Below are 57671 nucleotides of genomic sequence, written 5' to 3' on the forward strand. Positions count from 1 at the left end.
ACGAAGGGTTCCGGCTCTGGCGGCACGAAGGGTTCCGGTTCTGGCGGTACGAAAGGTTCCGGCTCTGGCGGTACGAAGGGTTCCGGTTCTGGCGGCACGAAAGGCTCCGGTTCTGGCGGTACTCAAGGTGGCGGTGACACGTCAGGTAACGACAAGTCGGTACTGAACTTTGTGATGGGCAGCCCATCAGAGGTGAACATTTCGGTTACGGAAACGCCTGAAGGGCAGTTGTTCTTCAACCTGACACCAACAGACTTTGACGATGAACCTGTCGATATCGATGGGATATTCTTCAACCTGTCCGATGACAGCAAGCTCAGTTCATTGAACTTCTTCCCGGATGAGAACGATCGCGATGTGACGGATATTCAGGCCGATGCTGATGGCGTCTCTCATTTGCCTAACGGCGCCGGCGTCGGAGAAAACTTCGATGTAGGACTGCAGTTTGGCGAAGTTCCAGACAGCTCCGAAGGCACCATCAATGCGACCAATTTCACGTTGTGGTCGGATGACGGTCCGGTGAGGTTCGAGGATATCGACTTGTCTGGCATGCGCCTTATTGTCGATCACGATGAAGGCGGTGGCGAAGTGTTGGGCGTATCCGACAGCGACGATCCTGATTGGGGTGACGCTGATGCAGTGCCGGATAGCGACATTGCACTGGGAGATGTCATGGCTTTGATGACCCAGCATGTCGATGAAGAAGACCTTGTCGGTCTTGATGATGACCCCTCTGATGACGATCTCTTGATGGTCTGAATAGATACCTGAAAGTCGGGGCAATGCGCTGAGGTGTGTTGCCCTTTTCTTGCATGTGAAGTCTCGCAAGAAGTGGCTTAATCTAAATCCTGCAACGATAAATCAGCATATCGTGACACAGAACAACATCGGCCGAGATGATTTCACCCACTCAATGGCTGCACTTTTTCCCAAGGTCACATAAATGCTGGATTCGATATCCAAACAGGTAATATTCCTGTAGCTTTTCAAAGCGCGCTTGTTTGGAAAAGTTACCGTCGAAACTAAGTACGGCCTGATATATCAAACGGTTTAAGGGTTGAAAGTACCGCGCACCAAGCGCGTGTGGGTGATGGATTAAGGCTTGGGCTATTTTCTTAAGTCATATCACCTACGGTGGCTATCAGGTGGAGTGTACCACCAATAATTTGCCCACCCCTAACACTTGCAACATTGATCGAACGGCTCGTGCTGTTGTCAGAACCAACGTGGTAATCGCAAATTGTAACTGCTCGGCCTTCGGTTCCAGACCCAGTGTAATTTACACCGATGAAGCCCGAAACGAAAAATGCGCTATATTCAGGTTCACCGACAGGCCTCTCGAACACCGAGAACAGCTCAAATTCGCGGCTCTCACCGGGCGCGCGCGCCTCGCCATGAGAACAGGCAGTTCTTATCGAGCTTCCTGCGACTTCGTATTCTTGTTGCGCTTCTTTCCGTCCGTGATCACCAAAGTGAGCAATAGATATGACCCCTATAGCTGGCGTTTTGCCAACATCTTCCAATGTAAAAGTCACCTTTGCCCAAAAATGTATGGTCTTATGCAAGTAAGTGGCGACAAGGTTAAATCTAGCGTCTTTGGCGGCAACCCAAGACCTTTGCTCGTCACGCATGATCTGGTCGGCATGACTTCGTTCGTGCTGGGCGCGGCTCTCATCTTCCAGACCTAAATTTGCATCTATGCTTGGAAAATACCCAATTAGACCGAAGATCAGAAGCAAGCTGCCGGCCCTTACACCTGCAATGCCATTCTGCTCACGTTTATCGCTACTAGATATTGTATAAATTACGCCGCCGAGAATTGACCACGATTCAACTTATTGCGGATATTGGGGTCTTTCCGGATGGCTGCGTGCGAGCCCCTGTCTGGGGATATGCGCTTTTGACATCGCCGCAACGTGCGCAGAACGACGGATATTTTCAAAGCCTCGCGTTGCCGTGCTTAAACACAGCGGCTTCGTCGTGCATGTATGGAGCGGAAAGAACAGACATCGTATAAACCTATAATTTTTTGACGTTAATCGACGCATTGGAGTTGGGTTTGTCAGGTTTATAATTTGCAGAAACCAGCGGTCGGCCACTTGAATATCACCGTAGACCGGAACGCAGAATTACTGTCGCAGAGTGGCTTTCGCTATTCGGGCGCAGATAATCGTTTTGATATTTTATTTATGAACCCTCGGTAATTGGATAGAAATGCCTGCCGTGTGTAGCGTTCCAATCCGGTGTCGGTGTCTTGTTGGTATCGCGCTGGCTGCGACAGAACCTTTCGCATAGCTTTTGCGATGGCTTGAATATCTGCGCGGGGGACAAGCTCGCCGTTTTTACCGGATACGATCATTTCGCGCGGCCCGTAATTGACGTCATATGAAATGACCGGACAGCCGTTGGATAAGGCCTCCAATATGGACAGGCCAAACCCTTCGGTGGTGGTAGGGTAGACCGAAGCGATGGCGTTTCGGAAAATTCGCAATGGTTCGGTGCTATAGCCAGCCAATTTGACACGATCGCCACAGCCGAGCTGTTCTATCTGTACTTCAAGCTGCTTCTGTCCTGCGCCGACCCCATAGACCAGATAATCAACATGGGGAAAGTCATCTTTGATCTGGCAGAATGCCTCGATGCACTCGTGGATCGGTTTGCCCTCTAATTCCAACCGCGAAACCGTAACGAGGTGCTTGCGTTCTTGTGGTGTCGCGTTGGCGGTATCGCAAAAGTGCGGGATAACGTGAATTTCGGCTGCGGGAATTACATCTGTCTCGATCCGGGCTTTATGCACCGCCGTCGAAGTAATTATCGCCTCGCCTTTGAAATTTTCGATCAGAAAGCGGGATCTGGGAACAATTGTACCTGACGGGCTGCGGTGGTCTGCGTGTAGGAAAAGGGCGCGCTGGCCTTTTGTCACCGCCGAGAGATAGGCCGACGTCACACCGTCAAAGAACACAACTGCATCTTCGCAGGCCACCATTTCAAATATATTCTGCGCGTAAACGCGCGGCATCCGGCAAATGGTGTCTGTGACCAGATTTTTCCCGATGATGAATTTCCGGTCTTTGGTTTTCACCCAGCGAATGGGCAGTGATCTGGTGAAATCGGTTTTTTCGGTGCTGCCATCGGCATTGCGGGTGACGGATTGGTGAATTTCATCGTCAATCAGGGTATATGTGGTTTTTCCATCGGTTTGCGGCAAGACGCGTTTGGTAATGGCGCCGATCGGGGTGTGCGTTGTGGTGTCGACCATCACGGTTTCGCCGCCCTGCGCATAGACGGTTTTCTTGCCCTTTGTCTCGAAACGGTCAAATGCGGGAAAATCGGAAAATCGTTCGACGCCGGCAGCGACAGCTGCATCATAACACGCTTGAGGGACTGTCAGGTTGCGCACCCGCGGGGCGATGGTTCCATTGGCTTTCAACTCGGCAAAATTGAGCATCTGGCGAATGCTGTGATCGAGGTTGAGCAGGACGGGGTCGAATTCCTCCATTTCGGCCAGTGCATTCATGCGGTGATAGACGGCTTTCACCTTTCCCCCACCGCCAAGGCCGATCCGCTCAAATATGCTGAAAACGCGGGTCACACCGGAATATGTCGCGTTGGTAAGCCAGAATGCATGGGCCAGCCCCGTATATTTATGCCAATTCGGTTTGCGCTTGCTTCGACAGCGCCACCGCTTGGGTGATCTTGTCCATCAACACATCGTAACGCGGGCTGGTGCCATTACCCAGAAAGGAAAACCAACGTGAAAGGATGGTTTCGGTTTCGTCCTGCGCAACAGGGATGTGGCTGTTTTTGATATGGGGCATCGACATGCTGATCGGGGTGGAATCGTGCCCGTCAACCTTGATCGAAATGTATCCCATACCGGCATTGTCCACGATTGCAGGAAAGCGCTTGTGCAGCGCATTGTGACCGAACGAAAAAACCGTACGCTCGCCGTGGATGCGGATAGCGGTGCCCATGCTGTTAAAGGGCAGGTTTGCTTTGTAAATGAATGTTTCGCCGTCGGATTGATAGCTGGTGATCACCAGCCCGTTCGAGCGGGAATAACTGACCGGAACACGATCGCCCAAGCGGGTCAGAAACCCGCGCAGCTCGTGAACGTAATCGGTCGACAGGCAATCATCATCATCAATGCGGAAGTTGATCAGCGGATGCCCCGCGAGGGCGTTCAGCTCCGCAATCCGCGGCCACAGTGCCTTATGTACCGTTTGTTCGGACGATATCAGCAGTTCAAGATTGGGATGGGCGGCGCACAGATCCGACAGACGCTTTTTGTAAACTTCAGGCATGATGTCCGATGTCAGGATCAGACAGATGAAATTCTGGTCGCCTTGTGCGGCAAGCGAGGGCAGCAAAAAGTTCTCGAACAGGAAAAACCTCAGCTCCATCCGCTCCGGCGCGTATAGCTCGGCGGCAATTCTGGCGCGGGTGTTTTCGATCTCCGCCGGGGTTTTTGCAGCGCGATAGGATCGCCAGTCGCCTTTGCCACAAAAGGAAAAGCGGCAAATGCCGATTGCCGGCTCTAGTAGATATGCCATTTGTTGTTCTCCTGCCGCGCGATTTTAGTGGCTGGTTTGCCTGATGGCAGAATCATAGCGCAACAGTATGCAAGGATGCCACCGCAAACCTGTTGCGCAGGTGCGCAACAGCTAGAGCATGACTTCGATCAGGTTGGGTCCGCCGCTTTTCAGCCCGTCATCGAGCGCCTGTTCAAGCGCGGCGCAGTCATCGACCCGCTGTGCCTCTACCCCCATGGAGCGAGCCATCTCTACCCAGTCGAGCGCGGGGCGATCAAGGCTCAGCATGTCAATCGCGCGCGGTCCGGGGTTTTGAACGCCGACATTGGCAAGCTCGCCGCGCAGAATTCGATAGCTGCGGTTGGCAAATACCAAAATCGTGATGTCGAGCTCTTCGCGCGCCATGGTCCACAGCGCCTGCACCGTGTACATCGCCGATCCGTCACCAGTCAGGCACATCACCTTACGCTCGGGGCACGCAATCGCCGCGCCGATGGCGGCTGGTAAGGCGTAGCCGATAGACCCGCCACAATTGTTCAACCAGGTATGTTTGGGCGCACATTTCGTTGCCGGTGAAAACGCGCGTCCGGTGGTTATCGCCTCATCCACCACAATCGCGTTTTCGGGAATTGCGCGGGCAATCACGGCGGCAAGGTTTTTAACGTCAATCGGGCCGCTGGGGCGATCCGGTAACGCAGGCGTGACCACATGCGCGGGCGGTGTGCCGGTTGCATCTGTTGCGCTTGCCAGCGCAGTCAGGGCTGCGGTCGTATCTGCACCAGCGGTGGCCAGCGTCAAAATTTCGGCATCTTCACGGGTCAGTATGGCGGGTTTGTCTGGGTAGGCAAAAAAGCCGATTGGCGCGCGCGCGCCTAGCAAAACGATGCGTTTGAACGGTTTCAACACCTCAAGTGCGGCATCAATCGGGTAGGGGACACGACCCACATAAACCCGGCCCGCGCCACGCTCCATCCGCGCATTGGCCCACTCCGACAATATCGCACAGCCTGTTTTGCGCGCGATCCGTCCGGCCATTTCAAGGTTGCCCTCGGTGAGGGCGCTACCGCCCAACAGCAATAGCGTTTCAGGCCCGTCCAGTACGGCCGCTGCCTGATCCAGCACCGAATTATCATAGGCAAGCGGCGCGGGTTTCTGAACCGCGCCATGTGCTACGCCGCCTTCGGTCCACGCGGTATCACTGGGCAGGATCAGCGACGCGATCTGTCCGGGGGCGACCATGGAAGCTTTGATTGCCGCTGCTGCATCGGTGCCCACGTCCGCCGCAGAGGCAGAGGTTTGGACCCAATGCGAAACAGGTCGCGCGATGCCTTCGATATCCGATGTCAGCGGTGCATCAAGCTCGATATGGCTCAGGGCATGTTCGCCGATGATATTCACAACCCCTGATCCGGCTTTCTTGGCATTGTGCAGGTTCGACAAGCCGTTCGCCAGTCCGGGGCCAAGATGCAGGAGGGTGGAGGCAGGTGTGCCGCGCATCCGGTAATATCCGTCCGCTGCACCCGTCGCCACGTTTTCTTGCAGCACCAGCACACAGCGCATCCCGGCGATATGGTCCAACGCGGCAACAAAGTGCATTTCCGACGTGCCGGGATTGGTGAAACAAACATCGACTTCATTGGCCAGCAATGTATGCACAAGGCTCTCGGCGCCGTTCATTTCGTCACTGCGGGGTTTGGTGTTGCTCATGGGTTTTCCTTTTCCCAGTAGGGCGCGCGCAGGTCTTTCTTAAGGATCTTTCCGATGGTCGAGCGGGGCAGGGCGGTGCGTATTTCTACCGCCGACAGCCGCTGGCTTTTGCCCAGACGCGCATTGACCTGCGCCAGAATATCTTCGGCGCTGCGGGTCGCACCGTTACGCAGAACCACCAGCCCTAGCGGGGTTTCGCCCCATGCCTCTGAGGGGATGCCTATTGCGGCGGCATCCACCACATCCGCATCTTGCAGCAGCGCCAGCTCCAGATCGTTTGCATAGATGTTCAGACCGCCGGAAATGATCATGTCTTTCTTGCGATCCGACAGCACCAAGAAGCCATCCGCATCGAACGACCCCATATCGCCCGAGCGGAAATAGGCCCGCCCCTGCGCATCGCGCCAGATGTAATCGGCGGTCAGATCGTCGCGTTTGAAATAGCCCGACATCATCGTCGGGCCACGGCCGCAAATCTCGCCCACTTCGCCCTGCGCCACTTCGTAACCGCTTCCGTCGATCAGACGGATATCATTTCCGGGGGCGGGTTTGCCGACGGTGTGCAGTTTGGCAGGGTTCTCATCGGCAACCAGAACAGTGACGCCGCCGCCCTCGGTCAGGCCGTAATATTCCACCAGTTTTCCGGGAAAGCGCGCCAGCACGTCTGCTTTTACATCTGCACGTAACGGAGCGGATGTAGAAAGCTTCATCCGCATCGAGCGCAGATCGAAGCTGTCAAAGTCGGGGATGTCCATAATGCGTTTGTATTGTACAGGCACCAGCATGGCGTGTGTGATCTGTTCACGTTGCACAATTTCAAGAAACGCGCGCGCATCGAACTTTGACATCAAATGCACTGTCGATCCGCCGAACAGCGTAGGGATAAAAGCCACAATAGTGGTGTTGGAGTATAGCGGCGTCGAAATCAGCGTGCGCGCGTTGTCGTCATATCCGTTCGCCTTTACCCGATCCATTTGCGCCGCGCGCATCCAGTGGTTGTGCACAATTCCCTTGGGTATTCCAGTGGTGCCCGAGGAATAGATCAGGTTAAACGGATCGGACATTTCGATCGCTATCATCGGATCGGTAGTATCGGCGCTTGCCAGCGTGGTTTCGTAATCCTCAAAATCGCTGTGCTGGAAATCAATTGCATAGCGGCGCAAGGGCAGGCGAGAGATAAACCCCTCGACCAGCTCCAGATACTGACCGGCGACAAAAATCGCCTTCGCCCCGCAATCTGTCAGCATCTTTTCCAGTGCCTCGGGCGAGGCCATGGACGACAGCGGCGTCACACAGCAACCAGCGCGCAAAATGCCCAGAAACAATTCGGCGTAAGCGACCGAATTCGCAGACAGGATCGCGATATTGTCGCCCTTGGCCATCCCTGCCGCCAGCAGCGCGTTTGCAACACGGTTTACGCGGTTGTCCAGATCGTGCCATGTCAAACGTTGCTCACCACAGACAAGCGCGAGTTTATCCGGCGTCGCCGCCGCATTGGCGCGCAAACGCGCGACAACAGTTTCCTGCGGCAAAACTGCGGGAGCGGGTGGATCGATCTTGATGCCGGATGTCATGCGGTACAGGTCTCCTTTTCAGCTCAGCGAAATGCGGGCAACATTCGCCGCGCGCCCGTCGGCGCCAACGACAGAAGACATCGCATCGGTAAAATTTACCAGCCCGATTTGCGCAAACAGGCCGGCGCGGCTGCGGTTTTCCGGCCCGATCCGTTGCTTTGCGGTGGACCTGCGCGCGCGGACCACTAGAACAGGGTATCGTCATAATCCGGAACCAGCCGATGATCCGCCACACCCTCACGTCACTGAACAGTATCGCAGCCATTGGCGCGGATACGATTATTGATGTGCGCGCACCTTCCGAATTTGCCGAGGATCACGTGCCGGAAGCGGTGAATTTGCCTGTTCTAAGTGATGCCGAGCGCAGTCGCGTTGGCACGATCTACACCCGGCAGAGCGCGTTTCTGGCACGCAAAACCGGCGCGGCGCTGGTGGCGGCCAATGCTGCGCGGCATTTGCAGGGGCCGCTTGCGCAGATGGGTGGTGACTGGCAGCCGTTGATCTATTGCTGGCGCGGGGGGCAGCGGTCCGGCGCATTTGCAACCATTCTTGATCAGGTCGGCTGGCGCGTTCATCTGATTGAGGATGGGTATCGCAGTTACCGCCGTCAGGTGAACAAGATGCTTTACGACACGCCTCTGCCACACCGCATCATGCTGGTTGACGGGGGCACCGGCACAGCAAAGACGGCATTGTTGCATCACCTGCGCGGCGAGGGCGCGCAGATTCTAGATCTGGAGGGGCTGGCAGGACATCGCGGCTCCCTTTTCGGGGCGCTGGACGTGGCGCAGCCATCGCAAAAGATGTTTGAAACGCGTTTAGCCGCTGCGCTGCGGTCGCTTGATCCGACGCGCCTGACGTGGGTAGAGGGCGAAAGCAGCAAAGTTGGCGCGCGGGTTATCCCGCCGGTTGTCTGGGCCGCCATGCACCGCGCGCCCCGGATCGAAGTATCGGCGCCGGTTGGCGCGCGCGCCGCTTTTCTGTCCACAGCCTATGCCGATCTGACACAGGACACCGATGCCCTGATCGCGCTGATTGATCAGTTGCGCGGGTATCATCCGGCAGAGGTGATCGCCGATTGGCAGGCGTTGGCCCGCGCGGACAATTGGCAGGCACTGGCCGCGCAATTGATGATCCACCACTACGATCCGCGCTACACAAAATCCCAGGCGCGGGCGGCAGAAAAGCCGCAGCAGGTGGTGCTGGGGGATTTGACGGCAGATACACTGGCGCAAACGGCCCGTGATCTGATCGCGCGTTTCAACTGATTTTGATCGGCCCCGTGCCGTCAGACAAAGTGCCGATGATCCACCCCTCCAGCCCCTGCGCCTGAAGGGCATCAATCGCCTCTCGCGCCTGACGGGGGGGCAGCGCGGCCAACAACCCGCCAGCCGTCTGCGGATCATGCATCAGCGGATCGGCGATGCCGATGGTGGGCGCGTCGGCAATATTGGCCGCCAGCAGCGAGGAGTGGACACCCGCATCCGACAACGCCCGCGCACCTTCATAGAGTGGCACCTTATCGCGCCATATTTCGCCGCGCAGGCCGGAGGCGTCACAAATGGCCTGAACATGACCGGCAAGACCGAAACCCGTCGTGTCCGTCATGGCGTGGGCCGCCCCCAATATCTGCGCGGCGATGTGCTGGGGCTGCGCCATGGTGTCCAGTGCGGCCGCCACCACACGCGCAGGCGCGGTGCCCGCCATAGGCGCGGCCAGTATTACACCCGCGCCTATAGGCCGCGTCAGCACCAACATATCCCCCGCCTGCGCACCCGCAACCGTGATTGGCATGTCCTGACGGGTGCCCGTTACCGTGAACCCGATGGTCAGTTCGGCCCCCATGGTGGTATGTCCGCCCACCACGCTGGCGCCGGCCTGCGTAAACACGTCCCTCGCGGCTGCGTTTATCTCGGCCAGTGTGCGCTGCTGTAGTGGCGCGGACATGCGCGGCAGAATGATGCTGGACAATGCGACCTGCGGCTTGGCCCCCATGGCCCAGATATCCCCCAACGCGTGCACAGCTGCGATACGGGTCATTCGGGCGGGGTCTTCGATGAACGCGCGCAGATGATCGGTGCTGAGCACCTGAAAACCGCCCCCGGGCTGGCGTAGGATCGCGGCATCATCCCCTGCACCGGTCACAACATCGCCATGCCGCGTCTGCGATGATTGCCCAAGGGTCTGTTGCAAAACCGTGTTTCCAACTTTTGCGCCACATCCCCCGCACAGCGGCGCGGATTGTGCATCGTCTTTCACACCGCGCGCCACCACCGCAGGCAATGCGGTAGGGCGCATTACGGGAAGATCTTCAAGCTTGTTCATAAATGCGCGGTCAATACGGTCTTTCCACCGCCACAGTAGGGGGGCGGCGATGGCACCGCCGTACTTTTCCGCCATGGCTGATTTCCTGCCGAGCGAGATCAACTTGAGATAGGATTTTTGCGGACGGAACGGTTTCAGGGTGGCGTCTGACAGAACAGCACGAAGGTTGTGATACAAAACCGGCGCGGCGCGCACGGCAAATACGCCAGCCTTGGGGCGTGGGGCAAACGGCATATGTGCGCAATCGCCTACTGCAAACAGGTTGGGATCGCCTTTCACGCGCAGATCGGGATCAATCACAATAAAGCCGTCGTGCAGGGGCAGGTCGGTCTGTGCGATCCAGCTATGGGGAAACGCCCCCGCAGCGCCCACGCACAATGTCGCCGCCACATCGGGCTGCTGCGACAGCACGACCTTGTCGTCGAGGATGTGCGTGATCTGCGCATCAGTGCGGATCGTAATGCCCAAATCATGCATCGCGCGGCGCAGTTTGGCACGGGCGCTTGACCCCACGCCGGAGATATCCGGCCCCGCTTCGATCACCGTGATGTCGGGGGTGGCGTCTGCACTGTGCAAGGCATGGGCCATCGCCATGGCCAGTTCACACCCCGCAACACCGCCCCCGATGACCGCAACGGTTGGCGCGCTGCGGCCCTGCCGGACATCCTCCAGAAAGCCGCGCCACTTTGCTGCGTAGATATCCAGCGGCTTGGCCCCGACCGCGTGTGCGTCAAACCCGTCAATATCCATCCGCGCGGTAATACCAAGGTCGATCGAAGCGATATCATAGGCAACGGGATCGCGCCCCGCCAGATGGATCATCTTCGCGCCCCGATCTATCGCCGTGGCGGAATCAAGGATCAGCCGCGCGCCTGCAAAACGGGCCAGACGCATCAGGTCAATCTCCAGCGTGTCACGGCTGTAATGGCCTGCGATATGACCGGGCAGCATGCCGGTGTAGGGGGCGGTGGGGCCAGGGTTGATCAGCGTCAACCGCGCACCGGGCAACGGGTTCATCCCCCATTTGCGCAACACCAGCGCATGTGCATGGCCGCCCCCGACCAGCACCAGATCACGGGTGAAGGGGATTGTCGCTAACATATCGGCACACTGCAGGACGCGGAGGTTTTCATCATATCTATGTATTTGCCCTGTCCGCAGGCAAATGTCCAAGGTGGTCGCTACACCTTGTTGCGAGGTCGCGGAAATCCCCCGCACACAGGCGGGGGATCAGCTAGTTTTCCGTAAGCGCTGCAATCACAGCGTCTAAGGCTTGCGCGGCTTTGATGCGCATTTCGTCATCGGTGGCATCCTGTATGGGATGGGGCACCAGAACATAGCGCGCACCGTCCATTCCCAACGCCTTGCGCTGGCTTTCGGCGGCTTGACCAAACGCACTTGAAGCGATGGCGACGGCAGGGATCTGCTGGGTTTCAAACCAGAAACAGTCGTGCATACTGCACGTTGTACAAGATCCTCAGTCGGCCAGTGCCTCGATCAGAAAATCACATTCGTTGCGAATTTCCTCGCGCAGGGGCTGCGGACACGGTTTGGCAAATGTCGGTTTTGCGTAGCGCCGCACATCTACTTCGGGTGCCTTTTGCTTTAGCAGCCGCTCAAGCTCGTCGAGCATGACGTTGCCGCGCGGTTTGCTGATGTCCAACAGTCCGATGGTCCCTGTCAGAATGCCGCTACGTGTTGTGATCTGACGTTCAACCGGCACACGCTCGTCTGTCGGGTCGAGAATTGTTACCATAAATACCTCCCTCTGAAGTTCAGCCTAGCCCAAGTCGATCTTTTTGGAAACCGACAGTGATCCCACGGCCCCCGTGGCCCAGCCATGAAACACGGACGAGAATTTACCTGCGTCCGAACCCGCCACGACGATATGGATGTACTCCGGTCCGGCGAATTTCGGCACCGTTTTTTGCAACGCTTCCGGCCCCATCTGCTCTGCTGTTTGCGCAGGGATGCCCGCGCCGCTGGTTTCATTCATCACCATTTCGGACATCGGGCGTGTGGTGACCTCTTGAATACGGTCACGCAGACGCTCTTTGGGGTAGGCGCCTTCGCGCGTCAGGGTATCCAGATGTTCGGGGCAGACGACCAGTAGGGCATCTACAGGCAAATTGCGCAGCTTCGGCAAAAACACTCCTTCAAGGCCGAGTCCGAGCGATCCTGCAATCTGGTCGGGGGCGCGGGACGGCTGATCAACGATCAAGGTAGGGCCACCCGTCATGGCAAATACCGTGACCACCGAATCCTCGGCATCAAAGCCGCGTTCCACATGCAGCGCCGGCCATGGCGATCGTTCCTCCCACTCGGCAAAGCACATGGTGAATTTCATCGGATTGCCATGGGTGGAGCGTTCCACTCCGCCCGTGCTGGCCCCCCCGACATTGCGCACAACAAGGCGCAGCGCGCGGCCGATGGTGGCATTGGCGCGGTTTCCGGCCCCCAGCGCGCCCAGTTGCATGTTCATCCCGATCTTGTGGCGGATCGGTCCGTTGATCACCATCACCGGGGCCGCGCCCATGGTGGTGGCGGTGACGCCGTGAATGTTGAACTCATCGGTGCAGACCGCTTCGACAGCTGCAATCACCACCGGCAGGTATTCCGGTTTGCACCCGGCCATAACGGCATTGATGGCGATTTTCTCCACCGTGGCTTCGCCCATGTTCGGCGGTACGGTTGCAATTATATCCTGCGGGTTGCGGTGGGTGCCGCCCAACATCCGCAGCACCCGTTCAGGCGTTGGCGGCACCAGCGGCAGCCCGTCTGAAAACCCCTGATCAAACATGAATTCCGCTACATCATCACTGGCGGCGACATCAATACGCCGCGCTCTGATCGGGCTGTTGTCAGCGGCTGCGCGCAACTTGTCATATACGGAAGGATCGAGATGTTTTGACCCACAACCGGGGCGCCAGGCGGGCAGGCTGGCCCAGTCGATCTGCGCGGCAGGTAGGGTTGTTCTTGAAGCGATGTCTGTGGCCAGTGCCTCCCAATCTGCGCGGATGAAGCCTTCGAATTTCGACACTACTGCGCCGCTTTCGTCGATCCAGAACACCGACGGAACGCTTTCGATGTCCCACTCGAAAGCGGTTTTGCAGCTGCGGTCATCCAGCACGGGCATCGACAGCATATGGGTTGCAGCAAATGTTGCCGTATCATCTCCTGACTGCGAAATCAGCAGAACTTCCACTGTGTCACCGTATGCTTTGTGAAACGCCTCCAGCACCGGTGCTGCGGTATTGCATGTCTCGCAATCCTCTTTCACAAAACATACCAGACTGTACCGGTTGGCAGAAAGCGAGTGCGGATTACCTGCCAGATCGTTTAATACAAAAATTGGCTGCTGCGCGCTCATGTCCATCCTCCCTGATGTCCTTTGGAGGTATCTTGCAAAGGGTCGGGCCGGAATGTCCAGACCTTGCTGCATTGGCGGAGATGGATGGGAATCGAACCCACCACGCGCCCAATAGACGCGTCCATGGTTTTGAAGACCAGGGAAGCCACCAGACTCCGGTCACCTCCGCACCAAAGGAAACCTAGCAAACCTGTGAGAGCGGGGGAACCGCAATCGCGCCCGTCATCCGGCGCAGATCACCATTGCGCACCGTGATGCCGCATGTGTCAAAATACTCAAGAACCGGGATAATGTATTTCCTGCTGGTGCAAAGCGCGCGGCGCGCCTGAGATGTGCTGAATTCGCATGGTGGCGGGAACGCTGTGCAGAGCGTTCCCGCAGCGGATTGGAAACTGCGCCGGTGTACAATCACGGTCTGGTTTAAAGAAACATTGAAGAGCGAAACCAGATCGCCTTTGTCGACCAGCAGCGCAGTCAGATCATCGTCGAATGGTTGTTTTGCCAGATCAGCTGCGGCTAGCCCGGCATGGTTATAGGCGTCTTCGATCTGTTTCAGACGCTGGTGTTGTGGCGTCGAAAGATGCGCACGCGGATCATGGCTGGTAAGTGCGCACCCGTCAGCGTGAAGACGCAGCTGTTTGTTCTCATCAAGAGCGCCCAGAATATGTTTGATGAGCAGGGGACGGGTTTCAGGAAATGAAATAGCCCCGTGCGGCGCAAGAGGGCGAAGCGGATTTTCGCGGTGATATGTGGTCAGCCCCTCGATCAGCGCTTGTTCCTGCGCTGCGAAGAACCGGTTTGTAGAAAATGTATCTGCGTCAAGGTATTGCACTTCGCCGTTTAACGCGGCGCGCACTTCGCAAGCGCTATGACGTGACAGGCGAATAACGTCAACGGTGCTGGCCACGCCCCCGCCTGCATCACACAGCGCATCTGCAATCTGCAACGGCGATTGGGCTTTCACAGCCCTGAGCAATGCTAGACGCTGCCGGTTCCCACCGCTGACAGGTTTTGACAGCGTGTCCAGAAACACCGCACCGCCAAGGGTTTGTGGCGGGGAAAGGCGACGCAGGATCGCGCGCTGCCCTTCAAACCCGCAAACCGCGCGATGAAAACGCAACTGCGCAAAACCCGTTTGCGCAGCCCCGATCCGGCCTGCACCAATTATCCGCACGGTTGCAACTTCGCTGCCGGTGCCGAACAGAACACGGATTTTTTCCATGTGCTTTAGTAGCGTCCTGCCACCACCCAGCATCGAGATTTCGGCATCAACGCAAGCGGACGGTTTTCGCGCAGGATCGCTGCACAAGACACCTCCGCGCGCGATGTCATCTTTTGCAACACCGCGCAGATTAACCGCGACACGCTCTCCGGTTTGGACACGCGCGCGCTCCTGCCCACGACTTTGCAAGCCGCGTATGGATACTTGCCGGTCTGCGGGTTGAAGAAACAAAGGCGTGTCAAGCGTCAAATCCCCACCCGCCAACGTCCCCGTGACGACCGTACCGCGCCCGGAAACGGAAAACACGCGATCAATCGCCAACATGCTGTGCTGCGGTGCCGTGCTCTGCGGGGGCAGGGCAAGCAATGTTTGCAATTCCTGTTCCAGCGGAGTCAGGCCCGCACCTGTCCGGGCTGAACACAGCACCATCGGCGCATCGGCCAGTATTGTGTCGCAAAGGGCCACACGGATATTCTCCAGACAGGTCGCGTGATCCTGCGCAGGCACCAGATCGTTTTTGGTGATCGCAATCACACCGCGGTCGAGCCCCAGCAACCGCGCAATGACCAGATGCTCCAGCGTTTGTGCGCGCACACCTTCAACTGCGGATACAACCAAGAGGGCAGCATGGGCGCCCGTGGTCGCGCCGACCATCGCGCCGATGAAATCCTCGTGTCCGGGGGCATCGATGAAATCGATTACACCGTGTGGATATTTTTTATGGGCAAAGCCTGTGACAATGGACAGACCGCGCGCTTTTTCTTCGGCGGTGCGGTCGGTTTCAATTCCCGTCAGGGCGCGCACAAGGGATGTTTTGCCATGATCGACGTGCCCGATCACCACGATGCAGCGGGTGTTCATCTGTCTGCACACCGCGCGCATGCTGACGCAACCCGCGCCACCTCTTCATCGGTAACAGTGCGCATATCCAACAGTACCCGGTCTTGGGCGATGCGCCCGATGACGGGCGGATCATTCTGGCGCAGGGCCGCAGACAACCCATCGGCGGACAGCCCATCAACGCAGATGGAAACAGCACAGCTTTGCAACTCTTGCGCGGGCACGGCGCCAGCACCGACATGGGCGATCGTTTCCACCACAACCGCATCAGGAATGCCGCTGCCGTGCAGGGATGCTATCAATCTGTGTGCGCGCCGCTGAACTTCTTCCAGCGGTTGCGCCAGCATTTGCAAAACCGGTATTTCGCGCAGCGGGTCAGACGGCGCACGGTAAAGGCGCAATGTCGCCTCAAGCGCCGCCAGCGACAGTTTGTCGGTACGCACGGCACGCATCAACGGATGGGATTTCAGCTGTGCCACCAGATCGCGCCGCCCCGCGATGATACCCGCCTGCGGCCCGCCCAGCAGCTTGTCTCCCGAAAACATAACCAGATCGACGCCCGCTTGGATAATGTCCGCCACCACAGGCTCGTCCGTCAGGCCGAACGGGGCCAGATCAACCAGAACTCCGCTTCCGAGGTCTTCCATCAGGATAACACCATGCGCCGCGGCCAGTTTTGCAAGCTCTTGCCGCGTCGGGGATGCGGTGAAACCGACGATCTTGAAATTGCTGGTATGGCTTTTGAGCAGCACTGCTGTTTCACCGTCAATCTCCTGGGCATAATCACTGGCGCGGGTTTTGTTGGTTGTGCCGACTTCGCGCAGGGTCGCGCCGCTTTGCGCGATGACGTCCGGCAAACGGTACGACCCGCCGATTTCAATCAGCTCCCCTCGGGAGGCGATAACATTGCGCCCCGATGCAGTGGCAAGCAGCCCAAGCAGAACAGCAGCAGCGCAGTTGTTGACCACAACAGCAGCCTGCGCCCCGGTCAGTTCACAGATCAGGTTTTCCACATGTTCATGCCGCGATCCGCGTTTTCCAGTATCCAGATCCAGTTCCAGATTACTGGGCGCCGCTGCAACGCCACTCATGGCTGTGATCGCCTTTGGTGCCAAGCGCGCGCGCCCGAGATTGGTGTGGATGATGATGCCGGTCGCATTGATCACAGGCATCAAAGACGGACGCCGGTATGTTTCAATCATTTCCGTTAGGCGTTCGGCAAAACCGGCGCTTTCAAAATCGGGGAGATCGGCGGTCGTGCCGGCCATAATGCCAGCGCGCAGTTCGGCGATCATCTGCCGCAAGGTTTGAGCCGTTTCGGCGCGGCTATAACGCTCTGCCACGTTCTGCACAGCCTGCTGGGCCAGCAAGGACTGGATTTGCGGCAAGTCAGACAGTTTTGGGGGCATGACTGCTCCGAATTTTGTTGGAAGCATTATTGCAGTGATGTTCTGCTAATCTGGCTGGTCAATTTTGCAGCCAGCGTAACGTCTTATCTTTCCCACGTCGAGGTATGTTGCCCTTACATCTGCGCAAACACATTCGCGTGTGTCTGCCTGTTGACGCTGCGTAGCGAGTTGCAAAGGGAACCAAATGGGCAACTTAAAAGTTAGAGAGGGACGCTGCGGTGCCGGCGCGGTTATACTCGTGCAATTGGCGCATGACTTGCGGACACGTTCCGAAAGCAATCGCCTGGGCAGTCGCGTTCCCCTCGATCCGCGACGGATGCGCCGTCATATCGACCACGCCAGCCTGGTTGAACAGGTCTGCAAACTTGAATATGGGGCAGCAGCCCAAAGCCCTGAAGGAACTGATCCATGAAAGATGTCGCAACCAAAACCGCAGGTGGCAAAGCCGTGCGGGACAAGGTCAAATCGCCACAAGCTACATCAGATCAAACCGACAGCGCGCCGCAGCGGCTGAAATTCGACTCCGACAAGGGCGCGTCAAGATCTACGTGGATCGCCGCGCTATTGGTGATTGCGATTGTCGGATGGATGGGCAGCGGATTTATCTTTCCTTCTGCCGATGAGGGGGATGTGACCCAGCGCGAGCCGTTGAAACCGGTCGCCGTGGCGGTTACCCAATCGGTTGCCGAAACCGTTACGCAGTTTTACCGCGCCGAGGGGCAGGCCCTGCCGGACCGCGACACGATGCTGCGCGCGGAGACATCCGGCGATATTGCAGAGGTCCTTGTGAAAAAAGGGCAGGATGTTGAGGCGGGCGCGGTAATTGCGCGCTTTGACCCGACCAACAACGAGGCCGACACCAACCGCGCAGCAGAAGAACTCGCGCGCGCGCAGCGCGAGTTTGATAACGCGTCAAAGCTGCTGGAGCGCGGCATTGCCACCGCAGACCGCGTCGCGCAAGCCCGCGCTGCGCTGGCCTCGGCGCGCGCGCAGGTCACAGCGGCAGAGCAGGCTGCAAAAGCGCTGACCATTACCGCCCCTTTCGCAGGGCGCATCGAGACGCTTGATCTGGATGCCGGAGAGTTCGTGCAGAGCGGTGCCAATGTCGGGCGGCTGGTTGATATTTCGCCACTGACGGTTGCAATTCAGGTGCCGCAGCAATCGCTGACGCTGCTTTCTGTCGGGCAGCCTGCCAATGTGAATTTTATCATCGGTGAAAAGCGCGAAGGCACGGTTACGTTTATCGGCACCTCTGCTGCATCGGAAACCCGCACGTTTCTGGCCGAGGTCGAGGTCGCCAATGATGATTTTGCGATCCCTGCCGGTATCTCTGCCGAGGTGGTCATACCCACGGGCGAGGCTGTCGCGCATTTTCTTGCTCCGTCAATCGTTTCACTTGATGCCGAAGGCACGCTGGGGATCAAAACGGTCAATGCGGAAAACAAGGTCGAGTTCTTTCCTGTAAAGGTCGTGCGCGCGCAGATAGACGGGATCTGGGTCACGGGTTTGCCTGAAATTACTGATGTGATCACGGTAGGACAGGGATTTGTCAGCGCGGGTGAGGTGGTTGCACCCTCTGCGGCGGAGCCAAAGCAATGAACACCATAATTGACGCCGCGTTTTCGCGTTCGCGCGTTGTTGTCATGGCGCTGCTCATGGTGCTGACGCTGGGCGCATATGCCTATGTCTCTATTCCGAAAGAGGCAAACCCCGAAGTGCCACTACCGCTGTTTTATGTCTCCACGGGGTTGGACGGGATCAGCCCGTCAGACGCCGAGCGATTGTTGATCGAACCAATGGAAACCGAGTTCGCTTCCATTGCCGGACTGGACAGTATGAAGTCGGATGCGACCGAAGGGTTTGCCAGTATCCTGCTTGAGTTCAGTCCCGGTGGGGACAATCAGGAAGCGCTGGACAAGGTGCGCGATGCCGCCGATCGGGTGCAATCCGAATTGCCTGAAGATGCGAACGACATCAATATCACCGAGATCAACACAGCCCTGTTCCCGATTATTACAACCATTTTGTCTGGTCCTGTGCCGGAACGGACTCTGAACGCACTTGCTGAGAAAATTCAGGACGAGGTCGAGGGGCTGAAAGGCGTGCTGGAAGTCAAAATCGGCGGCCAGCGGTTTGAGTTTCTCGAAGTGCTGATCGATCCAACGGTGTTCCAAACCTACAACCTGTCCTTTGACGAATTAATCGGCCAAATTCAGCGTAACAACCGCCTGATTGCTGCGGGAGCTATTGAAACCGGATCAGGCCGGATTGTGCTGAAGGTTCCGGGATTGATCGAAAACCTCGAAGACGTGATGGCAATGCCGGTAAAGGTGCGCGGCAGTGCCGTTGTCACATTCGGCGATGTCGCCACAATCCGGCGCACGTTCGAAGACCCCGATTCATTTGCGCGCATCGACGGGCAGCCAGCCTTGGCACTTGAGGTTACAAAACGATCCGGCGCAAATATCATCGACACGGTGGATGAGGTGAAGGCGCTGGTGGAAGAATTGCGCGTGGACTGGCCTGACAGTATCGAAATCACCTATCTGCAAGACCAGAGCAAGCAGGTGAAAGACATGCTGAGCGATCTGGAGGCAAATGTGATTGCCGCCGTGATCCTTGTGATGATCGTTATCGTGCTTGCACTGGGTTTTCGCTCGGCGATCCTTGTGGGGCTGTCTATTCCAGGGGCGTTTCTGGCAGGGGTCATTGCACTGTGGACGATGGGTTACACGATGAATATCGTCGTGCTGTTTTCACTGATCCTTGTGGTCGGCATGTTGGTTGACGGTGCGATTGTCACCACGGAACTGGCCGACCGCAAACTACAAGAGGGGGCCGAACCTAAAGAGGCTTATTCCTTTGCCGCCAAACGCATGGCGTGGCCGATTATAGCGTCTACTGCCACAACGCTAAGCGTGTTTTTTCCGTTGCTGTTCTGGTCAGGCATGGTGGGGGAGTTTATGAAATTCCTGCCCACTACAGTGATCCTGACACTCACTGCATCGCTGTTTATGGCGCTTGTGTTCATACCGGTTGTGGGCGGGTTGATCGGCAAACGGCAGCCGCAGTCGGCTTCTGCCAAGGCCGCCCTTCACGCTGCCGAAATTGGCGATCCGCGTGACATGCGGGGGCTGACGGGGCTGTATGTGCGTGTGCTGCAATGGGCCATTCTGCGGCCCGCAACGACGGTCCTGTTGGCGGTCGCGCTATTGCTCGGTGGCTTCGGGCTGTATGGCCAGTTCGGCAAAGGAATCAGCTTTTTCCCCTCTGTCGAGCCTGATTTCATGCAGGTGCAGGTGCGTGCGCGCGATAACTTCTCGATTTTTCAGCGCGACGCGCTGGTGCGCGCCGTAGAGGACCGCCTGCTGGGGTATGACGAAATCGCCAGCATCTATGCGCGTTCGATGATGAGCGCGGGGCAGGGGGACGAAGAAACCATCGGTACTTTGCAACTGGAGTTAACACCGTGGGACACCCGCCGCACCGCTGCCGAAATCGGCGTTGATATCCGTGAAAGCGTTTCGGACATTGCGGGCATTGATGTGCAGGTGCAAACCGAAAGCGGTGGCCCGTCGACAGGCAAGCCGATAAACTTGCAAATTACAGCCCGCAATCCTGATGTGCAGGGACGGGCCGTTCAACAAATTCGCGAGATCATGGATCGCATCGGCGGCTTCACCGACGTGACAGACACCCGCCCCGTGCCGGGCGTTGAAGTGTCAATTCTGGTTAACCGCGCAGAGGCCGCGCGTTTCGGCGCGGATGTCAGTCTGCTGGGGCAGGCAGTTCAACTGCTGACCCAAGGTATTACTGTGGCTGATTACCGCCCCGGTGATGTAGACGGATCGCTTGATATCCGCGTGCGGTTCCCGCGCGAGGAACGGTCCCTCTCCGAGCTTGCAGGCCTGCGCGTGCCGACCTCTGCGGGACTGGTGCCGATCTCCAACTTTGTTACCTTCGCGCCGACCGAGCGGACAGGGGTGATCCGACGCATCGACGAAAAGCGGGTGACGACAATTGAGGCGAACGTAGCGCCCAATGTGCTGGTAAATGATCAGGTCATTGCCCTGACCGCCGCGCTGAACGAGGCGGATTTGCCCGAAGGCGTTGAATTCAACTTCGCTGGCGAGGCAGAGGATCAGGCCGAAAGCATGGCTTTCCTGATCGGGGCGTTCATCTCTGCCGTATTCATGATGTTTGTGATCCTTGTGATCCAGTTCAACAACTTCTTTCAGGCTTTCGTCGTGATGAGTGCGATCATCTTTTCCATCGCAGGTGTGCTGCTGGGGCTGATCATCACAGGCCGACCGTTTGGTGTAGTGATGGGCGGTATCGGTGTCATTGCGCTGGCAGGGATTGTGGTGAACAACAATATCATCCTGATCGACACTTATAACGATTTCAAGGCAGAGGGCCGCACACCGCTTGAGTCAGCGCTGCGGACCGGCGCGCAGCGTCTGCGTCCTGTAATCCTTACATCTGTGACAACTGCACTGGGCCTGATGCCCATGGTGATCGGCCTGAACCTGAACTTCTTCACCCGTGAAATCGTCTATGGCGCGCCGTCGACCCAGTGGTGGACCGAGCTTTCCTCGGCTATTGCGGGTGGTTTGATTGTGGCAACAGTCCTGACGCTGGTTGTTACTCCGGCGATGCTGATACTGGGCGAGCGTAAGTCAAATCGCCGCGTCCCGCAGGCGCAACCGGCGGAGTGAGCAGGCGCGGCGAGGCCATGAAGGCCGGTCGCCCTGCTTGCCACCCAATAATCCTGTCCCCTTAGCGGCTTGCCATTCCGGCAGCGGCTTGGCAGTCTGCGCGCAACAGTTTGACAGGACCACCGCCATGCCCATTCGCCCCCTTGATATTGACCCGACCCATTGCCTGATCGGTGGTAAGTGGGCACCCTGTGACAGCGGGAAGACGATGCCGCTGATCAACCCTTCGGATGGAAGCGCCCTGTGCGATATCGCGCTTGGCGGGGCGACGGACATTGACCGTGCCGTTGCTGCGGCGCGGGCGGCTTTTGATGGTCCGTGGGGGCGCGCGACAGCGGTTGAACGGGGCCGTGTGCTGCAGAAAATCGGCGCGCTGGTGCTGGAAAATATCGATGAGCTGGCCAAGCTTGAGGCGCTGGATGTCGGCAAGCCGCTGACACAGGCGCGCGCCGATGTGGTCGCGCTTGCCCGCTACATGGAATTCTATGCGGGTGCCGTGGATAAGTTGCACGGCCAGACGATCCCCTATCTTGATGGCTATACCGTTTATACCCTGCGTGAACCACACGGTGTCACCGGGCATATCATCCCGTGGAATTACCCGATGCAGATCATCGGGCGCTCTGTCGGTGCGGCACTGGCAACCGGCAATGCCGCAGTGTTGAAACCCGCGGAAGAAGCATGCCTGACCGCCCTCGCATTTGGTGAACTGGCGCGCCGTGCCGGATTGCCAGATGGTGCGTTGAATGTCGTTTCCGGCACAGGTGCCGAAGCAGGGGCCGCGCTGACGTCCCATGCAGGCGTTAACCATATCTCGTTTACAGGATCGGTTGGCACCGGCCGTCTGATCCAGCAGGCCGCAGCGCATAATGTTGTGCCTGTCACGCTTGAACTGGGCGGTAAATCTCCGCAACTGGTGTTTGACGATGCCGATATTGATGCGGCGCTGCCGTTTCTGGTGAATGCCGGCATCCAGAACGCGGGACAGACCTGTTCTGCCTCGTCGCGGATATTGGTCCAGCGCGGTGTATATGACGAAGTCGTTGGCAAAATGGCCGAGCGTTATGGCGCGTTGCGCGCTGGGCCCGCTATGGCCGATCTGGCGGTCGGGCCGCTTGTATCGCAGCGCCAGAAAGAAATTGTCGAAGGGTTTTTGGCAAAAGGTGCTGATCTGAACAAGATCGCCAAAGGCGAGGTGATCCCTGATGCGCCATCCGGTGGCGCCTACGTAGCCCCCAGCTTGTTCGAGGGTGTGTCGCCCGATCACACACTGGCCCAAGACGAGATTTTCGGCCCCGTGCAGGTGATCATCCCGTTTGACGACGAAGCGGAGGCGTTGGCGATTGCCAACGGTACGGCTTTTGGCTTGGTTGCCTCTGTCTGGTCACGTGACGGTGCGCGGCAGATGCGGCTGGCCCGCGCGTTGCGTTCGGGGCAGGTGTTTTTGAACAATTACGGCGCGGGGGGCGGCGTTGAACTGCCCTTTGGCGGGTCGGGCCTGTCCGGCCATGGCCGCGAGAAAGGTTTCGAGGCACTCTACGGCTTTACATCGTTGAAAACAGTGGCGGCGTACCACGGCTGATGCCGTAATCGAGCAGACATAAACCGGAAGGAGTAAGCCATGCGCTTGCAAGGAAAAACAGCAATTGTAACGGGTGGCGCGTCAGGGTTTGGCGCTGGGATTGTGCGCAAATTTGTCGCCGAAGGGGCGCAGGTAATGATTGCCGACCTCAATACTGAAGCGGCAGAGGAGTTGCGTCAGGAAATTGGCGCACATGCCATTGTGGCAACCGTGAACGTCGCAGACGGGGCCGCCGTCAAGGCAATGACCGCGCAAGCGGTGGACGCATGGGGCCGGATTGATATTCTGGTCAATAACGCAGGAGTCACGCATTTGCCCGCGCCGATGGAGACGGTCAGCGAAGAGGATTTTGACCTCGTCTTCGCCGTGAACTGCAAATCTGTCTATCTTACCGCACAGCACATTGTACCCCTGATGAAGGAAAAGGGGCAGGGCAGTATTCTTAACCTCGCCTCGACTGCGGGTGTTTCACCACGCCCGAACCTAAGCTGGTACAACGCCTCTAAAGGGTGGATGAACAACGCGACGCGTGGCATGGCGGTTGAGCTTGCCCCCAGCGGTGTGCGGGTAAATGCGCTGAATCCTGTTGCGGGGGAAACCCCCCTGCTGAAAAGCTTTCTGGGGGAAGATACGCCGGAAATGCGCGCCAAATTCCTGTCGACGATCCCGATCGGACGATTCTCGACGCCCGAGGATATGGGCAATGCAGCGTGCTTCCTGTGCTCTGACGAGGCGTCAATGATCACCGGTGTCTGCATGGAAGTCGACGGCGGGCGTTGTATCTGATCAAAAACCTGAACAAAATTGCTTGATCGTCTTGGTATCGGTTCGCACCTTTTGTAAAAACCGCATAATGTAACCCAAATCATCGTGACGATTCCGAAACGCGGTGAGACGACAAGCCTGGAGGGGATACATCCTCGGGCCCCAACAGTACGGAGCTTGCGTGTCCCTTCTATTGATCGTTGCCTTGCCGTTTTTGGGCGCCCTGCTGCCCGGATTGATGTATCAAGCAGGCCGTGCAGCTTGCGCGGGTGTCACATTTACCATCACGCTTGCAGCGTTTATCGGTCTGATGACCAATCTGCCCGCAGTGATGGCGGGCGATGCGGTCATGTACCGGGCCGAGTGGATACCCGGTCTTGGGCTGAACTTTACATTGATGCTGGATGCGCTGGGCTTCTTCTTTGCCACGTTGATCCTCGGCATTGGTCTGCTGATCATCGCCTACGCCCGCTATTACCTCGCCCGCGAAGACAACATGGGCGAGTTTTTCACCTACTTGCTGTTATTTCAGGGCGCGATGGTGGGGATTGTCATGTCAGACAACATCCTGCTTTTGCTGGTGTTCTGGGAGCTGACTTCGCTATCTTCCTTCCTGTTGATCGGGTATTGGAAACATCTGCCCGAGGGGCGCCAAGGCGCGCGTATGGCGCTGACCGTGACAGGCATGGGCGGTCTCGCCATGATCGGTGGCATGATGATCCTCGGCCAGATCGCAGGCAGCTATGATCTGAGTGTGATCTTGCAAAACCGCGAGATCATTCAAGAAAGCAACCTTTACCTCCCTGCGCTGATCCTGATCCTGTTGGGCTGCTTCACCAAATCGGCGCAATTCCCGTTTCACTTCTGGTTGCCGCACGCGATGGCGGCACCCACACCTGTATCGGCCTATCTACACTCTGCCACGATGGTGAAGGCGGGGATTTTCCTGATGGCGCGCATGTGGCCGGTTTTGTCAGGCACGCCTGAATGGTTCTGGTTGGTGACAGGGGCGGGGTTGATCACCATGCTGCTAGGCGCGGTGATTGCGCTGTTCAAACATGACCTCAAGGCGCTGCTGGCGTTTTCAACCGTCAGCCACCTTGGCCTGATCACCATGCTGCTGGGGACAGGTACCGCGTTTGGTGCCATGGCTGCGGTGTTCCACATTCTCAATCATGCCACGTTCAAAGCGGCGTTGTTTATGTCCGCTGGTATTATCGATCACGAAACACACACCCGCGATATCCGTCGTCTTGGCGGTTTGCGACATCTGATGCCCATCACATTTGTGATCGCCACGCTGGCGGCGCTGTCGATGGCGGGCATTCCGCTGTTGAATGGTTTCCTAAGCAAGGAAATGATGCTGGAAGAGGCGTATCATACTGTACTGGGCGGCAATCACTGGATTGTGCCAACGCTTGCAGTCATCGGATCGCTGTTTTCTGCTGCCTATTGTTTCCGTCTGATCGGGCATACGTTCCTTGGGCCGAAACGTGATGATTACCCAGCCGCGCCGCATGATCCGCCAAGTGGTCTGTGGTTGCCGCCTGCGTTGTTGGTGGTGCTGGTGGTTGTGATCGGTGTCGCGCCGTTTCTGGCGGAACCGGCGGTCAAGGGCATTACAAACGCTGTTTTGGGCGGTGTAGCAGACGTGCCGAAAGCATATTTCAAAATCTGGCACGGGCTGGTGCCCGCGTTGTACATGTCGATCGCGGCGGTGGTCGGTGGCCTGATTGTTCTGACGCTGTTTAACCCGTTGTTGCGTCTGTGGGATGCCGCGCCGCGCCCGGAGGCCAAGGTTATCTTCGAAGCACTGATTGAAGGCGCGGTGAAACTGGCCAAAGCTCTTACCCTGCCGCTGCACAACGGTGCGTTCTCGCGTTATGGTGCGGTAATGGCGGTGACGGTCATTCTGGCCGGATACTACGCATGGGTAACCGGAACAGTGGGCGCGCCAACGCGCACCCTTCAGCCTGCCGGCGCGATCGAGATTGCAGGTTGGGCCATGCTGGTGGCTGCAACACTTGGCATGGTTTTCCTGCACCGTAACCGTTTGCTGTCGTTGGTGTTGATCGGGATCGTGGGATTGATGGTGTCAATCGGTTTTGTCTTCTTCTCGGCACCCGATCTGGCGATGACCCAGATCACGGTTGAGGTGGTGACAACCATTCTGATGTTGCTTGCCCTGAATTTCCTACCCAATGAAACGCCCGTCGAAAGCACGGTTTTGCGCCGCACCCGCGATGTGACAATGGCACTGGCAGGGGGCGCGGCGGCCATGGCGCTCAGCTATCATTATCTGCTGCGTGAAGCAGTCACGACGCCGATCTCCGAATTCCACCTCGCCAACAGTTACAAAGGCGGGGGCGGCACAAACGTCGTCAACGTCATTCTGGTTGATTTCCGTGGCTTTGATACGTTTGGCGAAATTATCGTGCTGGGCATCGCTGCTGTGCTGATTTACGCGCTGACCGAAACTTTGCTGGCCGGTCCTGTGCGTGCGCGTCTGCTGAACCGCACGCCTGACAAACAACTGGCGGGGGACATGCATCCGACGATGATGGTGGTGATGACCCGCGTATTGATGCCGATTGTGATGGTTGTGGGGTTCTATGTCTTTCTGCGTGGCCACAACGAACCGGGAGGCGGGTTTATCGCAGGGCTGATCGTTTCAATCGGTCTGGTTATGCAATATATGGCCAGCGGCTATAGCTGGGCAACCGCGCGCCAGCGCTATCCCCATCACGGTGTCATTGGTGCAGGGGTGTTGATCGCAGGGCTGACGGGGATCGGATCATGGTTTGTCGGCAAACCGTTCCTGACGTCCGATTTCACCTACGTCCGCATCCCCCCGTTCGAGAAGTTCGAGTTGGCAACCGCCGCGTTGTTTGATCTGGGTGTGTTCCTTGCCGTGGTTGGCGCGGTGATGCTGTCGCTCGACGGGTTCTCGCGTCTGGCGCGGCGGGCCCACGTGAAAGACAGTGATTTCGCGATGGATATCAATCCTGCGCGAACCGAAGGTGACGCACTAAGAGGGCAAGGAGCATAATATGGAACTTCTCGTCGCTTCTGCCATCGGAGTGTTGACTGCTGGCGGCCTGTATATGGTCATGCGTCAGCGGACCTTTCCGGTTATTCTGGGTGTTTCGCTGCTCACCTATGCAGTGAACGTATTTCTTTTCGCCTCGGGTCGTCTGACACCGGGCGCACCGCCGATCCTGTCGGACGCCACCACCTACACAGACCCATTGCCGCAGGCATTGGTGTTGACTGCTATCGTCATTTCATTCGGGATGACGGCTGTGGTGGTGATGATCGCGCTGGGTGCTTACCTGGGCACCGATGATGATCACGTCGATGACCAGCCCGACAACGGGGAGGACGCGACATGACCCATTGGCTGATTATGCCGGTTGTGCTTCCGGCTCTGCTTGCTCCGTTTATCATTCTTGCCGCGCGATATCACATGGGCATCCAGCGAGTGTTCTCGGTTGCTGGTATATTGGCAATGATTGCGATTGCGATTGGCCTTGCTGCGCAAACATCTGACGGAATGGTGATGCTGTACCAATTGGGCGATTGGGCCGCGCCCTTCGGCATTGTTCTGGTGGGCGACCGTCTGTCGACGATGATGCTGCTTTTGATGACGGTACTGGCGCTGTTTGTGCTGCTTTACGCCATCGGATCCAAATGGGACGAGCGCGGTCGGCATTTTCATGTGCTGTTCCAGTTTCAGGTGATGGGCCTTGCGGGTGCATTCCTGACAGGCGATCTGTTTAACCTGTTTGTATTCTTTGAAGTTCTGCTGATCGCGTCCTACGGGTTGATGATCCACGCAGGGGGCAACGCCCGTCTGCGCGCAGGGGTCCAATATGTCCTGTTCAACCTACTCGGCTCTACCCTGTTCCTGTTCGCGCTCGGCGCGCTTTACGCAGAAACGGGAACGCTGAATATGGCTGATCTTTCCCAGCGGGTGCAAATGATTGGCGCAGATGAAACAGTGGGTATTCGTGTTGCGTCCGTTTTGCTGATCCTTGTGTTTGCGATCAAGGCGGCTGTGGTGCCGCTTCACTTCTGGTTGCCCAGCTCCTACGCCGAGGCGCCGCCCCCCGTGGCTGCCCTGTTTGCGATTATGACTAAGGTGGGCGCGTACGCGATCATTCGCGTCTATACGCTGATCTTTCCCGTTGATCTGGAGGTTACCGCAGGACTGCACGACACGTGGCTATTGCCTGTTGCACTGCTGTCGCTTGCTGTGGGTTCGGTTGGCGTTCTGGCGGCCAAGAAGCTGGACCGTCTGGTCGCATTTGCGGTGATCAGTTCGATGGGTATGGTGATGGTCGCCATTGCGCTGTTCACCGAGGAAAGCTTTGCCTCCGCGCTGTACTACATCGTTCATTCCACACTGGCAGCAGCGGCGCTGTTCCTGATTGTCGATCTGGTGCGTCAGAGCCGTGGACATCTGAGGCTGGTAACAGATGCGCCTGTTGCCGGTGCTGCATTGATTGCGGGGTTATTCATGGTTTCGGCGATTGGCATCGCGGGGTTGCCCCCCTTGTCGGGGTTTCTGGGCAAGCTGATGATCCTGAACGCCGCGTTTGACGGCAGCCCCGCGGTGTGGGTCTGGGCGGTGGTTCTTGGCTCCAGCCTGATAACCATCGTGGGTTTTTCGCGTGCGGGTTCTGTCCTGTTCTGGAAGGCAGAATCCGACGGTGCGCCCGTTCCCGAAGCGGGGCGTGCGGCGCCGTCGATCCTGTCGTTCATTGCTGTGGGTGGATTGCTGGCGCTGATCGTGGCGCACACCGTTTTTGCCGGACCGATCTATGCCTATACCAACAAGACGGCGGCGCAGCTTTTTAATCCGGATGTATACATCAGCACAGTCCTCGACACGCAGGGCAAGCTGAGCACTGCCAAGCCGGATGACAAGGAAGGGGATCACTGAGATGATGCGACTCTATCGCTGGCTGTTCCCACACCCTTTGCTGACGCTCATTCTGGCGCTGGTCTGGATACTTCTCCAGAACGAATTTTCCGCTGGAATGGCTGTTTTTGGTGTCATCATCGGCATTATTATCCCGCGCAGTACCGCCGCGTTCTGGCCCGAACGCCCTGCCGGTTTCCGCCTGGGCAAGATGATTTCCTATTCGCTGATGGTACTGTGGGATATCATGGTGGCCAACGTGCAGGTCGCGTGGATTGTTCTGACAGTTCCCAATTCGAAACTGAAACCGGCGTGGATCATAATCCCGCTGGAACTGCGCCAACCGGAGGCAATCAGCTTGTTGGCAGGCACGATTACCCTCACCCCCGGCACGGTATCCGCTGATTTGTCCGAGAGCGGTCACTACTTGTTGGTGCATGTCTTGCACACAGATGATCCCGAAGCAGAAGTGGACGAGATCAAAAAACGCTACGAGGCGCGGCTGAAGGAGATATTTGTATGACCCTTGCAATGGATCTGATGAACTATGCCCTGATCGCCGCATTTGTCGTAATCGGATTGTGCCAGATGATGGCCATGATCCGCGTTGTGATCGGGCCCAGCACGGGGGATCGTATTCTGGCGCTGGATACGATGGTTGTGAATGCTATCGGCCTGATTGTGTTGATGGGCATTGCCCAGGGAACGCGGGTATATTTCGAGGTTTCACTGATCATTGCCATGCTCGGCTTTGTCTCGACGGTTGCTTATGCGCGGTTTGTATTGCGGGGGGACATCATCGAATGACTTACGAAATAGTTACGCTATATGTCATTACATTCTGTCTGATTGTCGGGGCAGCGTTTACGCTGATCGGTGCCATCGGGTTGTTGAAGTTCAACGACAGCATGACCCGTCTGCATGCGCCGACCAAGGTCGGCACGGTGGGAGTTGGCGGACTGTTGCTGGCCTCGATTATCTATAACGGTGTGTTTGGCGAGGGGGCCATGCACGAAACGCTGATCATGGCGTTCCTGTTTGTCACAGCGCCCATTTCGGCAAATTTTATTGCCAAGGTTAACATGCACCGTCGCGCCTGCGATCAACCGCCAGAGTTGCCGGGGGACGAACAGTGGGCCACGTTTGATCTGGTTGAAACCGACAACACCCCGGACGCGGACACGATATCGCAATAAGCTAAAGCGCCGCGAAGCACTCCGCCAGATGATCAAAGCAGACCCTGACCTGCGGACTCATCCTCAGCTCTTTGTGGGCAGTCAGCCAGACAGGCAGGCTCCCCACTGTGATTTCGGGCCATAGTGCGACGATATCGGGGTCGTTTCTGGCCATATATTGTTGGCCACGGCCGATGCCCATCTCCGCCAGCACACCACCTGATCATCCGAGCGGAACGCGAAAAAGCCGGGGTCAACGGCCAGCCCCATGCGGCGTATACCGTCGATAATCAATGTGCTGCGGTCATATCCGATCACTGCATGTGACAGCAAGTCTTGCGGTGTTTCGGGCGTGTCGTGCTGATCCAGATAGCGGCGGTTCGCATAGACCCCCAGCGGCAATTCCGCGACCTTTCTGGCAATCATATCGTTTTGTGTCGGGCGGTACATGCGCACGGCCAGATCGGACTCGAAGCGCAGCAGATTTTCGGTTTTGTCAGAGGCGACCAATTCGATGGACATCGCAGGATGGGCCGCGTGCAGACCGGCCAGCATCGGTGGCAGCAGATAGGTCGCGGCAATCTGCTGCCACCGGACGCCGCCGCCGCAGCGGAAAGTGATCCGGCCTCGTTGATTGCGACGAAGGACTGGAGCAGATGCCACGGGATCGCCAAGGTATTCATAATTGGATATTCATATGCAGAAACATATAATCATCTATTCAAATTTCGATTGGTATACTGGTTTTATCAATACAACGGAAAAGAAGACTGACATGACCGGAGCAGTACTTGTCCTCGGCGCAAACGGCAGATTCGGGCGCGCTGCAGCGCAGACGTTTGCACAGGTAGGGTGGCACGTGCGCGCCGCAAGCAGGAACAGTGATTAAGCGGCATCTGCACGCATCACGCCTGTTGCCTGCGATGCAAACGATGCTGCCGCCGTGCGCGCGGCGGCGACTGGCGTTGATATCATCGTTTACGCCGTTAACCCGCCCTATCATAAATGGGTTTCGCTGCTACCTGTCCACACCGCAAACATCATCGCTGCGAGTCTTTCCAGCGGCGTGACTGTAGTGAATCCGGATATGCAGTGAGGTTGGATGCCGTGCCCGCGTGGGCCGATCTGCCCGACATGGCGCGCGCAATGGTGGCCCTTGCAGAGATGCGCGGGGCTTCGCCCCTTTTGCGTCATTCGGGTATGAGGGGTTCAGCCTGACGGGTGCGTTTCCGGATTTCCGCCCGACACCACTTGTCGAGGTGATGTCGAGGTGTCCGATGATCTTGCCCGCGGGAGCCAGCAGCCACCCCGCACAGCTTGACATTCAGGGTCCATTTTGGTCCTCCTGAATGAAATTTTTTTGGAGGACATCCCATGATGAAGACCCGTGCCGCCGTCGCTGTCGAGGCTGGAAAACCGCTAGAGATCATGGAGGTCAACCTTGAAGGCCCCAAGCGCGGGGAGGTTCTGGTCGAGATCAAGGCGACCGGCCTGTGCCACACCGACGAATTCACCCGCTCGGGCGATGATCCGGAAGGCATCTTTCCCGCGATCCTCGGTCACGAAGGGGCGGGTGTTGTGATGGAAGTCGGCGAAGGTGTGACCACGCTGGAAGTCGGCGATCACGTTATCCCGCTTTACACGCCGGAATGTCGCGAGTGTGAATACTGCCTGTCGGGCAAAACCAACTTGTGTCAGGCGATCCGCGTCACGCAAGGACGGGGGCAATTGCCCGATGGCACCACACGCTTCTCGATGCTGGATGGCACGCCGATACACCATTACATGGGCTGTTCCACATTCGCCAATCATACGGTGGTGCCGGAAATTGCCTTGGCAAAGGTGCGCAAGGACGCCCCGTTTGACAAGATTTGCTACATCGGTTGTGGCGTGACCACAGGCATCGGCGCGGTGATTAACACAGCCAAGGTCGAAATCGGCGCACGTTGCGTGGTGTTCGGGCTGGGGGGGATCGGCCTTAACGTCATTCAGGGCCTGCGCATGGCGGGTGCGGACCAGATCGTCGGCGTTGATCTGAACGATGACAAAGAAGAGACGGGTAGATATTTCGGCATGACCGATTTCGTGAACCCGTCAAAGATTGACGGAAACATTGTCGAGCATCTGGTGGAACTGACGGGCGGCGGTGCCGACTACACCTTTGATGCAACGGGCAACACCAAAGTGATGCGCGACGCGCTGGAAGCCGCGCACAAAGGCTGGGGCGAAAGCATTATTATCGGTGTGGCACCTGCCGGTGCCGAAATCTCCACCCGACCTTTCCAACTGGTTACAGGCCGCGTCTGGCGCGGAACTGCCTTTGGCGGGGCCAAGGGCCGCACAGATGTGCCGAAAATCGTTGATTGGTACATGAACGGCAAGATCGAGATCGACCCGATGATCACCCACAAGCTTACGCTGGACCAGATCAACGAAGGCTTCGAATTGATGCATCAAGGCAAATCCATTCGGGCCGTGGTGGAGTTTTAACAATCAACCCCGTTTCCCTCCGTATCTCACCTACGAGATTGGGGGAAACGGGCATCACGTGCTGACAGGGTACTGGATGGATTGGCCGATGCCCGTGTTTGCAGGGCAACATCTGGGCGTTGTGATCGGCGCAAACGGATCGGGGGAGGGCCTGCCGCTGAAATTGCAGGCCTTTCACGCAAACTGCCCCCCTCACCAACGGTACAGATGCAACTTTGCCCGCCGGTAAATCACTCACCTATGATTTCGGGCTGCTGCCCGAGCATTTTGACAAAAGCGAAAAAACACTATTCGCGTCACCCCTGATCGCGCCACCGATGAAGCGATCGAAACCATTGCACAAACCTATCCCGGTGCGCGGGCGATCTTCGGCCGCGATGTGCTGTCGCCCCTGCCGGAGGCTGTGGATATCCGGACACTCGAACAGCAGACAGGGCATGGTGGCACGACCCGGCATGGGATACCCCAAGTTGCGGCGGCAATTGTGATTTCTACGAAGCGCTGGAACAGGCCACAACAGACCGCATGCCCGATTTCAGCCTTTTGAAAGATGCAAAACACTCACCGCTCATCACACTGCATTGCGCGCAGCGCTAGCCCCTGACTGGCACACGCCCTAGCGGCTGTTGCCCGTCGCGTCACCCGTCTGAAAAGATAGCGCGGCAAGCAGCATATGGCGCAGCTGGGCTTCGTATTCGGGGGTGTCGCAGGGCGCGATACCGGACAGATGCAGCGATTTTTCGGCCACGCTCATCCCCAGTACAACAGCCATAAACAGCGCCGCGCGCGCCGGATCGCCAATGGCGCGCTCTGCCGCTGTTTGTAAAACCGCCTGCTGGCGTGCGCGGACAAGCGCGCCTACTTCTTCGTCTTGCGCGTTCATCAACATCAGGTTCAGCATAGACACCGCATCGGGATCACGCGGGTGCGAGACGAACAGCTGCACGACCGTCTCCACCAGTTCCGCTGGTGTAGCGGCAGGAGGGGTGTCAAAAGCCCCCTCAAGCGTGGCTTCGAACAGTCCGCGCTTGTTTCCGAAATACCGCGATACCAGCGCCACATCTACACCCGTAGCAGTTGCGATCTGGCGCAGGGATACATTGGAATAGCCGTAGCGCCACAGCAACGCGCGCGCATTGCACAGTATTTTCTCACGGGTGATCAGTGCCTTGCTCATTACCCGATCATTACCGTCCACCCGAAATTTGTCAACGCGTGTTGACATATGCAAGGTGTGCCGTATTTCTTGTTTCAACACCTGTTGAATTTTGCGGAGATTTCTATGCCAAACACTGCCCTTGTCACTGGCGCATCCTCGGGGATCGGTGCCGAACTGGCGCGCTATCACGCTGCGCGGGGCGGTGATGTTGTGTTGACTGCGCGCTCGGCGCAGGCGTTGCAAACGCTTGCCGATGAACTGCACGAAAAGCATGCAATCAAGGCGCATGTGTTCCCCGTTGATCTGGCCTCACCCGATGGTGCAGCGCAATTGATCAAACAGATCACGGCGGCGGGGGTGCAGGTTGATATCCTGATCAACAACGCAGGCTTTGGCGGGCAGGGCCGCCATATTGATCGCGGCATCTCGGACGAGCTTGGGATGGTTGACCTGAATGTAAAAGCGTTGGTGACCCTTTGCCATCACTTCGGCGGCGAAATGGCGCAGCGGGGACAGGGCCGGATTTTGAATGTAGGCTCGACTGCGGGGTTCATGCCAGGGCCGATGCAAGCGGTCTATTTCGCAACCAAAGCGTTTGTGCAGAGCTTTTCGCAAGCGCTGGACTATGAGTTGCGCCCCAAAGGGGTCACCGTGACCCTGTTGGCGCCGGGATATGTGAAAACCGCTTTCGCGGATCGTGCTGGTTTGCACGGCACAAAGCTGGTTGCGGGGGGCGGTAAGACCCCACAGGATGTTGCAAAGCACGGCTATGACGCGATGTTGCGCGGCACCTTGGTGAGCGTGAACGAGCAGCCGCTCGGCTTTCTTGTGAATTGGATTATCCCGATGATGCCGCGCCGGATGGTGCTGAGAATGATCGCACGGATGCAAAGCAAATAGGCATTTTCCGAAAAGGAACAGACGATGAAACTGAACGTAAACGGAAGTCCCCACGATGTTGATGTCGAAGATGACATGCCCTTGCTGTGGGTGCTGCGCGACGAGCTTGGCATCAAGGGGGTGAAATACGGCTGCGGCATTGCCCAATGCGGTGCCTGTACCGTGCATGTTGACGGGGTCGCCGTCCGCTCGTGCCAGTTGGCGGCAGGGGATGTTGACGGCGATATCACCACAATCGAAGGGCTGGGCACGCCCGATGCCTTGCATGCCGTGCAGGCCGCGTGGATTGAACATCAGGTGGCGCAATGCGGCTACTGCCAGTCGGGCCAGATCATGCAGGCCGCTAGCCTGCTGGACCTGAATGCAACCCCGACCGATGACCAGATTGATCAAGCGATGAGCGGCAATTTGTGCCGATGTGGCACCTATCCCCGGATCCGCGCCGCTGTGAAAACTGCCGCCACAAAATTGCAGGGAGCCTGAGCCATGGGTCGTATCAAAACTATCGCACGGCGCAGCTTTCTGATCGGCTCGGTCGCGATCGCCGGTGGCGTCGCTTTTGGCGCGTATCTGGTGAAGCGTGATCCGGACAATCCGCTGAGTGCGGATGCAGCCGAAGGCGATGCGGTGTTTAACCCGTGGGTCAAAATCAATGCTGACGGAATTACACTTGTCACCCCGCACACCGATCTGGGGCAGGGGGCTGCCTCTATGCAGGCGATGCTGATAGCAGAGGAGCTTGATGTAGAGCTTGACCAGATCACCACCACACCGGGTAAGCCTGCTGCGGCCTATTACAATACCGCGCTGGCGTCCGAGGCGGTGCCGTTCCGGTCTAACGATGACGGTTTTGCGGCGCAGGCCATGCGAAACACCATGGGCGCAGTGATGAAGGTGCTGGGCGCGCAAGTGACCGGCGGATCGACATCCGTGCCCGATAGTTTTGACAAACTGCGCCAGGCCGGTGCCGTGGCGCGCGAGACGCTGAAGGCAGCGGCGGCGCAGGAGACGGGGCTGGACGCGGGGCAGCTTGGTACAGAACGCGGTGCTGTGATTTTGCCCGATGGTACGCGCATTGACTATACCGCGCTGGCCGCGCGCGCCGCGCAGATTGATCCAGTGTCTGATGTGACATTGCGCGATCCGTCCCAATGGCGCCTGATCGGCAAGCCGCTGCAACGTCTGGACATCGTCGCAAAATCAACCGGAACCCAGACTTACGGCATTGATCTGGAGGTAGATGGCATGGTCCACGCTTCCGTGCGGATGAACCCGCGTAAGGGTGCGCCAATGCTGGGGTATGATGCCACCGCAGCCGAGGGCATGCGCGGCGTAAAACAGATTGTCGCGCTTCCCTACGGTGTTGCTGTGATTGCCGATAACACTTGGCGCGCCTTTCGCGCCCTTGAAGAGATCGAAATCGATTGGGCGCAAGCCCCCTATCCGTCAGAGCAGGCGGACCATTGGGCCGCAGTCGAGGCATCCTTTACGCCCGAGCGGCTGGACAAGGAGTGGCGCAATGACGGTGATGTAGAAGCGGCGCTGGAAAAGGGCGATATCGTCAAGGCCGAATACCGCGCGCCCTATGTCGCGCACCAGCCACTTGAGCCGTTGAGCGCATTGGTGACCGTCACGCCCGAGCGTGTGGACATCCTAGCATCACATCAATTGCCCCGCTTCGTCCACCAACGCATCGCTGCGCGGTTGGAAATGGACGATGGCCAGATCCATTTGCACAACCAATACGCAGGCGGCAGTTTCGGTCACCGGCTTGAGTTTGATAACATCGACGTTGCTGTTGACGTTGCACGTGAGGTGCCTGGCACGCCTGTCAAACTCACCTTCCGGCGCGAGGAAGATTTTGCGCAGGATTATAATCGTCAGATCGGCATGGCCCGTGGACGGGGGGCACATGCGGGCGGCAGGGTTACCGCGGTTGATCTTGATATCGCTACGGTGTCTGCATCGCGATCACAATCAAAACGTCTTGGCGCGCCCGTGCCGGGGCCGGATACGCAGATTGCCGCAGGCGCATGGAACATGCGCTATGCCGTGCCGGATTTGCGGGTGCGTGCCTATGCCGTGCCGGAGCTTGCGCCGACATCTTCGTGGCGCTCTGTCGGGGCGTCCACGGCCGGATTCTTTGCCGAAAGCTTTCTGGACGAGCTTATTCACGCCGCAGGTGCCGACCCGATGGCGGAGCGTTTGCGGCTGGCGAACGACCCGGACGCGCGCGCTGTGCTTGAGGCGGTGGCCGAGATGTCAAACTGGGGCAGCCCGCTGGGGCCGAAGCAAGGGCGGGGCGTGGCATTGGTCACTTCATTCGGTGTTCCCGTGGCCGAAGTGGTCGAGGTGACGGATACCGATGACGGTATCAAGATTGATCATGTCTGGGTCGCCGCCGAAGTGGGCCGTGTCGTTGATCCGGTGACGTTTGAGAACGTGGTTGCAGGTGGGGTGATCTGGGGTCTGGGCCATGCGATGAACTCTGAAATCACCTATTCGGACGGGCGCGCGGAGCAGGACAACTATCACCTGTCAGAAGGGATGCGCCTGCATCAATGCCCCGTAATCGAGGTGCGCGGATTGGAAAATAACTCGACCGTGCGCGGCATCGGAGAGCCGCCGGTCCCCCCCGCGGCCCCCGCATTGGCCAATGCAATATTTGCAGCAACGGGTGTGCGGCTGCGCGAAATGCCATTTCACAAATCGGTGACGTTTGTATGAGGTTTGTTCTGGCTGCCGTCGCGTGTCTGGCCGCGCCTATTGCTGTGCAGGCGCAAACGCCTGATGGCATGGCGGCATGGTCGCGCATTTATGCCGTTGCTTCGCACCCGCGTTGCACAAACTGCCACGTCGGCAGCAGTGGTCGTCCCGCTTGGGATGATCTGGGCTATGGCCGCAACCGTTTGCACGGGATGAACATTGTAGCAGACGCCAGCCGCATCGGCGCAGAGAGTATTCCCTGCCGCGCCTGCCATATCAGCGCGGCGGGTGAAAACGCCGTACCGCATAGCGCGCCGCAAATTGATGACGCGTGGCGCTTGCCGCCTGTTGAACTGGCATGGCGCGGTAAATCCAGTGCCGAAGTGTGTACGCAGTTGCGTGATCCCGAAACCAATGACGGCTTCGATCTGGTTGGATTGATCGATCATGTGCGCACCAGCGCCTTTGTGAATTACGGCTTCAAACCCGGCGCAGGGCGCAACAGCGCGCCCGGATCGGTTGCGTCACTGGCGCAGGATTTGCAGACGTGGGGCGACGCGGGCATGCCCTGCGAGGAAGGGTGAGCTAAAACCTCCCAACAGCGGGATGGTCGAAATATCTTGACGTAGCGCGGTTGCACGCTTCTCCTCGCGGTATGGAAATTTTGCACATAACCCGCCCTGCGCCAATGTCCGGTCTGGACGAGATCCCGTTTCCCTCCGCCGATGCGCCGCGCGCGCAGGCATTGGTTGCGCGTTGTCCGGTGGCGGCGCAGACGCCGCTGACATCCGCCACGGCCATCGCCACCCATGCAGGGGTACAGGATGTCTGGATCAAGGATGAACGCGGGCGCATGGGGCTGGGCAGCTTCAAAGCCCTCGGCGCGGCCTATGTGATTGCGAGTGACGCACAGCAGCGCGACGTAAGCGGCCGCACCTACGTAACCGCAAGTGCTGGCAACCACGGCCTGTCTGTTGCGGCCGGGGCAAATGCCTTTGGCGCAGCATCGGTTGTCTATATCGCACAGACGGTGCCTGAAGGTTTCGCAGCACGGCTCGAAGCGCAGGGCGCGCGGGTTGTCCGCGAGGGCGATACCTACGAAGAGAGCATGCGCGCTGCGGAAAAAGCCGCAGATGACAACGGTTGGGACTTGCTGTCCGACGGATCATGGCACGGCTATATTGATCGCCCGCATCGCCTGATGGAAGGGTACACCATTTTGATGGCCGAAGCGATCGCGCAACTGCCAGATGTGCCAACCCACATCTTTTTGCAAGCGGGTGTCGGCGGGCTGGCCTGTGCTTGCGCGGTGATGGCACGGCAGGCGTGGGGGGATGGCCCCCGCGTCATCGTGGTTGAGCCTGACGCTGCTGCGGCCCTGCACGGCTCGGTCGCGCTGGGCCGCCCGGTGCAAAGCAGCGGCCCCGTGTCCGATATGGGGCGGCTGGATTGCAAGATGCCCTCGCTGATTGCGCTGAAAGGTCTGGCGCGTGATGCGGACGCTTTTGCGCTAATCTCGGAAGCCGAAGGGCAGGCGGGGGCGGGCCTTGCCATGGTGGCGGGCTTCGGCTCTACCCCGTCAGGTGCGGCGGGGGTATCGGCTCTGGTTGCGCTCGGCGACGGGCAGCGTGATGAATTGGGAATTACCGCGCAATCGCGAATATTCTGTGTGCTGAGCGAAGGACCATCCTAGTGCAGCGCGGCTTTGCCCGATCCGAATACCAGCAGCGCCTAGTCCGCGCGCAAACTATGATGGAGGTGGCAAACCTTGATGCGCTGCTGCTGACGACAGAGCCGGACATCCGTTATTTCACCGGCTATCTCACGCGGTTCTGGGAAAGCCCTTCGCGCCCTTGGTTTCTGGTGGTGCCTGCTTCCGGCAAGCCTATTGCCGTGATCCCCTCTATCGGGGCCGCTTTGATGGGGCGGACATGGGTTGACGACATTCGCACATGGCGCGCGCCTGATAGTGCGGATGACGGGGTAAGCCTGCTGACGGATACGCTCAACACTCTTGGCGCTGCGCGTATTGGTACGCCGATGGGGCCGGAAAGCCATCTGCGGATGCCGCTGGCCGATTGGGCGCGGGTGCAGGCGGGGCTGCGGGGAATGGTACAGGACGATGCGCGTATCTTGGCACGCCTGCGGGCGGTGAAATCGCAGGCCGAGATTAACAAGATCGCCCAAGCCTGCGCCATCGCAAGCCGCGCATTTGCCCGTGTGCCCGAGATTGCGGAAGAGGGAGTGCCGCTTGGCCGTGTGTTTCGCGATTTCCAGCGCCTGTGTCTGGAGGAGGGGGCCGATTGGGTCCCCTACCTTGCCGGTGCGGCGGCAGAGGGCGGGTACGGCGATGTGATCTCGCCCGCTGATGATACGCCCCTTGCGATAGGCGATGTTCTGATGTTGGACACGGGGCTTGTTCGGGACGGGTACTTTTGCGATTTTGACCGCAATTTCAGCATCGGCGCACCGTCAGGGCGGGTTCTTTCCGCACATGCGCGCGCGATTGATGCAATCAGCGCCGCGGCGGAAATTGCACGTGTCGGCGCTACTGCGTCTGCGCTGTTTCACGCGATGGACGGGATCGTCACCGGTGGCGTGGGCAGCGGGGATGCCGGGCGGCTGGGCCACGGTCTGGGGATGCAACTGACCGAAGGGCTGTCGTTGACGGGCGATGATCACACGGTCTTGCAGGCAGGTATGGTCATCACGCTGGAACCATCTGTCGCGACAGGTGCAGGCAAGCTGCTGGTGCATGAAGAAGTTATTGTGATCACCGATGATGCTCCCCGCTTTTTATCGCCGCGCGCGGGGCCGGAAATGGTGCAGCTGTGACGCGCTACGGCTATTCCCCCGCGCCTGACGGGCCCGCGCCGCTGGGACTGGTGGTTTTGCAGGTTGATGAAACGATTGAGGGCGACTTGCGCCGGATGCTGCCGGTTGATGTGGCGCTGTACATCACACGCGTGCCTTCCAGCGCGGATGTGACGCCTGAGAACTTGAAGGCGATGACACACCACCTGACGGACGCTGCGCGGTTGCTGCCCCAAACCCGTTGCTTTGACGTTGTCGGATATGGCTGCACGTCTGCCACTGCGCAAATCGGTGCAGCGCAGGTGGCAACGCTGATCAAAGCGGGGGTAGACGCCGCGCGTGTGTCTGACCCGCTTACAGCCCTGCGCGCCGCATGTGGCGCGATGGGGGTGGGGGAACTCGCGCTGCTGTCACCCTATACGGCTGATGTATCTGAGCGGTTGCAGGCTGCTCTGTCGCAGTCGGGAATAGGTACACCGGTTTTCGGAAGCTTTGAAGAAGCGAACGAAGCAAATGTTGCGCGGATTTCGCCACGCGCGCTGGTTGATGCGGCTTGTGATCTGGCGGGGCAAGGGCGGGTTGGTGCCATTTTCCTGTCTTGCACAAATTTGCGAACGCTGGATGTGATCGAAACCATTGAAGCGCGCACCGGATTGCCGTGTCTTTCAAGCAATCAGGTGCTGGCGTGGCACATGAGCGCGCAAGCACGCGTTCCGGGACAGTTAGGCAGCCTCTCGGCGTCCTGAAAAATTTTCTGGCATTTCAACCCTGCCAGAGCGCATCACCATCTTGACGCTCAACCCCTGATGTCATACCCAATCACAGAGCGCGGGCGTTGTGTAATGGTAAGACCTCAGCCTTCCAAGCTGATGACGCGGGTTCGATTCCCGCCGCCCGCTCCAATATCTCCCCCAACCCCGCCACTGTTTAGCCTATCGCGCTTGACCCCGCCCTGTCCGCGCGCGATGAAGCGCTGCACCATTTTGATAAAGGACAGCGCATGGCCGAAACTCCCACGCCCCCGCCCTCGGCAACCGAAGAGCGTGCGCGGTCACGCCGTATCAGTGCGCTGGCGGCCCTTTTCCCGTTTCTGCGCCCGTACCGTTTGTTGATGCTGGGTGCGCTTGCGGCGCTGATCGCCACGGCAATGATATCGCTTGCACTGCCGCTGGCCGTGCGCCGCGTTGTGGATACGTTCGATTCAGGCGAAACTGCGCTTCTGGACCAGTACTTTATGGCCGCCCTGGCCATCGCCAGCCTGCTGGCCGTCGGCTCGGCGCTGCGTTATGCACTTGTCACACGGCTCGGTGAACGGGTTGTTGCGGACATTCGAAAAGCCACGTTCGACCGCGTCATTTCGATGAGCCCGGTGTTTTACGAACGGATCATGACGGGTGAGGTTCTAAGCCGGATCACAACCGATACCACATTGATTCTTAGTGTGATCGGTTCCTCTATTTCGATCGCTCTGCGTAACCTTCTGACCTTTATCGGCGGCTTGATCCTGATGCTTCTGACATCGGCCAAGCTGGCTGGGCTGGTGCTGTTGATCGTGCCTGCCGTGGTTCTGCCGATCCTGTTTCTGGGGCGGCGTTTGCGGGTGCTTAGCCGTGAAAATCAGGACTGGATTGCAGCATCCTCCGGCAATGCCTCCGAAAGTCTGAGTGCGGTACAGACCGTGCAGGCGTTCACCCATGAAACAGGCAGCCGCGCGCAGTTTGCCCAAATGACCGAAAGTTCGTTCGATGCGGCGCGCCGCCGCATCCAGACGCGCGCGTTTCTAACCGCGATTGTGATCTTTCTGGTGTTTACCGGCGTTGTAGGCGTGTTGTGGATCGGCGCGCGCGACGTGCGTGCAGACGTGATGACCGTGGGCGCGTTGGTGCAGTTTGTAATTTATGCGGTGATGGTTGCGGGTGCGGTTGCCGCCCTGTCGGAAATCTGGTCGGAATTACAGCGCGCCGCTGGTGCCACCGAACGTCTGGTGGACCTGCTGGAAGCAGAAGATCCCGTGAACGATCCCGAACTGGTGCAGGCACTGCCCGAACCGGTGCAGGGCCATATCCGGTTTGAGGATGTCAGCTTCCGCTATCCTGCACGGCCTGAAATTCCCGCTCTCGACGGGGTTACGCTGGAAATCAAACCGGGTGAGACTGTTGCCTTTGTCGGCCCGTCCGGCGCGGGGAAAACAACAATTATCCAGATGATCCTGCGGTTTTACGATCCGCAATCAGGGCGCATCACCTTTGACGGCATTGATCTGCGTGACCTGACGCGTGACGCCTTCCGCCGCCAGATTGCGCTGGTGCCGCAAGATCCCGTGATCTTTGCCGCCTCCGCGCGTGAAAACATCCGCTTTGGCCGCCCCGATGCAACTGACGCCGAGATCGAGAGCGCCGCCCATGCCGCTGCTGCGCATGACTTTATTGCAGCGCTGCCCGAAGGCTATGACAGCTATCTAGGTGAAAGGGGCGTTATGCTGTCGGGGGGGCAAAAGCAGCGTATCGCCATTGCCCGTGCTATTTTGCGCGCCGCGCCTGTGCTGCTGCTGGACGAAGCCACCAGCGCGCTGGACGCGGAAAGCGAACGCGCGGTACAGGCCGCTGTTGAAGAGCTGAGCGCGGGACGCACCACGCTGATCGTGGCCCACCGTCTGGCAACCGTCAAAAAAGCCGACCGCATTGTTGTGTTGGACGCGGGGCGCATCGTCGACACGGGCACCCATGATGCGTTGGTTGCCAAGGGCGGGCTGTATGCGCGTCTGGCGCGGTTGCAATTCACCGATGGCATCGCTGCAGAGTAATTCCCTCTTGCGCCCGTGCAGGACAGGATGAAACAATCACAGTACAAATGAATCCATTCAGGGAGTATTAACATGGGTCTGTGGAGTTTCGTTAAAGGTGCCGGCAAAAAGGTTTTTGGCGGTGAAGACGATGCCGAAGTATCCGGCGCCGCGTTGCAGGATGAGTTGAAAGGTCTGGGGCTTGATGCCGAGGGTCTGGACATCACCGTGGAGGGCGACAAAGTGAAGGTGAAAGGCAAAGCCGCGTCACAGGAAATGCGCGAAAAGGTCATTCTGGCTGTGGGCAACGTTGAAGGCGTGGCCGAAGTCGAAGATGACGTAACCGGCGGCGAGGGTGAGCCAACTTTCCACACCGTCGAAAAGGGTGACACCCTGTGGGCGATTTCCGAAAAGACACTGGGCAACGGCGCGCACTACGAAAAGATTTTCGAGGCCAACAAACCGATGCTGAGCCATCCTGACAAAATCTATCCCGGACAGGTGCTGCGCATTCCCGCAGCCTGATGCAGCTATCGCGTCCCTGTTTGTGCAGGGGCGCGATACCGGCGGCTTTGGTGTCGCCTTCTTCCCCTTGCAGCCTCAAAATACCGCAAGCAAGATGACGTTCGGGCAACTTTGCCCGTAACGCTGCGTCTGATCACATGCTTTGCTTGAACTTTTGCCACGAGGCGGTCATCGTTACGTACAAAGATATTGCAAGCCGCAAAAAGTGGCAGCTCAGGGAGGAATACACATGGGATATTCAGGGATTGTCGATCGTGACGCCATAGAAGCGGAATGCGCATGGGAGGATCGTGACGTACATAAAACGCTGTACAGTCTGATGGCCGACACCGCATCGCAATACGCAAATCGGAATGCGATCAGCTATCAGTTGCTTTCTGGCCCAAAGGATAACGCCGAGACCCTTACGTGGCAGGAAACGCACGATAAATCGGTACAGGCGGCGAATCTGTTTCGCAGTCTGGGGATTGGCCCGAAAGACGTCGTTGCCTATGTGCTGCCCAACGCAACTGAAACCCTTCTAAGCTTTTTCGGCGGTGCCATTGCGGGGATCGTAAACCCGATTAACCCACTGCTGGACGCCGAACAGATCGGCGCGATCCTGCGCGAGACGAATGCAACCGTTGTTGTCACCCTGCGCCCGTTCCCCAAAACGGATGTTGCCGACAAAACCGCCGAAGCGGTTGCGCTGGCGCCAAACGTTAAAACTGTTCTGGAAGTTGATCTGCATCGCTATCTGACCGGGTTGAAAAAATTCATCGTGCCACTCATCCGTCCGAAACGGGCAGTGCAGAATCAGGCGACCTACAAAAACTTTCACGAAGAACTGGCCAAGCAGCCCAAAACCCTGCAATTCGAAGACCCGCAGGAAGACCGTATTGCATGTTATTTCCACACCGGCGGCACGACGGGAATGCCGAAGGTGGCACAGCACACCTATTCCGGCATGATTTACAACGGCTGGGTCGGCAAAAAAATCTTGTTGAGCGAGACAGACAATATCCTGTGCCCCTTGCCACTGTTCCACGTATTTGCCTGCCACGTCATCGTGATGGGCGCCCTGACAGCGGGCGCGCACACCGTATTCCCCACACCGCAAGGATACCGTGGCGAAGGCGTGTTTGATAACATCTGGAAGCTGGTTGAACGCTGGCAGATCAGCTTTATCATCGGTGTGCCGACGGCAATCTCTGCAATGATGCAGCGGCCCGTTGATGCCGATATCAGCACGGTGAAAAGCACCTTCAGCGGCTCTGCCCCTTTACCGATTGAACTGTTCCGCCGCTTTGAAAAAGCAACCGGCGTGGAAATCCTCGAAGGGTACGGGCTGACAGAAGCCACCTGTCTTGTGTCAGGTAACCCGGCGGACGGTATCAAAAAAGTCGGCTCGGTCGGGGTCGAATTCCCTTATACCCGCGTGCGCATCATCAATACGACGCCGGATGGCCCTGTTGATGCCGGTGTCGATGCGGTGGGTGAGATCTGTATCTCCAGCCCCGGTATTCTGGCGGGCAGTACCTATACTGAAGTGGATAAGAACAAGGATCTGTTCCACGATGGCGTCTATCTGCGCACAGGTGATCTGGGCCGCAAGGACGAAGACGGATATATCTGGATTACAGGCCGTGCCAAGGACCTGATCATTCGCGGCGGTCACAATATCGACCCAGCCGAGATCGAAGAAGCATTGCTGGGCCACGAGGCCGTCGCCTTTGCCGGTGCGATCGGGCAGCCGGACGCCCACGCGGGCGAGGTGCCTTGCGCGTTTGTGGAACTGGTCGATGGTGGCTCTGCCACAGCCGATGAACTGATGGCGTTTTGCAAAGAGCACGTCCGCGAGCGTGCCGCCCAGCCCAAGCATATCCAGATATTGGACGAGTTGCCGAAAACCGGTGTCGGCAAAATCTTCAAGCCTGATTTGCGCCGTATGGCCATCACGCGCGTCTTTGACGGCGCGTTGGAGCAGGCTGGTGTGGCAGCGCGAGTTGATCATGTGATCGATGATAAAAAGCGCGGATTGGTTGCGATCATGGCGATGAACGGTGCCGATGCCGATGCGGTGGATGCTGTCTTGGGTGATTATGTAACCCAGTGGGATGAAGGGTGATGTCCGGCCCCGATTACTCAAAACTTCTGGATGACGAGGTGCGCGCCTATATCGCGCGCGGGGCCGAGTTTTATCCGCCCGATGCGGTTGATCTGACAATCGCGCAGCAGCGCGCGGTTTACGATGACATGTGCGCGGCCTTCCACGCCGGTCGCCCTGAAGGGGTGGAGACATGGGATGAACCCCACGGCGGCGTCCCCTGCCGCCGGTACGAGGTAGGGCCGAGCGATGTTACGCTGATCTACTATCACGGCGGTGGCTTCGTGGTGGGCGGGTTGCACAGCCATGATGATGTCTGTGCGGAGCTGTGCGGGCGCTCGGGGGCGCGGGTAATATCGGTTGATTACCGTCTCGCGCCCGAGGCAGTATTCCCCGAATGTTACAACGATGCCAAATCGGCATTCGATGCGATTACGGCGCAATATGCCGGCCCTGTGCTGTTGGTCGGCGACAGTGCTGGTGGCAATCTGGCTGCCGCCGTGACGCACCATGCGCGACAGCGCGTAACGGGGCTGGTGCTGATCTATCCGGGGCTGGGCGGTGACCGGACGAAGGGCAGCTATATCGAACACGCCAACGCGCCCGAACTTACCACCCGCGATATGGAGTTTTACAAAACCATTCGCACAGGGGGGGCAGAGCCGCCAGACGATGATCCGCGCTTTGCGCCGTTGCACGATACTGATTTCACAGGCCTGCCGCCGACAGTCATTGTCACGGCGCAATGTGATCCGCTGTCCAGCGATGGCGAAAGCTATCGTGATGCAATTACTGCCGCAGGCGGCAAGGCTGTGTGGTTTGAAGAGGCGGGGCTGGTGCACGGATGCTTGCGCGCGCGCAATTGCAGCACGCGCGGTGCCGCGTTTTTTGATCGTGTATCGGACGCGGTGATTGCGCTGGCTAAAGACGAATGGCCCTACTGATTGCGCAGCGGTAGCGGGTGTCGCTACCGCAAAAAGCTTTTTGCCTTCATCGTATCAGGGACGGGCGCGCCAAGGCGCGACAGGATCGTCGGGGCCAGTTGCAACTGGTCGATAATGGTATCTTCCTCAGGCCCTTCTGCGGGGCCGAAATAGTACAGCGCTGCTTCTTGTTGCAACGGATCGCGGCCACCGTGATGCCCACGCGCATCCTGCCCGTGATCGGCGGTTACGATCACTTCGTATCCGGCCTCGCGCCATTTGCTGATAAACGGGGCAAGCATTTCATCCATCACAAAACAGGCGTGATCCATTTCCTGACTTTCGTGAAAAAAGCGATGCCCCATGCTGTCCAGTGTGCAGGTATGCAGCATGCCGTAATCCAGACCAAATCGCAGGCACAGATTGGTGAGCGTGGCGAACAGATCGACATCGGATGGCGTCATCTGGTTGGCCATGCCATAGCCGGTCATGGTGTGAAACCGCCCGTGGTTAATGGTGGTGCTGTCGGGCTCATCATACTCTACATCGCGCACGTAGTCGAATGGATGACGGTTGAAAAACTCCGACCAGAAGCTGTGTGCGACAGCGCCAGTCACGCCACCTGCCTTGCGCGTCTGGGCAAAGACATCGGGCTGGCTGAGGCGGAAAACATTGCCATTCCCTGTACAGCCGTGCACGGCAGGGGCGACTCCGGTGTGGATGGAGGCATAGCAGGACGCCGAAATAGACGGCAAAACCGAGCGGATTTTCCACACGCGCGCATCGCCACTGTCTACCCATCCTTCCAGATTGCCAAACAGACGGCGCCAGTTGCGGTAGGGAACACCGTCAAGGATGATCAAAAGTAGTTTGTTGTCCATGAGGATGCTCCGCAGATATCATTGCTTCCAGACATAACAAGCTGACAGCGTTGCGCAAGCCGACAACGAAGGGATTGGCGGGCGTAGCGGAGGTGGCTCGGCCCGAAGACGGGCAGAGCTACCAGACAGGCCTAGTTGCCCGCGCTTTCCATTTTACGATGTGCAATCACTTCCTCAAGCCAGCCAAGACGCATCTCGGGAACAGAACTGAGCAATAGATCAGTGTAGTCGTCAAAGGGCGGTGCCAGAACCTGTGATTTAGGACCATAGCGGACAACCTCGCCCTGAAACATCACCGCGATACTGTCGGCAATCGCTTTTACCGTTGCCAAATCGTGGGTGATGAACAGATAGGCGACGTCTTCAACCTTTTGCAGCTTTAGCAGCAGTTTCAGAATGCCATCGGCCACCAGCGGGTCGAGCGCCGATGTGACCTCGTCACAGATGATCAACTTGGGTTTGGCCGCAAGCGCACGGGCGATGCACACACGCTGCTTTTGACCACCGGACAGTTCAGCCGGATAGCGGTCCTGGAAGCCGTCACCCAGTTCGATCTCATCCAGCAATTCCTGTATCCGCTTCTGCTTCTCCTTGCCTTTCAGACCGAAATACAGCTCAAGCGGGCGCCCGATGATTGTGCCAACTGTCTGGCGCGGGTTCATGGCGGTGTCTGCCATCTGGTAGATCATTTGCAACTGGCGCAGATCTTCCTTGGGGCGTGTGGATAGACCGGAAGTCAGGACATGATCGTCAAATGTGATCTGGCCTTCACTGGGCGGCAGAAGGCCGGTGATCACACGGGCGAGCGTTGATTTACCCGAGCCACTTTCGCCCACGACTGCCAGCGTCTGTCCGGGGTGGATTTCTACGTTGATATTTTTCAGAACATCAAAATTTGTACCCGCGTAGCGTGCGGTTACATTTTCCACCTTCAAGACCGGCGTATCAGTCGGCTCTTTCTCGATGTGCTTGATCGAACGGACCGAAACAAGCGCTTGGGTGTATTCCTCTTGCGGGTTGTTGATGATCTGGTCAGCGGTGCCGTATTCCACCATCGAGCCTTGTTGCAGCACCATAATATGGTCGCTGACCTGCGCCACAACGGCAAGGTCGTGGGTAATATACAGCGCGGCGACACCTGTATCACGGATCGCATCCTTGATCGCCTTTAGCACATCAATCTGGGTGGTCACGTCCAACGCGGTTGTCGGTTCGTCAAATACCACCAGATCGGGTTCGGGGCAGAGCGCGAGTGCGGTCATGCAGCGCTGTAGCTGGCCACCCGAAACCTGATGCGGATAGCGCGTGCCGATGGTTTCCGGGTCTGGCAGGCCCAGCTTTTCAAACAGCGCCACGGCACGGGCCTCGGCATCCTGCTTGGAAAACTTACCCTGGCTGATCGCCGCTTCGGTCACCTGTTCCATGATCCGCTTGGCGGGGTTGAACGATGCCGCGGCGGATTGTGAGACATAGGTAACTTCCGCACCGCGCAGGCGGCGCTTGTCGCGCAGTGGCGATTTCAGAACATCGCGCCCGTTTACCCAGACTTCGCCGCCCGTCAGTTCCACACCGCCACGGCCATAGGCCATTGCAGCAAGGCCGATGGTTGACTTGCCCGCCCCTGATTCACCGATCAGGCCCAGCACCTTGCCTGCCTCGAGATCGAAATCGACGCCATGAACGATCTCGATCTCGCGTGACTTTTCGCCGGGGGGATAGATCGTAGCGCCGATTTTCAGGCCGCGTACTTTTAGCAGTGGCTCGGTCATCCGCGACCCCCTTTAAGTGACGTCGTGCGGCTCAGGATCCAGTCTGCGACCAGATTGATCGAGATGCACAGTATGGCAATCGCGTAGGCCGGATAAAGCGCTGCCTGAATGCCGTAGTTGATGCCTTCTTTATTCTCTTTCACGATACCGCCCCAATCCGCTTGCGGGGGCTGTACCCCAAGACCAAGGAACGACAACGTGGACACAAACAGCACCATGAAGATAAAGCGCAGGCCCATTTCCGCCACCAGCGGCGACAGCGCATTCGGCAGTGTCTCGCGGAAGATAATCCAGCCGATTTTTTCACCGCGCAAACGGGCGGCTTCGACGTAATCCATCACAGTGATGTCGACGGCCACCGCACGGGCAAGGCGGAAAACGCGTGTGCTGTCCAACAGTCCCATCAGAACGATAAGGGTCATAATGGTTGTGGGCAGAACCGAAAGAACAACCAACGCAAAAATCAGCGAAGGGATGGACATGATCAGATCAATAAAGCGGCTAAGCACCTGATCGACCCAGCCACCGGAAACAGCGGCAAAAAACCCGAGAACAGATCCGGTAACAAAGCTGAGAATAGTGGCGGCGGTTGCAATGAAGATTGTCGTGCGCCCGCCCCAGATCATCCTGCTCAGCAGGTCGCGTCCGATGCTGTCAGTGCCAAGCAGAAACTCCGACGAGGAGGGCTCCCAGACATCGCCGACCACTTCGGCCATACCATAGGGGGCGATGTAGGGGGCAAAGATCGCGCAGAAGAAAAAGACGGATGTGAAAAACAGGCCGATAAGGGCCGCGGGAGGGATGCGGATCATTTGGGATGCCTCAACCTTGGGTTCGAAACAATCGAGACGATATCGGCGATCAGATTAAGACCGATATAGACAGCGGCAAAGATCAAGCCACAGGCCTGGACAACCGGAACGTCACGTTTTGATACGTGATCCACCAGATATTGTCCCATACCGGGATAGGCAAAAACCACCTCGACGACGACGACACCGACAACAAGATAGGCCATGTTCAGCATGACAACGTTGACGATAGGGGCGACCGCGTTGGGAAAGGCGTGGGTGCGGATGATCTTGAGCATCCGAAGCCCCTTCAGCTCGGCTGTTTCGATGTAGGCCGATTGCATCACGTTCAGAATGGCAGCGCGTGTCATGCGCATCATATGCGCCAGAACCACCAGCGTCAGCACAATGACGGGAATTGCAATCGCGTTCAGCTTTTCAAGCAGGCTCATGGAGTCGTTCATGATAGCGACCGACGGGAACCAGCGGAATTTGATCGCCAGCCAGTACACCAGAATATAGCCGATCATAAATTCGGGGATGGAAATGGTGGTCAGCGTCACTGCCGAGATCAGTTTGTCCGGCCATTTGTCTTTGTATCTGACGGCCAGCAGACCCAGAAAAATCGCCAGGGGGATCGAGATGATCGCAGCCCAGAAAGCAAGGAACATGGTGTTTTTCAACCGCCCGCCAATGCTTTCAGCGATGTCGCGGCCGTTTGTCAGCGCTGTGCCCAGATCACCCTGCAAGACACCGCCCAACCAGTTGAAATAGCGGGTCACGGGAGGGTCGTTCAGGCCCAGCTCCGCGCGCAGGTTTGCAAGCGCAGTTGGGGTTGCACCCTGTCCAAGAATTTGTTGCGCCACATCGCCTGGCAACATCGTGGTGCCTGCAAAAATGAGAACGGACGCGGCGAGGAGGAGCAGGAGGCCCAGCGCTAAGCGCTGGGCGACCAGTTTGATGACCGGATGCATCTGTAAATTACGCCTTCCATGTCTTTTTGAAGGCGTAGTAGTTCATCATCGGGTTGTTCGGGTCGTTGACGTAGCCGAGGATGTCGTTGGAAACGCCATCCACGAAGTCGTTGAACATCGGCAGGATCACACCGCCCTCTTCGTTCAGCATGCGGCCCATTTTGGAATAGATTTCCTTACGCTTGCCCTCGTCAAGCTCTGCACGGGCTTCCAGGAGCATCTCGTCAAACTCCGGCCGCTTCCAGCGGGTGTCGTTCCAATCGGCTGTTGAGAGGTATGCCGTTGAATACATCTGGTCCTGGACAGGACGGCCACCCCAGTACGAGCAGGAGAACGGCTTTACGTTCCAGACCTCGGACCAGTAGCCATCGTTCGGCTCGCGCTTGATCTCAAGCGGGATGCCAGCTGCCTGACAGGATTGTTGGAACAGCGCTGCCGCATCGACCGCACCGGGGAACGCACCATCAGCAGTGCGCAGGATGATCGGGCTGCCGTCGTGACCGGACTTCGCGTAATGTTCTTTGGCCTTTTCCAGATCAAAGGTGCGCTGTGGAATAGTTTCGTCGAACAGTGGATAGGCTGCGTTGATCGGGATGTCGTTCCCGATGCTGCCATAACCCTGCAAGATTTTTTCGACCAGTTCTTCACGGTTGCAGGCGTATTTCAGTGCGAGCCGCAGGTCATTGTTGTCGAAAGGGGCTGTGTCGATATGCGCGATAAACACATAATGGCCACGGCCCGACACGTTCTTGACGCTCAGGTTCGGGGCGCGGTCCAGCAACTTGGCGATCTTTGGCTCGACGCGGTTGATCACATCCACCTGACCTGATTGCAAAGCGGCGGTCCGCGCGGTGGCATCGTTGAGAACAATCACTTCTACACGGTCATAGTGCGCGATTTCTTCCTGTGAGCCGCCCCAGTAATCATCACGGCGCGTCGCGGACGCGCTGACGCCGGGTTGGTAATCTTCCATAACATAGGGGCCGGTGCCGATGGCGGCGTTCGGATTATCAAATCCACCGTCAGGCTGAATGATCAGGTGATAGTCCGACATCAGGTAAGGAAGGTCGGCGCTGCCGATTTCGAGTGTGACTTCAAAGATATCGTCGCCATCCGTGCGCATGCCGGAAATGCCTTTGACGATCCCCAATGCACCGGATTTGGATTCTTCGTTCGAGTGACGTTCCATCGTGCGCATCACATCATTGGCGGTTACGGCCTGACCGTTAGAGAATTTGATGCCAGGACGGATTTTGAAACGCCATGTTTTTGCGTCTGGCGAGCTTTCCCAGCTTTCGGCGACCAGCCCCTCAGGGCTCCCTTCCGGTGACACTTCGACAAGCGTTTCGCCCCAAAGGCGGCCAACAGCCAGCGGAACCTGAGATGCCCAGAGTGCCGGGTCTTGGGTGTCGGTACTTTGACCGCCCTGAACACCCATGCGGTACGTACCACCTGCAACAGGCTTGGCATGTGCTTCCGCTTGCGCGGACCCCGCCAGCATGGAGTTCGCAACAGCTGCGGTCACGCCGAGGGCCGCCGCGCGGGCAACAAACTCACGGCGGGTCATCAGGCCCTTGGTGACGGCTGTGCTCAGCTGTTTAAGTTGATCGTTCATAGTGTGGTTCTCCCAGTTGGAATCGCGGGTCTGTTGCACGCGCTGTTTTTCAGTGGTGAAGCAAAGTTACGCATTTAGCGCGGTGTCGCAAGGTTAAATCCCCGAAAGGGGGGCCGAGTGTCAGAGGTTGTCGCGGGCAATTTCGTCATTTTCCTCGCGCGAATACACCAGCTTTTCGTTTTCCCAAGCTTCAATTTTAGCATTTAAATAGAAGGCCTTGGCGTCCGAATGCATGGCGCAGCTGGTGCGGGTTCGCAGGCTGATATTATCGCGCTTAATGGTGTCTTCCCAAATACATTCACCACGCGCCGACAATGGGTCATCGGGGTGAATGTCCCACCGTTCCTTCGCGACAGAGCCGGAAACCAGACCATGATCGACATCGCGAACCTCGCCAAAATCATCTTCGATTACAAGGCTGTGGGTGCCCGTAACCATATCGGTTTCCTGACGCCGGATGTGGTTTTCGGGGCGGACTGTTTCGGTTTGCCATGGCTCCGCTGCATCGGGTGGAAGGAACTCCACCTCGTTGCCGCCTGTCGTCGGGCGCTGGGGCAGTGCGATGCTGCCTTTGGTCAGCGTCAGCTGTGTCGCCTCGGGAGAGGGCCACAGTAGTGGCCAGTAGGCGTTGGAAATTGATACCCGCAGCCTGTGACCCGCTGGAATACGGTAGGCAACGTGGTCGAGATTAATCACAACATGTTCGGTCTTATCCGGTGTCATCGGTTGCGGGTCGGCGGCGCTATGGCGATGCGACAGATTCAGCACGCCATATGTTATGCGTGTTGCCGCTCCGTCAGGATGAATGTGGTTCAACCGCACGGCGATTTGCCCCTGCGGTTTGTCGCATGACAGGGCAAGTGTCACCCGCGGGGCGCCGACAAGATCCATATCGGCGTCCAGCGGTGCGGAAGTGAATGTAGTTGACAGCGCGTCATCGGCACGCTGATCGCCCGGCATTTCGGGTCCAAGCCAGATCGCACAATATTCACCCGCGCTGGCGCCGCAATGCGCAGGTGAGGTGATGGTTTCGCTGATCGCCTGGGGGGCTTCGCCTAGCGTTCCGTTTGCGCCCAGATTAAGTGTTTGTACGGGCAGGTGCGTTGTGGCCCCATTCTGTTCCGCGATCCAGCGACCGGGGCGTTCGGTATACCATGCGGCGGGCCGCACCCCGTCCATCAGGTAAGCGCGGTAATCGGGATCGTCCTGCACACCGGTATCGACACCTTTGAGCCAGTGGTCCCACCAACGCAGCGCCTCTTGCAAAAAGCCGATGCGCGGTTCGGGCGCAGCGAAATGGGGATACTTGTGCACCCATGGTCCAACAATTCCTTTTGCATCGTCAAGCGCTTCCACCAGTTGCGGTACGGCATTCTTATAAGAGTCACCCCAGCCGCCGACAGCCAGCACCTTCGCCTTCAGCTTTGAATAATCCTCTGAAACCGATCCATGCTGCCAATAGGCATCCCGGCGCTGGTGACGCAGCCAGACCGAGGGCAGGAAGGGCTCGTTTTCCAGCCGGTCAAGCCACATTTCGCGCCAGTTTTCGCGCAGCGCGGGATCAGGTGCGCGGCTCGAATAACTCCACATCGTGGCCCCCCAGCCAAGATTCTCGTTCAGCAGGCAGCCGCCCTTGTAATGGATGTCGTCAGCAAATCGATCGACGGTAGAGCACAGTGTTATAATTGCCTTCAAAGGTTCCGGCGCAAGGGCAGCAACCTGAAGCGAGTTGAATCCGCCCCAGCTGATCCCCATCATGCCGACATGACCATTGCACCACGGCTGTGCTGCGGCCCAATTGATAACTTCGACCGCGTCGGCCAGTTCCTGCGGCGTGTATTCATCCTCCATCAACCCTTCGCTGTCGCCATTGCCACGGCTGTCGACCCGCGCGCAGGCATATCCGCGCTGCGCAAAATATGGGTGTGTTAGCGCATCGCGCGCACAGGTTCCGTCGCGCTTGCGATAGGGTAGAAACTCAAGGATCAGGGGAACCGGATCGCTGTCTGCATCTACCGGACGCCAGAGCCGCGTTGAAAGGCGGGTTCCGTCAGAAAGTACAATTATGTGATCGGGGTCTTCGGTCAGGTCGCGCAAAGCGTTGTTTTTATCTGTCATGTGTCTATCGTCTGTACAGCCGCGCAATATGTCAACGTGTGAAGTCACTTTGCACCGTAACGTGTTGATCAGAATCATAATGTTGGATCACGAGACATAGCGCTGATTAACTGGGGTTCTTCGCAGTGTTGTTGCAGAGGGCGCACATATATGAATCTACGGGGAAAATCTGTTGATAAAACACTGGATTTTACAGATTCGTGAGAATAATGTGACGAAATAACGGTGAAATCACGGCGCGCTCGAACGGGCCGGATAGCAGCAAAACAAAAAAAATTAGAATCAAGTGACCTGCAAAAAAGCAGGCACTTTCGAGGTAGAGTGGTAAAACTATGAAGGCGATTGATTTCGTTGTCCGCGGAAGTGCGGGCGGCATGCAACGTGGTACTGTAGCAGCAGATGTTCAGGACCAAGTTATTGTGGCCGGTGCCGGTCAGGAAATTTCCATTAATGCACGTCAGTCAGACTTCGCGAGCCAAGTGCGCTCGGGGGACAAATTGGTGATATCGCTTGCCGATGGACGGACGATTACGATTGACAATTTCTTTAACGATGCGGGTGAGGCGAACCGTCTGTTTGTTTCTGCAGATGGCTACCTCAACGAGGTAAGCTTTATTGATCAGGGTCAGGGCAATCTACACGCTCAGTATGGCCCAACTGCAGAATGGGGCAAGTGGAGCCCGTCTGACGAGCTGATCTTTCTTGGCAACTCCGAAGTGGCGGGTGTTCCGCTGCCGGCGGGCGGTGCGGACGATGTTTCGATGCTGGGTGCGGCCTTGTTGGGCGGCAGTGGATTGTTCGGCAGCGGCGCTGCAATCGCAGCGGGCCTAGGCGGTGCGGCGGTTCTCGGCAGCATGAGCGGTGGGGGTGATGACGGCCCTGCAGACCCGTATGTGAATGACGAAGAATCAAACGTTGTTATTGGTGGTGATGATGCCGATGAATCGCTGACCATCACTGGCGGCGGCGAGCCGGGTGACGATGTGACTGTGACTGTCGGTGACAAAACAGTCGGCACTGTGATTGATGATGATGGAAAATTCGAAGCCGTGTTCGACGGAGAGAATTTCCCCGATGATGGCGTTTATGACTCCACTGTTACGGTGACCAACGGCGACGGTGACGAGACAGATCTGGGCGGACCATCTTTTGAAATCGATACGACCGCACCGGAAATCGTGTTTACGTCCGGCACGGAATCGACAGGTGACTTCTTTAACGAAGCCAGCTTTGCCGAAGGCGTGACAATCACCGGCACCGGCGAGGCGGGTGCAACGCTTGACGTCACTATCAACGGAAACACACAATCAACTGTCGTCGGTGAAGACGGCGGATGGACTGTTTCGTGGGAAGCGGGTGCATTCGAAGCCGGCGAATATACAACCGGCGTCACCGTGGTAGCAACCGACAGCTTCGGCAACAGCGGCAGCTACACTGAAACACTTGTTATTGATACCGTGACGTCCGTCACGGTTGATACCGCAGCCATCGGTGGTGACGGCACCATCAACGGTGTAGAGCATACGGACGGCGTATCCTTTTCCGGCACAGCGCAGGCGGGTTCCTCTGTTGAGGTGACGGTTGCGGGGACAACGCACACTGTTATCGCAACGGAAACAGGCACTTGGTCTGCGACGTTCACTTCCAGCGAACTGGCCGTGGGTGAATACACCGGCACAGTTACTGTTGTGGCGACCGACGTTCATGGCAATGTCGCAAGCACCTCGGGCACCTACGATCTTGACACGCTGGTGCGTGACTTCTCGATCACCTCCAGCACCGGAGGTTCAGATGGTGTGATCAACGCAGAAGAAGCAGCTCAGCCGCTGACGGTTTCAGGCATGACCGAGCCGGGTTCGTCCGTGACGGTTGCATTGGGTGAAGCCACTGCAACAGCAGTTGTTGCGGCAGATGGCAGCTGGACCGCCACTTTCGCCGCAGGCTCTGTTGCGGCGGGTACATATACCGCAACAATGACAGCCACCGCGACAGACGCGGCAGGCAACATCGACACGGCAACCACGTCTGTTGTGGTTGATACCGACGCAGGTGTATTGACCATTGACAGCGCACCGGTTGAGGGTGACGACATCGTCAACGAAGCGGAAGCCAGCGATGGCGTGGTTCTGACCGGTACTGCGGACGCAGGTGCTGTGGTTACCGTGACAATGGAAGGTGTCAGCCATAACGTTGTGGCCAAAGCCGACGGAACATGGGAAGCGTTCTTCTCTGCCTCCGATGTCGCTGCGGGTGTTTATACTGCTGAAATCACTGCAACCACGACAGATGCCTACGGTAACAGCCGCTCGGCGTCCGACAGCGTAGAGGTCGACACGCGTGTTGATAACCTCGGCATCAATGCAAATGATATCGGCGTAGACAACATCATCAGCGGTGCGGAGCATGGCGGCAGCGTCACTGTGACCGGCTCAACCGAGGTTGGCTCTACTGCTGTGGTGGTAACTCTGGGCGGGCAGACAGCATCTGCCACTGTGGATGCAGCCGGAAAATGGAGCGCGGTATTTAACGGCAGCGCACTGGAGACAGGCACATACACTGCAGACGTTGGCGTAACCGCGACAGATGCCGCTGGTAACGTCAAAACTGCCGCCGCAACCGTGGATGTGGATACTGAAGTTGTGCCATTTGACATGACCAGCAACTCTGCTGGTACAGATCAGGTCGTCAACGCTGCCGAAGCCGCGGCGGGAATTGATCTGGGTGGTTCGGTCGAAGCAGGCTCAACTGTTGTCGTCACCTTTGATGGAAAGCCACATAACGCAGATGTGGACACCGCGGGGAACTGGTCGCTGACTATTGACGCTGCCGATATCCGCAGCGGTACCTATGACGCGGAGATTTCTGTCGAAGCCACTGATCATGTCGGCAACAAAGCTGTGATTAATGACATTCTGTCAATTGATACAGATGCACCCGACGGCCCGATCATCAAATCCTTCACCGAAGGGTCTGACGGTTTTCGCGGTATTTCGAT

45 protein-coding genes and 2 tRNA genes (1 of these 47 running past the window's edge) are annotated in these 57671 nt (G+C 57.9%); 27 read left to right on the forward strand and 20 right to left on the reverse strand.

Translation table 11 applies throughout. The annotated features are described in order from the left end of the window. A partial coding sequence (locus OS189_RS00005; RefSeq protein ID WP_267165233.1) for a hypothetical protein occupies positions 1-759 on the forward strand: 759 nt, incomplete at its 5' end. A 356-nt stretch (positions 760-1115) separates the two neighbouring features. On the opposite strand, the gene OS189_RS00010 is transcribed toward OS189_RS00005, so the two are convergent. From OS189_RS00010 to OS189_RS00035, 6 genes are all read right to left on the reverse strand, one after another. Further along, positions 1116-1739 (reverse strand): hypothetical protein, encoded by a 624-nt coding sequence (locus OS189_RS00010; RefSeq protein WP_267165234.1) that lies wholly within the window; start codon positions 1737-1739, stop codon positions 1116-1118. 413 nt (positions 1740-2152) lie between these two features. After that, on the reverse strand, positions 2153-3592 hold the full coding sequence (locus OS189_RS00015) for a glycosyltransferase (protein ID WP_267165235.1): 1440 nt from the start codon (positions 3590-3592) through the stop codon (positions 2153-2155). A 52-nt stretch (positions 3593-3644) separates the two neighbouring features. Further along, positions 3645-4553: a glycosyltransferase gene (locus OS189_RS00020; RefSeq protein WP_267165236.1), complete on the reverse strand. Its 909-nt coding sequence runs from the start codon at positions 4551-4553 to the stop codon at positions 3645-3647. A 111-nt stretch (positions 4554-4664) separates the two neighbouring features. Then, entirely contained in the window at positions 4665-6239 is a 1575-nt protein-coding gene (locus tag OS189_RS00025; protein ID WP_267165237.1) for an acetolactate synthase large subunit, read from the reverse strand. Continuing rightward, positions 6236-7813, reverse strand: a complete 1578-nt coding sequence (locus tag OS189_RS00030) for a class I adenylate-forming enzyme family protein (RefSeq protein ID WP_267165238.1) — start codon at positions 7811-7813, stop codon at positions 6236-6238. Before OS189_RS00030 ends, OS189_RS00025 begins: the two co-directional genes overlap by 4 nt. A gap of 18 nt (positions 7814-7831) precedes the next feature. Then, positions 7832-7999, reverse strand: a complete 168-nt coding sequence (locus tag OS189_RS00035) for a hypothetical protein (protein WP_267165239.1) — start codon at positions 7997-7999, stop codon at positions 7832-7834. Positions 8000-8034: 35 nt separating this feature from the next. On the opposite strand from OS189_RS00035, the gene mnmH reads away from it, so the two are divergent. Next, entirely contained in the window at positions 8035-9081 is a 1047-nt protein-coding gene (gene mnmH / locus OS189_RS00040) for a tRNA 2-selenouridine(34) synthase MnmH (RefSeq protein ID WP_267165240.1), read from the forward strand. Here mnmH and selD read toward each other — a convergent pair. The 6 genes from selD to selA form a co-directional block, all read right to left on the reverse strand. Continuing rightward, positions 9074-11239: a selenide, water dikinase SelD gene (gene selD, locus OS189_RS00045; protein ID WP_267165241.1), complete on the reverse strand. Its 2166-nt coding sequence runs from the start codon at positions 11237-11239 to the stop codon at positions 9074-9076. The two genes, mnmH and selD, sit on opposite strands and share 8 nt — an antisense overlap. A gap of 133 nt (positions 11240-11372) precedes the next feature. Next, positions 11373-11894, reverse strand: a complete 522-nt coding sequence (locus OS189_RS00050; RefSeq protein WP_267165242.1) for a UGSC family (seleno)protein — start codon at positions 11892-11894, stop codon at positions 11373-11375. 24 nt (positions 11895-11918) lie between these two features. Beyond that, entirely contained in the window at positions 11919-13508 is a 1590-nt protein-coding gene (locus OS189_RS00055) for a TlpA family protein disulfide reductase (RefSeq protein WP_267165243.1), read from the reverse strand. Between the two features lie 72 nt (positions 13509-13580). Beyond that, positions 13581-13675 (reverse strand) — tRNA-Sec (locus OS189_RS00060). A gap of 14 nt (positions 13676-13689) precedes the next feature. Then, a complete protein-coding gene (gene selB, locus OS189_RS00065) occupies positions 13690-15591 on the reverse strand; it encodes a selenocysteine-specific translation elongation factor (RefSeq protein WP_267165244.1) in 1902 nt (633 codons plus the stop codon). After that, the gene (gene selA, locus OS189_RS00070; protein ID WP_267165245.1) at positions 15588-17006 is read right to left on the reverse strand and encodes an L-seryl-tRNA(Sec) selenium transferase; all 1419 of its coding nucleotides are present in this window, start codon (positions 17004-17006) and stop codon (positions 15588-15590) included. Before selA ends, selB begins: the two co-directional genes overlap by 4 nt. 381 nt (positions 17007-17387) lie before the next feature. Between selA and OS189_RS00075 the strand changes: the two genes are divergently transcribed. From OS189_RS00075 to mnhG, 10 genes are all read left to right on the forward strand, one after another. Further along, positions 17388-18578, forward strand: coding sequence for an efflux RND transporter periplasmic adaptor subunit (locus OS189_RS00075; RefSeq protein WP_267165246.1), 1191 nt, complete (start codon positions 17388-17390; stop codon positions 18576-18578). Beyond that, the gene (locus OS189_RS00080) at positions 18575-21697 is read left to right on the forward strand and encodes an efflux RND transporter permease subunit (RefSeq protein ID WP_267165247.1); all 3123 of its coding nucleotides are present in this window, start codon (positions 18575-18577) and stop codon (positions 21695-21697) included. Before OS189_RS00075 ends, OS189_RS00080 begins: the two co-directional genes overlap by 4 nt. A gap of 127 nt (positions 21698-21824) precedes the next feature. After that, complete coding sequence (locus OS189_RS00085; RefSeq protein ID WP_267165248.1) at positions 21825-23279, forward strand: aldehyde dehydrogenase family protein; 1455 nt, start codon at positions 21825-21827, stop codon at positions 23277-23279. A gap of 39 nt (positions 23280-23318) precedes the next feature. Then, complete coding sequence (locus OS189_RS00090) at positions 23319-24065, forward strand: SDR family oxidoreductase (protein WP_267165249.1); 747 nt, start codon at positions 23319-23321, stop codon at positions 24063-24065. Positions 24066-24225: 160 nt separating this feature from the next. Continuing rightward, the gene (locus tag OS189_RS00095; protein WP_267165250.1) at positions 24226-27093 is read left to right on the forward strand and encodes a monovalent cation/H+ antiporter subunit A; all 2868 of its coding nucleotides are present in this window, start codon (positions 24226-24228) and stop codon (positions 27091-27093) included. A 1-nt stretch (position 27094) separates the two neighbouring features. Beyond that, a complete protein-coding gene (locus tag OS189_RS00100) occupies positions 27095-27436 on the forward strand; it encodes a Na+/H+ antiporter subunit C (RefSeq protein WP_267165251.1) in 342 nt (113 codons plus the stop codon). Then, complete coding sequence (locus OS189_RS00105; RefSeq protein WP_267165252.1) at positions 27433-28989, forward strand: monovalent cation/H+ antiporter subunit D; 1557 nt, start codon at positions 27433-27435, stop codon at positions 28987-28989. Before OS189_RS00100 ends, OS189_RS00105 begins: the two co-directional genes overlap by 4 nt. A gap of 1 nt (position 28990) precedes the next feature. Then, positions 28991-29491 carry a Na+/H+ antiporter subunit E gene (locus OS189_RS00110; RefSeq protein ID WP_267165253.1) on the forward strand — a complete coding sequence of 167 codons (501 nt, stop codon included), beginning with the start codon at positions 28991-28993 and terminating at the stop codon, positions 29489-29491. Further along, positions 29488-29775 (forward strand): K+/H+ antiporter subunit F, encoded by a 288-nt coding sequence (locus OS189_RS00115; RefSeq protein WP_323380206.1) that lies wholly within the window; start codon positions 29488-29490, stop codon positions 29773-29775. Before OS189_RS00110 ends, OS189_RS00115 begins: the two co-directional genes overlap by 4 nt. Beyond that, the gene (gene mnhG, locus OS189_RS00120; RefSeq protein WP_267165254.1) at positions 29772-30164 is read left to right on the forward strand and encodes a monovalent cation/H(+) antiporter subunit G; all 393 of its coding nucleotides are present in this window, start codon (positions 29772-29774) and stop codon (positions 30162-30164) included. The genes OS189_RS00115 and mnhG overlap by 4 nt, the downstream gene beginning before the upstream one ends. A gap of 81 nt (positions 30165-30245) precedes the next feature. Here the strand turns inward: mnhG and OS189_RS00125 are convergent, their stop codons facing one another. Further along, positions 30246-30806: a LysR substrate-binding domain-containing protein gene (locus tag OS189_RS00125; protein WP_267165255.1), complete on the reverse strand. Its 561-nt coding sequence runs from the start codon at positions 30804-30806 to the stop codon at positions 30246-30248. Positions 30807-30918: 112 nt separating this feature from the next. On the opposite strand from OS189_RS00125, the gene OS189_RS00130 reads away from it, so the two are divergent. Then, positions 30919-31032: an NmrA family NAD(P)-binding protein gene (locus OS189_RS00130; protein ID WP_267165256.1), complete on the forward strand. Its 114-nt coding sequence runs from the start codon at positions 30919-30921 to the stop codon at positions 31030-31032. A 488-nt stretch (positions 31033-31520) separates the two neighbouring features. Then, positions 31521-32633 (forward strand): S-(hydroxymethyl)glutathione dehydrogenase/class III alcohol dehydrogenase, encoded by a 1113-nt coding sequence (locus OS189_RS00135; protein ID WP_267166031.1) that lies wholly within the window; start codon positions 31521-31523, stop codon positions 32631-32633. 616 nt (positions 32634-33249) lie between these two features. Here OS189_RS00135 and OS189_RS00140 read toward each other — a convergent pair. Further along, a complete protein-coding gene (locus tag OS189_RS00140; protein WP_267165257.1) occupies positions 33250-33810 on the reverse strand; it encodes a TetR/AcrR family transcriptional regulator in 561 nt (186 codons plus the stop codon). Between the two features lie 105 nt (positions 33811-33915). Here OS189_RS00140 and OS189_RS00145 point away from each other — a divergent pair, with 105 nt between their 5' ends. The 12 genes from OS189_RS00145 (at position 33916) to OS189_RS00200 (ending at position 46549) form a co-directional block, all read left to right on the forward strand. Next, a complete protein-coding gene (locus tag OS189_RS00145; RefSeq protein ID WP_267165258.1) occupies positions 33916-34692 on the forward strand; it encodes an SDR family NAD(P)-dependent oxidoreductase in 777 nt (258 codons plus the stop codon). 24 nt (positions 34693-34716) lie between these two features. Then, positions 34717-35175, forward strand: a complete 459-nt coding sequence (locus OS189_RS00150; protein ID WP_267165259.1) for a (2Fe-2S)-binding protein — start codon at positions 34717-34719, stop codon at positions 35173-35175. A gap of 3 nt (positions 35176-35178) precedes the next feature. Continuing rightward, complete coding sequence (locus OS189_RS00155; protein ID WP_267165260.1) at positions 35179-37419, forward strand: xanthine dehydrogenase family protein molybdopterin-binding subunit; 2241 nt, start codon at positions 35179-35181, stop codon at positions 37417-37419. Next, complete coding sequence (locus OS189_RS00160) at positions 37416-37982, forward strand: hypothetical protein (protein ID WP_267165261.1); 567 nt, start codon at positions 37416-37418, stop codon at positions 37980-37982. Before OS189_RS00155 ends, OS189_RS00160 begins: the two co-directional genes overlap by 4 nt. A gap of 71 nt (positions 37983-38053) precedes the next feature. Further along, a complete protein-coding gene (locus OS189_RS00165; RefSeq protein ID WP_267165262.1) occupies positions 38054-39091 on the forward strand; it encodes a pyridoxal-phosphate dependent enzyme in 1038 nt (345 codons plus the stop codon). Next, a complete protein-coding gene (locus tag OS189_RS00170) occupies positions 39091-40233 on the forward strand; it encodes a M24 family metallopeptidase (protein WP_267165263.1) in 1143 nt (380 codons plus the stop codon). Before OS189_RS00165 ends, OS189_RS00170 begins: the two co-directional genes overlap by 1 nt. Next, positions 40230-40958 (forward strand): maleate cis-trans isomerase family protein, encoded by a 729-nt coding sequence (locus OS189_RS00175; RefSeq protein WP_267165264.1) that lies wholly within the window; start codon positions 40230-40232, stop codon positions 40956-40958. Before OS189_RS00170 ends, OS189_RS00175 begins: the two co-directional genes overlap by 4 nt. Positions 40959-41040: 82 nt before the next feature. Then, positions 41041-41114 (forward strand) — tRNA-Gly (locus OS189_RS00180). A 98-nt stretch (positions 41115-41212) separates the two neighbouring features. Continuing rightward, entirely contained in the window at positions 41213-43015 is a 1803-nt protein-coding gene (locus OS189_RS00185) for an ABC transporter transmembrane domain-containing protein (RefSeq protein WP_267165265.1), read from the forward strand. Between the two features lie 72 nt (positions 43016-43087). Continuing rightward, positions 43088-43519, forward strand: a complete 432-nt coding sequence (gene lysM, locus OS189_RS00190) for a peptidoglycan-binding protein LysM (protein ID WP_267165266.1) — start codon at positions 43088-43090, stop codon at positions 43517-43519. Positions 43520-43748: 229 nt separating this feature from the next. Continuing rightward, a complete protein-coding gene (locus OS189_RS00195) occupies positions 43749-45626 on the forward strand; it encodes an acyl-CoA synthetase (protein ID WP_267165267.1) in 1878 nt (625 codons plus the stop codon). Next, positions 45626-46549 (forward strand): alpha/beta hydrolase, encoded by a 924-nt coding sequence (locus OS189_RS00200; RefSeq protein ID WP_267165268.1) that lies wholly within the window; start codon positions 45626-45628, stop codon positions 46547-46549. The genes OS189_RS00195 and OS189_RS00200 overlap by 1 nt, the downstream gene beginning before the upstream one ends. A 23-nt stretch (positions 46550-46572) precedes the next feature. On the opposite strand, the gene OS189_RS00205 is transcribed toward OS189_RS00200, so the two are convergent. The 6 genes from OS189_RS00205 to OS189_RS00230 form a co-directional block, all read right to left on the reverse strand. Next, positions 46573-47409, reverse strand: a complete 837-nt coding sequence (locus OS189_RS00205) for an alkaline phosphatase family protein (protein WP_267165269.1) — start codon at positions 47407-47409, stop codon at positions 46573-46575. Between the two features lie 131 nt (positions 47410-47540). After that, positions 47541-49178, reverse strand: a complete 1638-nt coding sequence (locus tag OS189_RS00210) for an ABC transporter ATP-binding protein (protein WP_267165270.1) — start codon at positions 49176-49178, stop codon at positions 47541-47543. Further along, entirely contained in the window at positions 49175-49990 is an 816-nt protein-coding gene (locus tag OS189_RS00215) for an ABC transporter permease (protein WP_267165271.1), read from the reverse strand. Before OS189_RS00215 ends, OS189_RS00210 begins: the two co-directional genes overlap by 4 nt. After that, positions 49987-50943, reverse strand: a complete 957-nt coding sequence (locus tag OS189_RS00220) for an ABC transporter permease (protein ID WP_267165272.1) — start codon at positions 50941-50943, stop codon at positions 49987-49989. The genes OS189_RS00215 and OS189_RS00220 overlap by 4 nt, the downstream gene beginning before the upstream one ends. Positions 50944-50950: 7 nt before the next feature. Further along, entirely contained in the window at positions 50951-52558 is a 1608-nt protein-coding gene (locus OS189_RS00225; RefSeq protein WP_267165273.1) for an ABC transporter substrate-binding protein, read from the reverse strand. 120 nt (positions 52559-52678) lie between these two features. Continuing rightward, positions 52679-54676 (reverse strand): CocE/NonD family hydrolase, encoded by a 1998-nt coding sequence (locus OS189_RS00230; RefSeq protein WP_267165274.1) that lies wholly within the window; start codon positions 54674-54676, stop codon positions 52679-52681. A 374-nt stretch (positions 54677-55050) separates the two neighbouring features. Between OS189_RS00230 and OS189_RS00235 the strand changes: the two genes are divergently transcribed. Then, on the forward strand, positions 55051-57671 hold the 5' portion of the coding sequence (locus OS189_RS00235) for an Ig-like domain-containing protein (protein ID WP_267165275.1). The gene runs 520 nt beyond the window's last position; only the first 2621 of its 3141 coding nucleotides appear in the window; the start codon lies at positions 55051-55053; its stop codon lies off the right edge, out of view.

This window comes from Sulfitobacter sp. F26169L (genome assembly GCF_026410285.1).
GTDB lineage: Bacteria > Pseudomonadota > Alphaproteobacteria > Rhodobacterales > Rhodobacteraceae > Sulfitobacter.

Bases quoted from the DNA above. Each gene is read 5' to 3' on its own strand.
- OS189_RS00075 (WP_267165246.1), top strand. From the start codon at position 17,388: ATGAAAGATGTCGCAACCAAAACCGCAGGTGGCAAAGCCGTGCGGGAC.
- OS189_RS00110 (WP_267165253.1), top strand. From the start codon at position 28,991: ATGATGCGACTCTATCGCTGGCTGTTCCCACACCCTTTGCTGACGCTC.
- OS189_RS00105 (WP_267165252.1), top strand. From the start codon at position 27,433: ATGACCCATTGGCTGATTATGCCGGTTGTGCTTCCGGCTCTGCTTGCT.
- OS189_RS00155 (WP_267165260.1), top strand. From the start codon at position 35,179: ATGGGTCGTATCAAAACTATCGCACGGCGCAGCTTTCTGATCGGCTCG.
- OS189_RS00115 (WP_323380206.1), top strand. From the start codon at position 29,488: ATGACCCTTGCAATGGATCTGATGAACTATGCCCTGATCGCCGCATTT.
- OS189_RS00230 (WP_267165274.1), bottom strand. From the start codon at position 54,676: ATGACAGATAAAAACAACGCTTTGCGCGACCTGACCGAAGACCCCGAT.
- OS189_RS00165 (WP_267165262.1), top strand. From the start codon at position 38,054: ATGGAAATTTTGCACATAACCCGCCCTGCGCCAATGTCCGGTCTGGAC.
- OS189_RS00055 (WP_267165243.1), bottom strand. From the start codon at position 13,508: ATGAGCGCGCAGCAGCCAATTTTTGTATTAAACGATCTGGCAGGTAAT.
- OS189_RS00030 (WP_267165238.1), bottom strand. From the start codon at position 7,813: ATGACATCCGGCATCAAGATCGATCCACCCGCTCCCGCAGTTTTGCCG.
- lysM (WP_267165266.1), top strand. From the start codon at position 43,088: ATGGGTCTGTGGAGTTTCGTTAAAGGTGCCGGCAAAAAGGTTTTTGGC.
- OS189_RS00220 (WP_267165272.1), bottom strand. From the start codon at position 50,943: ATGCATCCGGTCATCAAACTGGTCGCCCAGCGCTTAGCGCTGGGCCTC.
- OS189_RS00085 (WP_267165248.1), top strand. From the start codon at position 21,825: ATGCCCATTCGCCCCCTTGATATTGACCCGACCCATTGCCTGATCGGT.
- OS189_RS00140 (WP_267165257.1), bottom strand. From the start codon at position 33,810: ATGAGCAAGGCACTGATCACCCGTGAGAAAATACTGTGCAATGCGCGC.
- OS189_RS00145 (WP_267165258.1), top strand. From the start codon at position 33,916: ATGCCAAACACTGCCCTTGTCACTGGCGCATCCTCGGGGATCGGTGCC.
- OS189_RS00195 (WP_267165267.1), top strand. From the start codon at position 43,749: ATGGGATATTCAGGGATTGTCGATCGTGACGCCATAGAAGCGGAATGC.
- OS189_RS00215 (WP_267165271.1), bottom strand. From the start codon at position 49,990: ATGATCCGCATCCCTCCCGCGGCCCTTATCGGCCTGTTTTTCACATCC.
- OS189_RS00160 (WP_267165261.1), top strand. From the start codon at position 37,416: ATGAGGTTTGTTCTGGCTGCCGTCGCGTGTCTGGCCGCGCCTATTGCT.
- OS189_RS00205 (WP_267165269.1), bottom strand. From the start codon at position 47,409: ATGGACAACAAACTACTTTTGATCATCCTTGACGGTGTTCCCTACCGC.
- OS189_RS00020 (WP_267165236.1), bottom strand. From the start codon at position 4,553: ATGGCATATCTACTAGAGCCGGCAATCGGCATTTGCCGCTTTTCCTTT.
- OS189_RS00025 (WP_267165237.1), bottom strand. From the start codon at position 6,239: ATGAGCAACACCAAACCCCGCAGTGACGAAATGAACGGCGCCGAGAGC.
- mnhG (WP_267165254.1), top strand. From the start codon at position 29,772: ATGACTTACGAAATAGTTACGCTATATGTCATTACATTCTGTCTGATT.
- OS189_RS00150 (WP_267165259.1), top strand. From the start codon at position 34,717: ATGAAACTGAACGTAAACGGAAGTCCCCACGATGTTGATGTCGAAGAT.
- OS189_RS00225 (WP_267165273.1), bottom strand. From the start codon at position 52,558: ATGAACGATCAACTTAAACAGCTGAGCACAGCCGTCACCAAGGGCCTG.
- selD (WP_267165241.1), bottom strand. From the start codon at position 11,239: ATGTTAGCGACAATCCCCTTCACCCGTGATCTGGTGCTGGTCGGGGGC.
- selB (WP_267165244.1), bottom strand. From the start codon at position 15,591: ATGAACACCCGCTGCATCGTGGTGATCGGGCACGTCGATCATGGCAAA.
- OS189_RS00200 (WP_267165268.1), top strand. From the start codon at position 45,626: ATGTCCGGCCCCGATTACTCAAAACTTCTGGATGACGAGGTGCGCGCC.
- OS189_RS00210 (WP_267165270.1), bottom strand. From the start codon at position 49,178: ATGACCGAGCCACTGCTAAAAGTACGCGGCCTGAAAATCGGCGCTACG.
- OS189_RS00135 (WP_267166031.1), top strand. From the start codon at position 31,521: ATGAAGACCCGTGCCGCCGTCGCTGTCGAGGCTGGAAAACCGCTAGAG.
- OS189_RS00100 (WP_267165251.1), top strand. From the start codon at position 27,095: ATGGAACTTCTCGTCGCTTCTGCCATCGGAGTGTTGACTGCTGGCGGC.
- mnmH (WP_267165240.1), top strand. From the start codon at position 8,035: ATGATCCGCCACACCCTCACGTCACTGAACAGTATCGCAGCCATTGGC.
- OS189_RS00185 (WP_267165265.1), top strand. From the start codon at position 41,213: ATGGCCGAAACTCCCACGCCCCCGCCCTCGGCAACCGAAGAGCGTGCG.
- OS189_RS00090 (WP_267165249.1), top strand. From the start codon at position 23,319: ATGCGCTTGCAAGGAAAAACAGCAATTGTAACGGGTGGCGCGTCAGGG.
- selA (WP_267165245.1), bottom strand. From the start codon at position 17,006: ATGCTTCCAACAAAATTCGGAGCAGTCATGCCCCCAAAACTGTCTGAC.
- OS189_RS00080 (WP_267165247.1), top strand. From the start codon at position 18,575: ATGAACACCATAATTGACGCCGCGTTTTCGCGTTCGCGCGTTGTTGTC.
- OS189_RS00130 (WP_267165256.1), top strand. From the start codon at position 30,919: ATGACCGGAGCAGTACTTGTCCTCGGCGCAAACGGCAGATTCGGGCGC.